General features: G+C 43.3%; 56 protein-coding genes and 1 riboswitch (1 of these 57 running past the window's edge). Of the genes, 31 read left to right on the forward strand and 25 right to left on the reverse strand.

Features of this window, described 5'->3' with window-relative positions; all coding sequences use genetic code 11:
• The first annotated feature begins 311 nt into the window (after window positions 1-311).
• Both ACVBIU_RS14965 and lepB read left to right on the forward strand, forming a co-directional pair.
• Complete coding sequence (locus ACVBIU_RS14965; protein WP_447164157.1) at window positions 312-1,067, forward strand: hypothetical protein; 756 nt, start codon at window positions 312-314, stop codon at window positions 1,065-1,067.
• A 158-nt stretch (window positions 1,068-1,225) separates the two neighbouring features.
• Window positions 1,226-1,885 carry a signal peptidase I gene (gene lepB / locus ACVBIU_RS14970; RefSeq protein WP_447164158.1) on the forward strand — a complete coding sequence of 220 codons (660 nt, stop codon included), beginning with the start codon at window positions 1,226-1,228 and terminating at the stop codon, window positions 1,883-1,885.
• 84 nt (window positions 1,886-1,969) lie between these two features.
• Here the strand turns inward: lepB and ACVBIU_RS14975 are convergent, their stop codons facing one another.
• Both ACVBIU_RS14975 and ACVBIU_RS14980 read right to left on the reverse strand, forming a co-directional pair.
• Entirely contained in the window at window positions 1,970-2,287 is a 318-nt protein-coding gene (locus ACVBIU_RS14975) for a GIY-YIG nuclease family protein (RefSeq protein ID WP_447164159.1), read from the reverse strand.
• A complete protein-coding gene (locus ACVBIU_RS14980; RefSeq protein ID WP_447164160.1) occupies window positions 2,287-4,473 on the reverse strand; it encodes a S9 family peptidase in 2,187 nt (728 codons plus the stop codon). The genes ACVBIU_RS14975 and ACVBIU_RS14980 overlap by 1 nt, the downstream gene beginning before the upstream one ends.
• Before the next feature lie 174 nt (window positions 4,474-4,647).
• A riboswitch (FMN riboswitch) is annotated at window positions 4,648-4,914 on the forward strand.
• 163 nt (window positions 4,915-5,077) lie between these two features.
• Here ACVBIU_RS14980 and ribB point away from each other — a divergent pair.
• Together ribB and ACVBIU_RS14990 are read left to right on the forward strand one after the other, a co-directional pair.
• Window positions 5,078-5,716 (forward strand): 3,4-dihydroxy-2-butanone-4-phosphate synthase, encoded by a 639-nt coding sequence (gene ribB / locus ACVBIU_RS14985; RefSeq protein ID WP_447164161.1) that lies wholly within the window; start codon window positions 5,078-5,080, stop codon window positions 5,714-5,716.
• 293 nt (window positions 5,717-6,009) lie between these two features.
• On the forward strand, window positions 6,010-9,240 hold the full coding sequence (locus ACVBIU_RS14990) for an EAL domain-containing protein (protein WP_447164162.1): 3,231 nt from the start codon (window positions 6,010-6,012) through the stop codon (window positions 9,238-9,240).
• A gap of 162 nt (window positions 9,241-9,402) precedes the next feature.
• Here ACVBIU_RS14990 and ftnA read toward each other — a convergent pair whose 3' ends face one another.
• Complete coding sequence (ftnA, locus tag ACVBIU_RS14995; RefSeq protein ID WP_447161065.1) at window positions 9,403-9,930, reverse strand: non-heme ferritin; 528 nt, start codon at window positions 9,928-9,930, stop codon at window positions 9,403-9,405.
• Between the two features lie 350 nt (window positions 9,931-10,280).
• Between ftnA and moeA the strand changes: the two genes are divergently transcribed.
• From moeA to ACVBIU_RS15010, 3 genes are all read left to right on the forward strand, one after another.
• Entirely contained in the window at window positions 10,281-11,525 is a 1,245-nt protein-coding gene (gene moeA, locus ACVBIU_RS15000) for a molybdopterin molybdotransferase MoeA (RefSeq protein WP_447161064.1), read from the forward strand.
• A 37-nt stretch (window positions 11,526-11,562) separates the two neighbouring features.
• Window positions 11,563-12,333 carry a molybdopterin-synthase adenylyltransferase MoeB gene (gene moeB / locus ACVBIU_RS15005; protein ID WP_447161063.1) on the forward strand — a complete coding sequence of 257 codons (771 nt, stop codon included), beginning with the start codon at window positions 11,563-11,565 and terminating at the stop codon, window positions 12,331-12,333.
• A gap of 382 nt (window positions 12,334-12,715) precedes the next feature.
• Window positions 12,716-13,549, forward strand: a complete 834-nt coding sequence (locus ACVBIU_RS15010) for a DUF333 domain-containing protein (protein WP_447164163.1) — start codon at window positions 12,716-12,718, stop codon at window positions 13,547-13,549.
• A 65-nt stretch (window positions 13,550-13,614) separates the two neighbouring features.
• On the opposite strand, the gene ACVBIU_RS15015 is transcribed toward ACVBIU_RS15010, so the two are convergent.
• From ACVBIU_RS15015 to ACVBIU_RS15045, 7 genes are all read right to left on the reverse strand, one after another.
• A complete protein-coding gene (locus ACVBIU_RS15015) occupies window positions 13,615-14,394 on the reverse strand; it encodes a hypothetical protein (RefSeq protein WP_447164164.1) in 780 nt (259 codons plus the stop codon).
• 2 nt (window positions 14,395-14,396) lie between these two features.
• Window positions 14,397-14,876: an RNA polymerase sigma factor gene (locus ACVBIU_RS15020; RefSeq protein WP_447164165.1), complete on the reverse strand. Its 480-nt coding sequence runs from the start codon at window positions 14,874-14,876 to the stop codon at window positions 14,397-14,399.
• 13 nt (window positions 14,877-14,889) lie between these two features.
• Entirely contained in the window at window positions 14,890-15,711 is an 822-nt protein-coding gene (locus ACVBIU_RS15025) for an HvfC/BufC family peptide modification chaperone (protein ID WP_447164166.1), read from the reverse strand.
• On the reverse strand, window positions 15,702-16,586 hold the full coding sequence (locus tag ACVBIU_RS15030) for a DUF692 domain-containing protein (protein ID WP_447164167.1): 885 nt from the start codon (window positions 16,584-16,586) through the stop codon (window positions 15,702-15,704). Before ACVBIU_RS15030 ends, ACVBIU_RS15025 begins: the two co-directional genes overlap by 10 nt.
• The gene (locus ACVBIU_RS15035; RefSeq protein WP_447164168.1) at window positions 16,586-16,870 is read right to left on the reverse strand and encodes a BufA1 family periplasmic bufferin-type metallophore; all 285 of its coding nucleotides are present in this window, start codon (window positions 16,868-16,870) and stop codon (window positions 16,586-16,588) included. The genes ACVBIU_RS15030 and ACVBIU_RS15035 overlap by 1 nt, the downstream gene beginning before the upstream one ends.
• A 102-nt stretch (window positions 16,871-16,972) precedes the next feature.
• A complete protein-coding gene (locus ACVBIU_RS15040; protein WP_447164169.1) occupies window positions 16,973-17,359 on the reverse strand; it encodes a thiol-disulfide oxidoreductase DCC family protein in 387 nt (128 codons plus the stop codon).
• A 1-nt stretch (window position 17,360) separates the two neighbouring features.
• On the reverse strand, window positions 17,361-17,807 hold the full coding sequence (locus ACVBIU_RS15045) for a DUF3429 domain-containing protein (protein WP_447164170.1): 447 nt from the start codon (window positions 17,805-17,807) through the stop codon (window positions 17,361-17,363).
• A 144-nt stretch (window positions 17,808-17,951) separates the two neighbouring features.
• Here ACVBIU_RS15045 and folX point away from each other — a divergent pair, with 144 nt between their 5' ends.
• Genes folX through folM form a run of 3 tightly spaced genes read left to right on the forward strand, consistent with a single transcriptional unit; the run spans window position 17,952 to window position 19,714 of the window.
• Window positions 17,952-18,317 (forward strand): dihydroneopterin triphosphate 2'-epimerase, encoded by a 366-nt coding sequence (folX, locus tag ACVBIU_RS15050; RefSeq protein WP_447161054.1) that lies wholly within the window; start codon window positions 17,952-17,954, stop codon window positions 18,315-18,317.
• 34 nt (window positions 18,318-18,351) lie between these two features.
• Complete coding sequence (folE, locus tag ACVBIU_RS15055; RefSeq protein ID WP_447164171.1) at window positions 18,352-18,990, forward strand: GTP cyclohydrolase I FolE; 639 nt, start codon at window positions 18,352-18,354, stop codon at window positions 18,988-18,990.
• 13 nt (window positions 18,991-19,003) lie between these two features.
• Window positions 19,004-19,714 carry a dihydromonapterin reductase gene (folM, locus tag ACVBIU_RS15060; RefSeq protein WP_447164172.1) on the forward strand — a complete coding sequence of 237 codons (711 nt, stop codon included), beginning with the start codon at window positions 19,004-19,006 and terminating at the stop codon, window positions 19,712-19,714.
• Window positions 19,715-19,790: 76 nt separating this feature from the next.
• Here folM and gltS read toward each other — a convergent pair whose 3' ends face one another.
• The 3 genes from gltS to ACVBIU_RS15075 form a co-directional block, all read right to left on the reverse strand.
• Entirely contained in the window at window positions 19,791-21,014 is a 1,224-nt protein-coding gene (gltS, locus tag ACVBIU_RS15065; protein ID WP_447161051.1) for a sodium/glutamate symporter, read from the reverse strand.
• Window positions 21,015-21,166: 152 nt separating this feature from the next.
• The gene (locus tag ACVBIU_RS15070) at window positions 21,167-21,328 is read right to left on the reverse strand and encodes a DUF2986 domain-containing protein (protein WP_447161050.1); all 162 of its coding nucleotides are present in this window, start codon (window positions 21,326-21,328) and stop codon (window positions 21,167-21,169) included.
• Window positions 21,329-21,400: 72 nt separating this feature from the next.
• Entirely contained in the window at window positions 21,401-22,153 is a 753-nt protein-coding gene (locus tag ACVBIU_RS15075; protein WP_447164173.1) for a glycosyltransferase family 25 protein, read from the reverse strand.
• 220 nt (window positions 22,154-22,373) lie between these two features.
• Here ACVBIU_RS15075 and ACVBIU_RS15080 point away from each other — a divergent pair, with 220 nt between their 5' ends.
• From ACVBIU_RS15080 to ACVBIU_RS15110, 7 genes are all read left to right on the forward strand, one after another.
• The gene (locus ACVBIU_RS15080; RefSeq protein ID WP_447164174.1) at window positions 22,374-23,450 is read left to right on the forward strand and encodes a glycosyltransferase; all 1,077 of its coding nucleotides are present in this window, start codon (window positions 22,374-22,376) and stop codon (window positions 23,448-23,450) included.
• Window positions 23,451-23,750: 300 nt separating this feature from the next.
• Window positions 23,751-24,518, forward strand: a complete 768-nt coding sequence (locus tag ACVBIU_RS15085; RefSeq protein WP_447164175.1) for a glycosyltransferase family 2 protein — start codon at window positions 23,751-23,753, stop codon at window positions 24,516-24,518.
• A gap of 126 nt (window positions 24,519-24,644) precedes the next feature.
• Window positions 24,645-25,712, forward strand: a complete 1,068-nt coding sequence (gene rfbB, locus ACVBIU_RS15090; RefSeq protein WP_447164176.1) for a dTDP-glucose 4,6-dehydratase — start codon at window positions 24,645-24,647, stop codon at window positions 25,710-25,712.
• Entirely contained in the window at window positions 25,712-26,596 is an 885-nt protein-coding gene (gene rfbA, locus ACVBIU_RS15095; RefSeq protein ID WP_447164177.1) for a glucose-1-phosphate thymidylyltransferase RfbA, read from the forward strand. Before rfbB ends, rfbA begins: the two co-directional genes overlap by 1 nt.
• Window positions 26,597-27,478 carry a dTDP-4-dehydrorhamnose reductase gene (gene rfbD / locus ACVBIU_RS15100; protein ID WP_447164178.1) on the forward strand — a complete coding sequence of 294 codons (882 nt, stop codon included), beginning with the start codon at window positions 26,597-26,599 and terminating at the stop codon, window positions 27,476-27,478.
• Window positions 27,479-27,483: 5 nt separating this feature from the next.
• Entirely contained in the window at window positions 27,484-28,029 is a 546-nt protein-coding gene (gene rfbC, locus ACVBIU_RS15105) for a dTDP-4-dehydrorhamnose 3,5-epimerase (protein WP_447164179.1), read from the forward strand.
• 61 nt (window positions 28,030-28,090) lie between these two features.
• Window positions 28,091-28,786, forward strand: coding sequence for a DapH/DapD/GlmU-related protein (locus tag ACVBIU_RS15110; protein WP_439267511.1), 696 nt, complete (start codon window positions 28,091-28,093; stop codon window positions 28,784-28,786).
• 22 nt (window positions 28,787-28,808) lie between these two features.
• Here the strand turns inward: ACVBIU_RS15110 and ACVBIU_RS15115 are convergent, their stop codons facing one another.
• The 8 genes from ACVBIU_RS15115 to ACVBIU_RS15150 form a co-directional block, all read right to left on the reverse strand.
• Window positions 28,809-29,456: a hypothetical protein gene (locus ACVBIU_RS15115; RefSeq protein ID WP_447164180.1), complete on the reverse strand. Its 648-nt coding sequence runs from the start codon at window positions 29,454-29,456 to the stop codon at window positions 28,809-28,811.
• A gap of 90 nt (window positions 29,457-29,546) precedes the next feature.
• Window positions 29,547-30,197 (reverse strand): hypothetical protein, encoded by a 651-nt coding sequence (locus ACVBIU_RS15120; protein WP_447164181.1) that lies wholly within the window; start codon window positions 30,195-30,197, stop codon window positions 29,547-29,549.
• A gap of 463 nt (window positions 30,198-30,660) precedes the next feature.
• Window positions 30,661-30,816, reverse strand: a complete 156-nt coding sequence (locus ACVBIU_RS15125) for a glycosyltransferase family 25 protein (RefSeq protein ID WP_447164206.1) — start codon at window positions 30,814-30,816, stop codon at window positions 30,661-30,663.
• A gap of 165 nt (window positions 30,817-30,981) precedes the next feature.
• Window positions 30,982-31,698, reverse strand: a complete 717-nt coding sequence (locus tag ACVBIU_RS15130; protein ID WP_447164182.1) for a glycosyltransferase family 25 protein — start codon at window positions 31,696-31,698, stop codon at window positions 30,982-30,984.
• Between the two features lie 74 nt (window positions 31,699-31,772).
• Window positions 31,773-32,783, reverse strand: coding sequence for a CDP-glycerol glycerophosphotransferase family protein (locus tag ACVBIU_RS15135; RefSeq protein WP_447164207.1), 1,011 nt, complete (start codon window positions 32,781-32,783; stop codon window positions 31,773-31,775).
• Between the two features lie 86 nt (window positions 32,784-32,869).
• A complete protein-coding gene (locus ACVBIU_RS15140) occupies window positions 32,870-33,955 on the reverse strand; it encodes a glycosyltransferase (RefSeq protein ID WP_447164183.1) in 1,086 nt (361 codons plus the stop codon).
• Window positions 33,952-35,037 carry a glycosyltransferase family 9 protein gene (locus ACVBIU_RS15145; RefSeq protein ID WP_447164184.1) on the reverse strand — a complete coding sequence of 362 codons (1,086 nt, stop codon included), beginning with the start codon at window positions 35,035-35,037 and terminating at the stop codon, window positions 33,952-33,954. The genes ACVBIU_RS15140 and ACVBIU_RS15145 overlap by 4 nt, the downstream gene beginning before the upstream one ends.
• Window positions 35,038-35,094: 57 nt before the next feature.
• Window positions 35,095-36,180: a glycosyltransferase family 9 protein gene (locus ACVBIU_RS15150; protein WP_447164185.1), complete on the reverse strand. Its 1,086-nt coding sequence runs from the start codon at window positions 36,178-36,180 to the stop codon at window positions 35,095-35,097.
• A gap of 85 nt (window positions 36,181-36,265) precedes the next feature.
• On the opposite strand from ACVBIU_RS15150, the gene ACVBIU_RS15155 reads away from it, so the two are divergent.
• Window positions 36,266-37,006, forward strand: a complete 741-nt coding sequence (locus ACVBIU_RS15155) for a 3-deoxy-D-manno-octulosonic acid kinase (protein WP_447164186.1) — start codon at window positions 36,266-36,268, stop codon at window positions 37,004-37,006.
• Between the two features lie 138 nt (window positions 37,007-37,144).
• On the opposite strand, the gene waaA is transcribed toward ACVBIU_RS15155, so the two are convergent.
• Entirely contained in the window at window positions 37,145-38,416 is a 1,272-nt protein-coding gene (waaA, locus tag ACVBIU_RS15160) for a lipid IV(A) 3-deoxy-D-manno-octulosonic acid transferase (RefSeq protein WP_447164187.1), read from the reverse strand.
• 181 nt (window positions 38,417-38,597) lie between these two features.
• Here waaA and ACVBIU_RS15165 point away from each other — a divergent pair, with 181 nt between their 5' ends.
• The 5 genes from ACVBIU_RS15165 to glpG all read left to right on the forward strand — a co-directional run bounded on the left by ACVBIU_RS15165 (window position 38,598) and on the right by glpG (window position 43,101).
• Complete coding sequence (locus ACVBIU_RS15165) at window positions 38,598-39,239, forward strand: TetR/AcrR family transcriptional regulator (protein WP_447164188.1); 642 nt, start codon at window positions 38,598-38,600, stop codon at window positions 39,237-39,239.
• Between the two features lie 260 nt (window positions 39,240-39,499).
• Window positions 39,500-40,696, forward strand: a complete 1,197-nt coding sequence (locus tag ACVBIU_RS15170; RefSeq protein WP_447161038.1) for a glycine C-acetyltransferase — start codon at window positions 39,500-39,502, stop codon at window positions 40,694-40,696.
• A gap of 84 nt (window positions 40,697-40,780) precedes the next feature.
• Complete coding sequence (tdh, locus tag ACVBIU_RS15175) at window positions 40,781-41,806, forward strand: L-threonine 3-dehydrogenase (protein WP_447164189.1); 1,026 nt, start codon at window positions 40,781-40,783, stop codon at window positions 41,804-41,806.
• A 126-nt stretch (window positions 41,807-41,932) separates the two neighbouring features.
• Window positions 41,933-42,241: a thiosulfate sulfurtransferase GlpE gene (gene glpE, locus ACVBIU_RS15180; RefSeq protein WP_447161036.1), complete on the forward strand. Its 309-nt coding sequence runs from the start codon at window positions 41,933-41,935 to the stop codon at window positions 42,239-42,241.
• Window positions 42,242-42,261: 20 nt separating this feature from the next.
• On the forward strand, window positions 42,262-43,101 hold the full coding sequence (glpG, locus tag ACVBIU_RS15185) for a rhomboid family intramembrane serine protease GlpG (protein ID WP_447161035.1): 840 nt from the start codon (window positions 42,262-42,264) through the stop codon (window positions 43,099-43,101).
• A gap of 160 nt (window positions 43,102-43,261) precedes the next feature.
• Here the strand turns inward: glpG and elbB are convergent, their stop codons facing one another.
• On the reverse strand, window positions 43,262-43,915 hold the full coding sequence (gene elbB, locus ACVBIU_RS15190; RefSeq protein WP_447164190.1) for an isoprenoid biosynthesis glyoxalase ElbB: 654 nt from the start codon (window positions 43,913-43,915) through the stop codon (window positions 43,262-43,264).
• A 387-nt stretch (window positions 43,916-44,302) separates the two neighbouring features.
• On the opposite strand from elbB, the gene polA reads away from it, so the two are divergent.
• Window positions 44,303-47,059 carry a DNA polymerase I gene (gene polA / locus ACVBIU_RS15195; RefSeq protein WP_447164191.1) on the forward strand — a complete coding sequence of 919 codons (2,757 nt, stop codon included), beginning with the start codon at window positions 44,303-44,305 and terminating at the stop codon, window positions 47,057-47,059.
• A gap of 676 nt (window positions 47,060-47,735) precedes the next feature.
• On the opposite strand, the gene yihA is transcribed toward polA, so the two are convergent.
• Window positions 47,736-48,413: a ribosome biogenesis GTP-binding protein YihA/YsxC gene (gene yihA / locus ACVBIU_RS15200; RefSeq protein WP_447161032.1), complete on the reverse strand. Its 678-nt coding sequence runs from the start codon at window positions 48,411-48,413 to the stop codon at window positions 47,736-47,738.
• 170 nt (window positions 48,414-48,583) lie between these two features.
• On the opposite strand from yihA, the gene ACVBIU_RS15205 reads away from it, so the two are divergent.
• The 7 genes from ACVBIU_RS15205 to ACVBIU_RS15235 all read left to right on the forward strand — a co-directional run bounded on the left by ACVBIU_RS15205 (window position 48,584) and on the right by ACVBIU_RS15235 (window position 56,543).
• Window positions 48,584-49,204 carry a c-type cytochrome gene (locus ACVBIU_RS15205; protein ID WP_447161031.1) on the forward strand — a complete coding sequence of 207 codons (621 nt, stop codon included), beginning with the start codon at window positions 48,584-48,586 and terminating at the stop codon, window positions 49,202-49,204.
• Between the two features lie 811 nt (window positions 49,205-50,015).
• Window positions 50,016-50,684, forward strand: a complete 669-nt coding sequence (locus ACVBIU_RS15210; RefSeq protein WP_447161030.1) for a methyltransferase domain-containing protein — start codon at window positions 50,016-50,018, stop codon at window positions 50,682-50,684.
• A gap of 52 nt (window positions 50,685-50,736) precedes the next feature.
• Window positions 50,737-51,273: a Der GTPase-activating protein YihI gene (gene yihI / locus ACVBIU_RS15215; protein WP_447161029.1), complete on the forward strand. Its 537-nt coding sequence runs from the start codon at window positions 50,737-50,739 to the stop codon at window positions 51,271-51,273.
• A gap of 94 nt (window positions 51,274-51,367) precedes the next feature.
• The gene (locus ACVBIU_RS15220; protein ID WP_447164192.1) at window positions 51,368-51,835 is read left to right on the forward strand and encodes a DUF2489 domain-containing protein; all 468 of its coding nucleotides are present in this window, start codon (window positions 51,368-51,370) and stop codon (window positions 51,833-51,835) included.
• A 249-nt stretch (window positions 51,836-52,084) separates the two neighbouring features.
• Window positions 52,085-53,461: an oxygen-independent coproporphyrinogen III oxidase gene (gene hemN, locus ACVBIU_RS15225; RefSeq protein ID WP_447161027.1), complete on the forward strand. Its 1,377-nt coding sequence runs from the start codon at window positions 52,085-52,087 to the stop codon at window positions 53,459-53,461.
• Between the two features lie 193 nt (window positions 53,462-53,654).
• Window positions 53,655-55,442, forward strand: coding sequence for a DUF885 domain-containing protein (locus ACVBIU_RS15230; RefSeq protein ID WP_447164193.1), 1,788 nt, complete (start codon window positions 53,655-53,657; stop codon window positions 55,440-55,442).
• Window positions 55,443-55,568: 126 nt separating this feature from the next.
• Complete coding sequence (locus tag ACVBIU_RS15235; RefSeq protein ID WP_447161025.1) at window positions 55,569-56,543, forward strand: alpha/beta fold hydrolase; 975 nt, start codon at window positions 55,569-55,571, stop codon at window positions 56,541-56,543.
• Between the two features lie 57 nt (window positions 56,544-56,600).
• Here ACVBIU_RS15235 and flhA read toward each other — a convergent pair whose 3' ends face one another.
• A protein-coding gene (gene flhA, locus ACVBIU_RS15240; RefSeq protein WP_447161024.1) for a flagellar biosynthesis protein FlhA crosses the window boundary here: on the reverse strand, window positions 56,601-57,671 show its 3' portion. The gene runs 1,011 nt beyond the window's last position; the window shows 1,071 of its 2,082 coding nt (coding positions 1,012-2,082); the start codon falls outside the window, past its right edge — the gene reads right to left on this strand; the stop codon is at window positions 56,601-56,603.

Raw genomic sequence — 57,671 nt, forward strand, 5'->3', positions numbered from 1 at the left:
AGGTTCTAGGTTCTAGGTTCTAGGTTCTAGGTTCTAGGTTCTAGGTTCTAGGTTCTAGGTTCTAGGTTCTAGGTTCTTCACTATTGTTAACCAAGCGTTTGAGTAAATTCACTAATAATTAGCTTTTTACTCTAAGTGTATAAGTAAATTCACCACCAAAAACCAAACAACATAAAGATAACATAACCAAAACAATTAGATACTGTACTGGCACGTTTTCTGCTTATTCACTGCTAGACAACATTACCAAGCAGCTTAGTAAAAGCTGAACTTAGATCTTAAGATCTGAATAATAAAAGGAAGTTAATCCCATGAAATCAACCTCGACTCTGCTTGCCACCGTTATTGCTATTTCTCTTTCTGGTTGCATCATCAATGTTAACGGCGCTAGCGCGGGGCCACTAAACCACCAAAAGAAACAACTTCAAATTGATGCCACGCAGATTGATACCTTGATCGCTGAAACTGGCGCTGGCGATCTCAACATCCAAGGGGTCGAAGGCCTAACACAAATTATGGTTAGCGCAGATATCTACAGCTATGGCGATATCGAAAGTAACCTCAGTCTCGAACAAAATGGCACTAAGGTCACTCTGATTGCAAACTTCGACAGCAGCATTAACTTTCAGCGCTCCCCCTATATCGACCTTACGATTCAAGTTCCTAGCAGCATGATGTTAGACATTGATGATGGCTCGGGTGATATCGAAATCAAGAATGTCTCTGCAAATATCAAAGTAGATGATGGCTCTGGCGATATGTGGATAAAGGGCGGTAAAGACCTTGATATTCAAGATGGTTCCGGCTCTGTTGAAATCAGTAACACTACTGGCAAGCTCACCTTAGAAGACGGCTCGGGTTCTATAACGTTATCTGATATTGGCGGCGATACCCATATCGATGATGGTTCAGGTGACTTAAGCGTGCACAACGTTAACGGCCGCGTAGTGATTGATGACGGTTCGGGTGATATCGATGTCGACAATACCCTAGGTTTAAGCATTATCGAATCAGGCTCTGGCGATCTTAGCGTTGATAACATCAACGGCGCGGTCAGCATGCACTAATACCTATCCATATAAAGATACCTCTACGTATTAAGCACTTCAATAGAGGCAATACCTTCCCGGCGCAGGCACTGCGATCTGCTAGACAGATTTAGCCTTACTGTTTAGCAGATCCCAGTGCCCTGCCCACCTAATGACATAATCAAAGGAATTGATTGATGAACAAACTAAAACAGCTTTGGAAAAATAACCGTCAGTTAGTGATTTTCATTGTGTTAATGTCTGTTTTTAGAAGTGCTGTCGCAGACTGGTACTCAGTGCCCACAGGATCGATGCAGCCCACCATCAAAGAAGGCGACCGTATTGTGGTGGATAAAATGGCCTATGATTTACGCTTGCCCTTTACTCAAATCTCATTAGCCACAATAGGCGAGCCAGAGCGTGGTGACATCGTTGTGTTTGAATCAACCGCTGCCAATAAACGCTTAATCAAACGTGTTATCGGCCTACCCGGTGACGCGGTTAGTTTGCGCAACGAAGTGCTGTTGATTAATGACGAAGCATTAGCTTATTCAGTGGTATCTGAAAACCATCAAGAGTTAATTGCCAAAGAAGACCTCAACGGCTTATCCCATAGCATCCGGATTGAAAAGGATGCCAGCGATAGCCTAAGCCACTTCAATACCCTGACCGTACCTGACAAGCACTACTTAGTTATGGGTGATAACCGCCGTAATAGCGCCGACTCTCGGGTTTATGGATTTGTACCTAGAAATGAACTTAAAGGTAAGGCGACTCGCGTCGCATTTTCACTGGATTATGAAGACCGCTATATGCCACGTGAAGAACGATTTTTTACGAGCCTTTATACCGATTAAACTCGCTTCACTTAACTCAACTTAACCCTGCTAAGTAAATCATCTGAATGGCGTAACCTCAGTGAATGGTTACGCCATAAATGCTCACTCTTGCGTGGCTATCAAAGCGAGCTTCTTGGCTCTCGGCCACTTCTTTAACGCTATCTCACGCTTAAGCGCATCGGAGTGACTGCCCACAGTTTCAAAGTAAGCTAGAGTCAGCGGCCCTTTTCCTCGAAGAAACTTAGCCGATTTAGCACTGCCGCTCTGATGCTCGCTAAAGCGGCGTGCCACATCTGTGGTCACGCCCGTATAGAGCTGGCCCTTGGCGCAACGCACCATATACAAATACCACAGCTGCGGTTGACTATTTTTAGGCTCAGAGCCATTTTCAGGCTCTGTGATCTGCTCTGTTGCTGCCATTAACGGCTAACACTAGTGGTAACGGTTTGTTTGTGCTGGTCGTCTTGCTCAGCCTTATCATCCAGCCCTAGCAAACCGATAAAGAAGGCATACTCTTTAGCCGTATCCTCATATTGGCGATAGCGGCCACTCTTGCCACCGTGCCCTGCTTCCATATCGGTATCAAACAACAACATATTAGCGTCTGTCTTCACCTCACGCAGCTTGGCTACCCACTTTGCTGGCTCAAAGTACTGTACTTGTGAATCGTGTAATCCCGTCGTCACTAGCAGATGTGGGTAGGCTTGGGCGCTAATATTGTCGTAAGGGGCATAGCTGAGCATATAGTCAAAATAGACTTTCTCATTCGGGTTACCCCACTCATCATATTCATTGGTGGTGAGCGGAATCGACTCATCAAGCATGGTGGTAACCACATCGACAAACGGCACATGAGCAGCCACGGCAAAGTAACGTTCCGGTGCCTGATTGATAACGCCACCCATAAGTAGGCCACCCGCACTGCCACCAGCAGCAACCACTTTAGCTTTTGCGCCGTAACCTTGCTCGGTCAGTGCCTTAGTCACATCGACAAAATCATTAAAGCTGTTTTGCTTATTGAGCATTCTGCCGTCGTCATACCAAGCTCTGCCAAGCATTTCTGAACCTCGTACATGGGCGATAGCATAAACCACACCACGATCGAGCAAGCTTAGCGCTGATGAGCTAAAATCTGGCTCTACCGTATAACCGTAGGATCCGTAGCCATACTGATACAGTGGGTTAGTACCATCTTTATTAAACTTATCTTTGCGATACACTAAGGTTACTGGCACCTCTTTACCGTCACGAGCCTCGATAAATAAACGCTCTGCCTGATAGTCATCAGCATTAAACTCCCCTAATACTTGTTCCTGCTTTAGCAGTTCGCGCTCATTTGGCTGAGTTAACGCATACTCATACACAGATTCAGGCGTGGTCGGGCTTGAATAGTATATTCGCAGCTTGTCGCTCTGCTGGCTGGCATTAACATCGAAGCCGACAACATAAGCGGGATCGTTAAAGGCTAATTCAAATTCGGCTTGGCCATTAAACGGATACACGCGAATATGGCTAATGCCTCGCTCGCGTGTTTGCACCACCATGTAATCTTCAAGCAGAAGCACATCTTCAATACGGGAGTTGAGATCATGAGCGATTACATCTTGCCAAGCGCTCTTGTCGGCAGCCTGGCTAATAGCCACCTTCATCAAGCGGAAGTTGCTTGCCTGCCAGTTCGTCAGAATGTAATAGCTGTCGCCTAACTTAGATACCGAATACTCATGACCCTCTTCTCGCGGCAATACTGGCGCAAATTGTGTGAGTGGCTGACTGGCATCTAACATGCTCACTTCACTGGTAACGGTACTTTCGGCATGTAACACAATCACTGACTCATCGAGAGACTTACCTAAGCTGATGTAGAAGGTATCATCTTGCTCTTCATACACTAAGACATCGGCAGATTGCTCAGTACCGAGTTTATGACGGAACACCTGATAGCCAAGTAGCGTTTGTGGGTCTTTGGCAATATAGAACAGATGCTGATTGTCGTTTGCCCACACCACTGCGCCATCGGTGCCCTCAAGCTTGTCGGCCATCAATTCGCCAGTGATGAGATCTTTAAAGTACAAGCTGTAGATACGACGGCTTAATAGGTCTTCAGCAAATACCAGCTTGGTTTCATCTGGGCTCACCGATACACCGCCCAAGCCATAAAAGTCTTTGCTCTCGGCGCGAAGATTCACATCTAATAAGATTTGCTCTTGCTGGCTGTCTAACGCTGTTTTACGCGCAATAACCGGGTATTCAAACCCTTGCTTGTAATAGCGGTAATACCAATGGTTATGCCAGAAGTACGGCACACTCGACTCATCCTTATCGAGTCGCCCCACCAGCTCATCAAACAAACGCAGCTTAAGTCCGTCAAAGGGTTTGAACTGCTCTTTGGTATAGCTGTTTTCAGCATTGAGATGCGCGATAACCTTGGCATCTTTACGCTCATCGTCTCGCATCCAGTAATAATCATCGACACGAGTGACACCATGTAGCGTCATTGTGTGGGGTACTTTGTCAGCTTTAGGAGCTTCTACAGGTTTTTTTGAGGTCATATTATTACATCCAAATAGCAATATAGCGCTAAGTGTGAGAGCTGAAATCAATTTCATCTAACGCATCCTTGTGCATTCTCAATCGGTATTATTTGTGTCTTTTACTGGAAGTCCGCTAGTTTTTTGCGCTATTTCGCCATTTTTGCGGCCCAGCTTGTCATTTTACATAAATAGGGGCAACATAACGCCACTTGGCTAATTTGTTAATCAATTCATTAATCATTAGCCAAGAATAATTCTCAGGGCGGGGTGAAACTCCCCACCGGCGGTAAGTTATATCGTGATAGTAATCACCATATAAAAGCCCGCGAGCGCCTAGTTTAGGCTATTTAATATCAATAAAAATAGCGTAAAGATTAACTAGGGTCAGCAGATCTGGTAAACAGACTTTACCTATGACGCCAGTCATCGATGAGGTTGCACCTACTCCAGAGCCGACGGTAATGAGTACTGATTAACGATATTCAGTACACTGAGTCCGGATGAAAGAGAATATAAGAATAAGCGCGTGATCCGTTAAGCCTTACAGGCTTTGTGGCGCACTTCGCGCAGCTCTTATTATGCACATCAACTAATGTCGATATTTTGGCTTAGGCTATGTGCCATTTTCTGTACGCCCTGATTCTGGCCAACCCAATGTCGTATTTTAAGGATGTTATCCATGAATCAGTCTTTACTTGCCCCTTATGGCAATGCAATCGAACGTGTAAATGCAGCACTTAACGCACTACGCCAAGGCAAAGGTGTGTTAGTTGTTGATGATGAAGATCGTGAAAACGAAGGCGATCTTATTTACTCGGCGGAAACTCTTACCAATGAACAGATGGCACTGCTTATTCGCGAATGTAGCGGTATCGTTTGCCTCTGCCTGACCGATGAACGTATCGAGCAGTTACAACTCCCTCCAATGGTGAGTGACAACAATAGCCAATATGGCACCGCGTTTACCGTGAGTATCGAGGCTAAAGAAGGTGTAACCACAGGTGTGTCAGCCGCTGACCGTGTTACCACTATCAAAGCTGCGATTGCCGATAACGCTAAGCCTGATGACTTAGCACGCCCAGGTCATGTTTACCCTCTACGTGCTCGCCCAGGTGGAGTATTAGAGCGCCGCGGTCATACCGAAGGCACGGTTGATCTGATGAAGCTTGCAGGCCTTAAGCCTTATGGCGTGCTTTGTGAAGTCACCCTTGTCGATGGCACTATGGCTCGTCTGCCTGAAATCATTGAGTTTGGTCAGCAACACGATATGCCGGTACTGACTATCGAAGATATTGTGGCCTACCGTAATACTCAATAATACCCTAGCGCATTAATACCGCACATTAATCCAGACAGTCACCTAATAAGTGGCTGTCTTTGTAAGAGTTAATCGTCATCCAGCAACATTATGTATATTAAATACATAATCAAACTCATTGATTAGTGACATATTTCAGCTAACCAACTAAATTCGTGACCTAGATTAGACTTTGTTGAATTAACTGAGACACCCTTTTATTTCTATGGTTATTATCTAACGCTCTTTTTTATTCTCACTTTCCGTCACGGCCACCAGAGCCGACATGTTGTCCTGCGGAGGATCTGCGCCGAATGCTACCCGTATTAAGTCGATTGAGCTTAAAACAGAAGCTATTTCTATCAGCCTCTTTACCAATGTTTATCTTGGTATTGCTCGCGATTGTGAGTGCAACAACACTCATCAAGCAGTATCAGCACGCTTCAGCCAATGTTCTCACCACCAAAGTGACCTTAGGCATAGAGAATGTCATCTATGAGCTACAAAAAGAACGGGGACTCTCAGCCGGGTATCTTAGTAGCAATGGGCACTTGTTTGAGTATGAATTACAGCAACAATGGCTCATTACTGACAGGGCGTTTCAAACATTCATTTTCAACTCGGCTCTTACAGAAACCATCAATACCGTCAAAAACGATAGTGTGCTGTTTGATGCACTTAAAGGGCAGATCAGTAAAGCCAGTATAGAGCTGCAACAATTAAGCACGGCTCGACAAAACATTAGTGAATTGAAAACTCCCGAATCCTTCGATTTCTATTCAAAACTCACTCAAAAGCTCATCAACATCATCTCTCAGTTACGCTTTAAGAGTGACAACTCTTATCAAGTACTGGTGCAGTCTGATTTGATTAGTATGCTCAAGATCCAAGAGCTCTCAGGCCAAGAGCGCGGCCTAATCAATAAACTCCTTTCTGCGCCATATATCGACCCTGCAGCATTTAAAGCAATAGCCCAGGTAAGAAATCAACTCGATAACGCCATTACCAATGCTTTCTCGACCATGACGCCAGATAATCGCATTAAGTTTAATGAGCTAATCAACAGTCAAGAACAGCAGCTCATCTCCAATTATCGCAAGCAGCTACAACAACAGATAGACTTGGTAGAACAAGCAGGCTTTATTAGTGATCTTGTCGGGTATGATGGCCTTAACTATAACTTTAATGGCTACCTCACAACGTTAGATCCTGCTTATCTTTCCAGCTTCAAACAAAATCACCTTGCCCTAAAAGCCACGTTTGAGCAGATCATAAATAATAATAACCTGACACCAAAGCAACAAGAGCTGATCCAATCATTGGAGCTAACGGCACAGCGATATCAAGAATATGTTAGCCAGACCGAGTCAACTCAACACCCAACCACTACAACACTTGAGCTGCTTACTCAAGATATTGCCTTACACGACAGCTTGTACTTGCTACAACACCAAGCTCCACTGATTAGCAGTGAAGACTGGTGGACTGCTACCACTGCTGGCATTGATAGCCTGCACCAAATTAATACCCAGCTCACCGAAAAAATTGCGCGCCAAAACGAAATAGAGAAACAGCAGATCCTCTCTTTGCTCTATATTAGCTTTTTTGCAGGTCTACTCTTCTTCTATCTCGTTTATTTACTGAGTAGAAGTATCGCCAATAACCTTATCGACTCAGTCAGCGGCATAGTAAATGATGTCGAGCAGCTCGCAAAAGACCCTAGCCTAGAGCTTGATTTAACCGTAAAGGGAAGTGATGAGCTAGCCCAAATTTCAGTCGCGGTAAACCAGATGGTCTCCGAGCGAATGAAATCAAAACGTGCACTGCACCAAGCCTCTGCCGTATTCAGGCATTCAGCAGAAGCCATCATGGTAACCGATGCCAAAAACCGCATTGAACTGGTTAACCCTGCATTTACTAAGATCACCGGTTATACCCTTGACGATGTAAAAGGCAAAAACCCAAGCGTATTAAGCTCAGCGCACCACAATAACCATTTTTACTCAGGCTTGTGGCACTCCTTAGCGGATAAAAATAGCTGGGAAGGTGAGATCTGGAACAAACGTAAAGATGGTCAAATCTATCCTGAATACCTTAAGATCACAGCGGTAAAGAATAGCCAGAATGAAACCATTCAACACATTGGCCTATTTTTAGATATCAGTAACAACAAACAGTATGAGCAGGACCTTTGGTATAAAACAAATTACGATTCTTTGACTAAGTTGCCGAATCGGCATCTATTCTCGTTACGCCTACAACAAGCGATTGATAGTGCTCAGCAGGAAAACAATCAGGTCGCCCTCTTCTTTATCGATCTTGACCGCTTTAAGTTTATCAATGAGCTCCATGGGCACGCCGCAGGCAATAAGATCCTTAAGCAATCAGCAACACGCCTTGAGTCAGTATTAGGGCCTAACGACTCCATTGCCCGTATCGGTGGCGATGAATTTGTCATTATCTCGCCGCAATCAAACATATCCAACAGTACTGAAATACAAGCACAAAAACTCAGTGATGTGTTATCTAAGCCCTTTATATTAGATGGCAAAGAAACCAATATCTCATCCAGTTTTGGCATCGCCTTTTTCCCAGAAGATGGCCAAGATATAGAGATGCTACTACGTAATTCAGAAACGGCTATGTATCAAGCCAAGCGCGATGGCCGTGCGCATTTTCAATATTTTTCTCCTGAGATGAATGTCGAAATGTTAGCACGTATGCATTTAGAGCAAAGGTTACGTAAAGCGGTAAAACTTAACGAGTTCTACATGGAGTACCAACCCGTTATTGACATGTATAGCGGCAAAACAACCAGCGTAGAAGCCTTGATCCGCTGGCGAGATCCAGATTACGGCATCATATCTCCCAGCACGTTTATTCCGATTGCCGAAGAGACAGGATTGATCGAACCTCTGGGAGAATGGATCATACATCAGGCGCTCTCGGATCTTGCCCAGCTGCACGCCCAAGGTTTACCAATCAACATGGCAATTAACGTGTCTGCTCGTCAATGCATCAACTCAAAAGAGTTGAGTTTGTATGACCTGCTCAAGCAGGGGCTAGCAGAACATGCGATCTCAGCTAAGAACGTCCATATTGAGATCACTGAGAGCATGCTAATTGAGGATAAACCCCGTTGCTTGCAGATCTTAGAATCAATAAGGCAGCTTGGTGTCGATATCTACCTCGATGATTTTGGCACAGGCTATTCCGCTCTTAGTTATCTGACACAATGCCCTATTTCTGTCATTAAAATAGATAAAAGCTTCATTGATAACGTGTTGAGCAATCAATCTGATGCAAAGTTGATTACCGCGATAGTGATGATGGCACAAAGTTTGGAAATGCCACTCGTGGCAGAAGGAATTGAAACTGTCGAGCAGTGGAATTTTTTACGCGATTTAGGCTGTGACTACGCTCAAGGATACTTGATGTCGAAACCGCTGACGAAAGCCGACTTGGTTGTTTTTTTGCAGCAGGCTAGGCCTTTCCAGTATCTGAATCTCAATACCGAACAGGCTCCAATCAGTATCAGCAAGTGATCCACTCAGGGCGCTTTTTAGCTGGCTAACTCGGTCAAGAAGGATGGATGCTGGAATGCTTGCTACTTTATGTAAGCGATTCAACACTGAAGTCTTAAATATTCTTACGCATACAAAAAAGAGCAGCTAAGCTGCTCTTTTATATTCTTTTAAACTGGCGATTTATACTGCAGCGCTCGTCATTACACTTGCAGACTCTTCAACAGCCATCTGTGCCAAATCTTTATCGACAAAGAATAGCGCCTTGCCATCTTCACCCACTAGACGAATTTTATCGACGATAGACTTGAATAGTTTCTCTTCTTCGTGCTGCTCTGACACATACCACTGCAAGAAGTTAAAAGTAGAATAGTCTTGGTTAGTAAAAGCTGCATGAGCCAATTGGTTGATCTGCTTAGTGATCAATTGCTCATGTTCATAGGTGTATTCAAACAAAGCCAGTAGAGATGGAAAATCAGCCTGTGGTGCTTCGATAGTGCCTAATAATGGCATACCGCCAGTTTCACTGACGTAAGTGAACAAGCGATGCATATGACCCATCTCTTCGTCTGCATGAGCACGCATAAACTTAGCCGCCCCTTCAAAGCCTTTGTCTTCACACCATGCACTCATTTGCAGGTAAAGGTTAGAGGAGAAGAACTCCATATTGATCTGGTCATTTAACTGGTCAATCATCTTCTGGGCTAACATTGCAATTCCTTAGGGCTTTCGATTTATAAACGTCATTGTTATCAAGCTAGCAACTAATTGCAATAAAATTTACTTAAGTGACTGTTAATTAAATAATAATAGTTTTCATTTACAGGCTTCTCGGCTACCTTGTTAACCATTGTATTTAACAAAAAACCGAGTTAAATCAGGCTTAAGGCCTGTATTTCAACTCAAAGCAATAGAATCATAATTATCACGATTAATTATGCTTCTATTTTGATTGTGTTTAAAAACTGCCGCGCAGATCATAGCCATCTACATTCACCGTGGCATAATGCACTATATTCGTTTTTACTTAACGTTCCGATTCACGTCTCAAGGATAGATAGATGCAGACTCATGCAGATCCATGCTCGCAACCTAGCCTAATGCATCCCGATCAGGCTATCGTTAAATTACTAGAACAAGTAAAACCCATCACAGACTCTGAAGTCGTGACATTGCCACAATCATTAGGCCGAGTACTGGCTGAAGATCTTGCCTCGCATATCGATCTACCCCCTTTCGATAATTCAGCAATGGATGGTTATGCCTTTAACTTTGCCGATCTAAGTGCCGATAAGCCACTTAAATTAATTGGCCAATCTTTCGCGGGTCACCCCTTTACAGGCGAGTGCATTCAAGGCGGTTGTATTCGTATCATGACGGGCGCACCAGTGCCAAGTGGTTACGATACGGTGCAGATGCAAGAAAAGGTCAAAGCTGACGGCGAACAAATTACCATCGCAGCCCCTAAAGAAAAGGGAGCCAACGTACGTTACCGTGGAGAAGAGCTCACAAGCGGTACTAAAGTACTGACTGCAGGCACCTTAATTGGCGCAGCAGAGATGGGTGTATTAGCCACCATAGGGGCAAGCCAGCTGCGTGTTAAGCGCATTGTTAAAGTCGCCTTTTTCTCAACCGGTGATGAACTTCGCCCTGTAGGTAGCGAATTGGGCCCTGGCCAAATCTATGACTCTAACCGTTATAGTATTCAAGGCTTACTGAGCCGCGGTAATATCGAGTGGATCGATCTGGGTGTTATCGAAGATGACAAAGAAGCGATTCGCCAAGCCTTTAAAACGGCTTCTGAATCTGCAGATATGGTGCTGACTTCTGGCGGCGTGTCAGTGGGTGATGCCGACTACACCAAGCAAATATTAGACGAAGAAGGCCAAATCACCTTCTGGAAGCTCGCTATCAAGCCCGGTAAACCCTTTGCATTTGGTCATTTGGGTGATGCCGTTTTCTGTGGTTTACCTGGCAACCCCGTCTCTTCAATGGTGACCTTTTACAAACTCGTTTGGCCATTGCTCAATAAGATGCAAGGATTACCTCAGACTAAGCCCGTCACTTTAACTGCCACACTAAAGGGTGAGATCCGTAAAGCCCCCGGCCGAGTGGAGTATCAGCGCGCAATTTTAAGCTATAACGCACAAGGCGATGCTGAAGTCGCTGTCACGGGTGGCCAAGGCTCAGGTATGCTGACATCAATGACACTGGCAAACTGCTTTATTATTTTAGCGCAAGATTGTGATGGCCTAAGTGACGGTTCTCACGTCACGGTAGAACCGTTTAATAGCGTGCTTTGCTAACCCAAGCACAACAAAACTAGCTTAAGAGATCAGATAGATGTCCACAGAACATGCAGCAACAGACGAAATACTGTCTGACGCTGAAATATTGCGTTATAGCCGCCAAATATCGATTAAGTCGATGGACTTTGAAGGTCAAGAAAAGCTCAAGCAGGCTAACATATTGATTATTGGTGCCGGCGGCTTAGGCTGCGCAGCGAGCCAATATCTAGCAGTGGCAGGTATAGGCTCAATGACCTTAGTGGACTTTGATACCGTCGAGATATCGAATCTACAAAGACAGGTATTGCATCAAGACGCCAATGTCGGCCAAGCTAAAGTGGACTCAGCCAAGCAAAGTTTAACGGCGCTTAATCCACATATTCAGATAGACACTATCAATGCTGTGCTAGATGATCATGAGATTGATGCATTAGTTGAGCAGCACTCAATAGTGATGGATTGTACCGACAATGTCGCCGTGCGTGAGCAGCTTAACCAAAGCTGCTTTAAGCATAAAAAACCACTCATATCTGCAGCCGCAATTCGCATGGAAGGCATGGTTACTGTATTTGACTATCAAGCCAATACCCCTTGCTACCACTGCTTTAGCCAACTTTTTGGTGAGCAGCAGCTTAGTTGCGTTGAATCAGGGATTTTGGCGCCAGTGGTCGGTATGATCGGTTGCTTGCAGGCGGTCGAAGCGATCAAGGTCATTGCCAATATGGGCCAGACCTTAGCAGGCCGCATTTTGATGATCGATGCGATGACGATGGAGTTTCGAGAAATGAAACTACCAAAACAAAGCAACTGTAAAGTCTGCGGCTAGTTCTTTCTACAGGTCACTAGAAGCAGCTTAAAAAGCTGCTTCATTATTCTTTTATCTGCTTATATTCACAGTCTTTTCAGTAAACCTTTACTACTCTTATCAGTGAAATCTTCCTTTACGCTTAGCAAATGAAGAGTATAGTAATTCTACATGTAAGCTCACTAACGCTATATCAGAAGTGATAAAGGAGTATTTTTGCTGCCAACTTCTGCGCTCAATGAGTTCATAAGGGATCAATACACCTTTACTCATTCGGCTTGAATTAAGCATCAAGAAATAGCTCTGAGTTAACCCTCTTCTTTATATCGATTAGTATCAACCCCAGCTAAATCAACTCTGTGGAGAATGATTAGATATGAAAAAGCCCCTAATAATGAGTTTAATGATTACAACAGCTATGCTATTAAGTGCTTGTAATCCAAAAGAACCGGAGCCAGAACTTAGCCAAAAAGATGCAACTACACTCGCCAATCCAGCATCTATGTTTTGTATTTCACTCGGTGGCTATATCGTCATAGAAAATAACGACAACGGACAAGTTGGCTACTGTAATCTACCCGATGGCAAGCGCGTGGAAGAATGGACCCTTTATCGTGATTCAACCAAGCAAAGCCTAACTAAACCGCAGCTAGCCAACCCGGCTAGCGAAAACTGTATAGCACAAGGTGGCAAAGTAGATTTAGCAACTAGCATCTGCACGTTAGCTAACGGTGAAGAAGTCGAGCAGTGGACCTTATTTCGTCGCGACAACGAACAAGCGGCAGACTCTAGCAGTGCACCCAACCCTGCATCAGAGTTTTGTATATCGCAACAAGGTAAGCTCAACATAGCCACCGGCATGTGCACCTTACCCAGCGGTAAACAAATTGAACAGTGGCAACTGTATCGTCAAAATCATGAACAAGCTGTTGAAACGACATACATCCCCAACCCTGCAACAGAATACTGTTTATCACTAAATGGGGAGGTTGACCCAATGTCAGGGGTCTGTTCTCTACCTAACGGTGAAAAAATTGAACAATGGTCATTGTTCAGCAAGCACCAAAAACAATCTAAAAGTGAAGCAGGGATCTTAGACGCCCCTAATCCTGCGGCAGAATACTGTTTATCACTCGAGGGGAAAGTGGATTTAGCGACAGGGTTCTGCACTTTGCCAAGTGGCGAAAAAGTCGAACAATGGGCTCTTTATCATCGAGACCATAAAACCATCGACTAGTACTGGCTAAATCTATAAACCCAATAACTTAGGGCTCACTTTATTCGTCATCTCTTATGACAGATTTAGTGAGCCAAGCGAGCACTCGCCATCAATAGTCCTTTTTCTACCCAAATAGAGACTGCCACCCCCCTCGCTACTAGCTCAATAGGCAGGTCACCCGCTTCTATATTGGGCAATTCACCGTATAGCGCCCTATCGTACTGCACTTCATATAGAGTGATAGCTTGTCCTTGATCGCTGAACCGTATTTGAGCCGCGGTAAGGCCTTGAACTGAACAATAGCGACCGCCTAACATCTGCGCATTAGCTCCAATTCGACTCGAATTTACGATAGCAAAATCAAGTTCGGTGAAATATTGCCTTAAGGTAGAAAGCTGCTTAGTTTGCACCTCCAACGGCTTCATTTTGATATGGTTTTTAGCCACTTCATCGGCAATCTTCCAACTCATGCTATTCGTTACAGCAAACGAATTCGGCCGAGCGGTGTTATCTTGCCAGCTCATATGCGGATACAACTGCACACCCAGCACTAGCAGTAATAAACTCGCAACCATACCAAGCATGAGTTTAAATCGATTACGGCTGCGGCCATCACGCGAGTTATCACTCTCTGAGTTACTATTACAGCTATAACGATGCGTGCCATCACAGCCAGATCCCTGTGCAGTATTCAAATCCGCTTGTTGATCCCGTGTTGCACATTCCTCTTCGACAGTTTGGTCAACGCTATCGAGCAGCGCTTCAATTTTATTAAGCCCAAGCTCACTGAGCATTTGCTTGTTAATATGGCGCTTTACCTGAGCTTTAAAGTTCATCTCGGCGACATCGGTTTTATTATTCATCTTTATTGCCCCCCTGTAGTCTGAACGGGTTCACCGAGCACTATGTCGGCAGATTTCAATTTAATACGATGTAAACGCGACAAAATCGTGCCTCGGGGTTGGCCTAAGTCCTCTGCAATTTCTGCCGCGCTATAGCCTTCGAGCGCCCACAGATAGAGCACTTCTCTTTCTGCTGAATTAAGTTGTTCAAACAGATATTCGATAAGATCATGTTGGATTTCAATCTCTTCCAAACAGGTTTCGTCGAGCAGGGCTGGAGCATTATCATCTAGGGGTTCAAAGTCCACCAACTTAAGCCTACGACAATCATCAATAAATTGGTTACGAATAATTGCTCTTAGATAGGCTCGCAAAGAAACAGGCTTGGCACTGCATTTTAGCCAGCGCTCGATTGCGGTTTGCAGTAGATCTTCAGCTTGAGAGGAGTTGGCAGTCAAACAAAAACAATATCGATATAAGCTTTGCAGTAGCTCTCTGTCCATTCTAGTCAGCCAGTCATTGCTTGGTAGGCAAGTGTTTGGTAGCCAAACCTATTGCGAGTAAGTCAGTTACGGGCAAGCTAAAACCGCAGACCCATTGACGTTCAATCAACCCAGACAAGAGACTGAGATCGAGCTCAGAATTGGTAATTTGCGCCAAGGTTTGCCCAGATGCTATCCCTTGCAGTAAAAACATTTCAGCTTTACTGACTACACTCAATTGCACCTTAAATCTGTCTCGATATATCACCAGGTAATGAGGGCCTGAACCTGTGTATTCTTGTATGCCTTGCTGGGTATTATGCCTAGCCCACACCTGCTGCACCTGATACTGACACGTCAATAGCGCCACATCCGGCCTCAGTAACAATGTAACCTGCTGCTGCGCTGATTCACTAAGCTCCGCTAACGCCTCTAAACGACAATTTGTCGACTGCATAAATTCGTGCAAGTCCATGCTGTAATAGCTTTGATTTAACAACCACTCTAACTGAGCTAATTCTGGTAAATATTCTAAATCTTTAAAGGCTGCATGCTGACAGGTTTCTATCGCTAACCAATATGAAAAGTGTTGCCCGTATCGATTCAAATTGCAGTCCGCGAGAGGATATTGCTGGCAATAACCTTTTACCAACTGCGTAAAACAAGCTTCACCAACGACCAATTTGCAAACCGGAAAAACCAGTTGTAGGGCACTATTTAATGCCTGAAATGCGTTATTACGATAGATATCAACCCTATTTAGCTCTCGCTCATTAACAAGCTGAGTAAGCTTATTTGCATTCCCCTGTGGCTCAAGGGCATGAATAAAAGCCGACTGCCAATCTGCTAAGCGCATCGTTCACCTACCACATGTTTACCCATAGCCATCTCATCGTTAACGCGCTCTGTTGGCGCTAATCGTAAAATTTCAGCGGCTATTTGCTGCTCTTGCAGTAATCGCGCTAACGTCGGCAATTCGCTATCCCATTCAATCATGCTGGGGATAGGCCCGTGTTGCTGAATGTATGCGGTAAATGCCGCCCACACACTCGGAGCGACAGGGTGATTATGGGCATCAAGCAAGTAATCCCCCTTATCATGAAAACCTGCAAGATGGATCTGCTTGACCCTTTCGACCGGAATAACGTCCATAAATGAGCGCAACGACTGATTGAGATTCACGCTAGTCACAAAAGCGTTATTAATATCGAGTAACAGGTAACAATCTGCCTCTTCCGCTATGGCCGCAATAAACTCCCCCTCACTCAGCTCATTATGACGACAGCTCATATAGGTAGACACGTTTTCGAGTAAAATCCTTTCACCCAAAAAATCTTGAGTCTGCTTAATACGCTGACTGATATGCATCACCGCCTCTTGGGTATAAGGCAATGGCAGTAGATCAGCCACTTTGAAGTCATCATTACCAGAGAAACTGGCATGTTCAGAATACCAATGGGCGCCACATTGCTGCTTTAAGGTTTTTATCTGTTGAAGGTAATCGAAATCAAGTGGACTGGGGCCACCTAAAGATAGGCCTACGCTGTGGAAAACCAACTCAAAGCGATCACTCACGGCATTGAGAAGATGTTGATTTAATCCCCCCTCTACTAGCCAGTTATCAACTAGCACCTCCAACCAGGGGATCTCTATGGTTTCGTCTGCGAGTAATGGTTGTACATGAGGGATGCGCAGGCCTATGCCTGCGCCCGCTATGCTTGAGGTAAGCACTAGCTTTTAGCCGGTTTAACGGCTTTGACTTCACCGCCAGTTATCTTGTCGCAAGTCCCTGCGGGGACATAAATCCATTCGGTAGACATATTGTCTTCTTTAGCTTGTCCCGCACAACCGTGGCTACCATCTAGGGCACCACAATCATTTGCCCCGGCTTTGGCCACCCCGGCACACTTTTCCCACTCTTTGGGCTGATCCGGTACAGCTTGAGCCCCCATTGAGATGCTCGCAGCGAGAATACCTGCAACTGTTGCCCCTACGGCCGTTTTTGTCGATTTCATATCAGAATGTCCTTTTGATTGATAAGATGTTCATTAGCTATAACGAATCTAAATCGTTATTGATTGCATCAATGTCAAAATTAATTCTAGTCGATAAGAAAACTAGCGGGAGCAAGTACCGCTTTCGCAGCGCTGCTTGCCTGTTAACAAATATGAAATTCGATATCTGTGTTTTGCAAAAAAAAGATAGCCCAAATCAGCGACTGGCTTTATTAGAGGAGTTCTGAGCAAAGCAACCCAACGCCCCTTTCCAACGGCAGCCCAAGCCTGATAAGTCACATCTAAGCCTTTGATTAAAGTGCCGTCTGCAAGCTCAGCATGTAAGATTCGATTAGCCAATGCAGCATCAATATTGGGGAAGTTAATTTCAAAGTTGTGCTGATTGAGATCTTGCAGCTCAATATTATTGTGTTTATCTAACGCTTTTATCTGCTTCATTTCGGCATCACACAATGGACACAATGAGTCGTAAAATATCCTAAGTTTCATTTTAACCTCCAATCAATAGCTTTATTAGCATCAATAAATGAGTTAACAATGCCACGTAGGTCAGCCTAGTGCGCATTCTTTGATAACTGTTATTCACAGGTAGGTTGTCGCAGTTTTTTTCAATACTTAACAAGCTGAAATAACCGAAAGCCAATGCAATCAAGCTAACAATGGGCATAGAAAGTAATAGAGAAAACCAGGCTAAAAGAGCATAAAGATTACTGAGGATAAGCAGGTTACCTAGATTATCAACGGAATACAGAGATAAGACCCGCCCCCACAGTGTACCCGCTAGAAAACTAAGGATAGTTGCACTGTAGCTGATAAAAGCAAACTGAGGTTCAAACCAAGGCAATGGCCAGTCAGCCCAAGTCATCACCGTCGCGATAATAAAAGGCAGTAGTCCCGCATAACCTAATCCTAGCCAAACCTGTTGATTACTTTTCATTGCAACTCTCTCTATTACATCACTACAAACCTGTACGAAAGAAACGCCATTTTAGATCTTCTGGTTTGACTCCTATGTAAACAGATGATCTAAATTACTGAATCTTACGTAATCAGCTCTATAGTTAAATGAAAAGGACGACTAATGACTGTCAGTATTGCCACCATAAAAATCACTAATTTACGTCTGCGAACCTTCATCGGCTTCAACCAAGAAGAGCGAGAGAAAATGCAAGATGTGGTGATCAACATTGAAATCCAATACCCGGCTCAGCATGCTATTTTGGAAGATGATGTAGAAGCTGCGCTCAACTACAAAAAAATCACTAAGGCCATCATCCAACATGTAGAGCAAGGACGATTTTTGTTGCTAGAAAAGCTGGTGTCCGATGTGCTTGAGATCAGTTGTGATCACTCCTGGGTGCAATTTGCGCGTGTCACAGTCGATAAGCCCCATGCTTTGCGATTTGCAGACTCAGTATCTCTAACACTTGAATATCACCGAGAGTAACATTTTGGCTGTTAATGCCATAAAGGAGTCAACGATGGACTTATCACAAGCAGAACAGGTGAAAAATGCCCTTATTGCTAAAGGCCTAGAAACACCACTTTTACCATCAGATATGAATACCCAGCAAAAGTATGATCGAATTAAAGGCTTGATGACTGAAGTGATATCGACCCTAGGGCTAGACCTTAGCGATGACAGCCTTTGCGAGACCCCACACCGCATTGCCAAGATGTACGTCAACGAGGTTTTTGCCGGTTTAGATTATGCGAATTTTCCTAAGATAGCCCAAATAGAGAACAAAATGGGCGTCGATGAAATGGTCAAGATCAGTAACATTAGTGTTGTCAGCACTTGCGAACACCACTTTATTACCATTGATGGTCTCGCCAAGGTGGCCTACATTCCAAAAGAGACCATCATTGGTTTATCTAAAATCAATCGATTAGTACGCTTCTTTGCTCAACGACCCCAAGTACAAGAGCGCCTAACCAAACAAGTGTTAGTTGCCCTACAGACTCTACTTGGAACAGCAGACGTTGCTGTTAGCATTAATGCCACCCACTACTGTGTAAAGTCGCGAGGTGTAATGGATACTCAATCACAGACACAAACAACGGCACTCGGCGGCTGCTTTAAATCGAACCCAGCCACCAGAATTGAATTTCTTAGATAAAATAGGCAGTCAAATGAGCGCAACCATTTTGATCACCGGCGTCGGCAAGCGCGTTGGTTTCTATCTAGCAAAGCATTTAGCCGAAGACGGTTACCAGGTTATCGGTACATATCGCACGCCACGAGCAACGCTACAGCAACTTGAAACGCTAGGCGTGCAGCTTCATCAATGTGATTTTTACGATACTGAACAAACAGAGAGGCTACTTAAGGACATTACGCACTCTTACTCAAGCCTACGGGCTATTATCCATAATGCGTCGGACTGGCTACCGGACACTGATGCGGCTAGCGCAATGGTAAGGATAGAAAAGATGATGCGGATCCACGCCACCACGCCATACGCAATCAATATCGCCCTCGCGCCTTTGCTGCAAAAAAATGAACACCCCGTTGGCGACATTATTCATATCACCGATTATGTTGTCGACAAGGGCAGTAGCAAACATGCTGCATACGCTGCAAGCAAAGCCGCGTTGCATAATCTTACCCTCTCTTTTGCCGCTAAGTTTGCCCCCCAAATTAAAGTCAACAGTATTGCACCCGCCATGCTGATGTTTAACCCTGATGACGATGATAACTACAAGCAGAAGGCTTTGAACAAGGCGCTCATTAAACAAGAAGGCGGAGAAGCTGAGGCGCTCAAAGCAGTAAAGTATCTGCTAGATAGTCAATACATCACAGGACAAGCAATCAAAATCGATGGAGGCCGTCATTTGGTCTAATCGGATCACACTAAATGAGCGTTTAAAAATAACAAAGGCACACGCGAGCGTGCCTTTTTGTCGTTGATTTTTAGTGCTATAAAATAAAGCTGATATAGCCTTGCAGTACAATCAAGTTAACGATATCAATAAAGAAAGCACCCACAATTGGCACCACCATAAAGGCTTGTGGTGAAGGGCCATTGCGAGAAACAAGCGCTCCCATATTCATCACTGCGGTAGGCGTCGCCCCCATGCCAAATCCACAGTGACCTCCAGCAATTACAGCGGCATCGTAATCAGAACCCATTATTTTGAACGTAACAAAATAGGCAAATATCGCTAAAACAACCGTTTGTACCATCAAAATAATCAATAGCGGGATCGCTAAATCAAAAATTTCCCACAGCTTTAGGCTCATTAGCGCCATAGCAAGAAACAGCGACAAAGCAACGGTACCTAAAATATCTACGCACTCGTTATTCATCTTATAGCCGCGAGTCATTTCAGTCAGGTTGGTAATCATCACCCCTAGAAATAGCGCATAAACAAAGTCCGGCATCTTCAACCAGCTTATCTCAAAGCTTACGACTAAATGCCCAACCCATTTGGCTCCCGCCACACACAGCATAATAATAAACAGCGTTTCTAATACGCTCTTAGCTGTGACGTTATCTTCTTCGAGTTGGTCATACGTTACCAAATCAGGATGGTCTTTATGGTGGTTGCCACCAATGCCGTATGAAGATTCAAGCTTATGCTTATCGATTAACCTTTGTGCTACTGGGCCACCAATAATGCCACCCATGACTAAACCGAACGTCGCCGCAGCCATAGCAAACTCTAGCGTGTTCATATTGTAATGGTCGGAAAAAGTTTGTGACCAAGCAGCACCGGTGCCATGACCGCCAGAAAGCGTAATCGAACCAGCGACCAGCCCCATCAGAGGCTCTAAGCCTAGTGCCGTTGCTAAACTCACGCCGACAGCATTTTGCAAGATGATGTAAATAGAGGCTATGCCAAGAAAAATAAAGACTTTTTTACCACCACGAGCGAGCAGTTTATAACTGGCAGCCAGACCCACAGTGCTAAAGAACATCAGCATTAACGTATTTTGCATTGGCAAAGAAAACGCTAGGGTAATATTCTGAAAATGAAGAACCGTGATAACGGCTGCGACAACCAGACCACCGATAATAGGCTCTGGAATATTGTATTTTTTGAAAAAAGGAACGTGACGATTAACTGTGTGGCCGATAAACAAAACCAAGATGGCGACCAAAAACGATTCTAGTTCTCCGATTGAATATACTGTATTCATGTAACTCCTATCCGTTAGGTTTTGTAGTCAAAAAACCTACAAAACCAAAATTAGCCGGCTATTCTGGCACATTCATTAGGGTAAATAATATTAGCCGTGTCGGAATTATGGCATTTGGATCATGAAAAGCGACACATTGCGCAATAAAGAATCTACTCGCTGTCTATTTGTTCGGTTTTTTCGGCCTCTAACGCTTCAAGTTTTGCTCTTTCTGCCTTAGAAATATACTTAGGCTTGCTGCTATTTTGCAATTTCGCATTAGCTTTCTTCAACTTGCTCATGTGTTTTAAAGTGATTTTTTTTGTGCGGTTCATGGGTCTATATCATCAGTAATAAAGCTTAATTATAACAAGCAAGGCGCGTAACGCCGAATAGTTCGGCGTTACCTATTGAAGCTTTTTAAATTGAATTCGACGGCTAAAAATACGATCGACCTCACGCCTCAGTTTCTGCCCTATGGTCAACTTTTTCTTCGCTGGCAGTACTCTTTCACTATTTAAACTGCTGTGGAGCAGACTGCTTTTCTTATCAAGAATGTCATCTTGTGCACAAATCGCAGGCTGCAGTTGGTAAACATCCAGTTTGTTTGAGGTGATTATCTCCTCAAAAATAATTTTATCTATCGCTTCTATTGGTCTGAATTGGTGAATTTCATTCAACAGTTTACTCGCCATATTGCAACTTACGACATAACCTGCAGCGCCTAAATGCCTACCTTGCAACTTAAAGAGCTCTGTTCCAGAGCCGAGTTTATACCCTCCCCAAAACGCCCCCTTAGCAATATGATTAAACATCTCGAGCTTAATCAGTTCTACTTGTTCAGGGATCCAGCAGTCTGAACATAAATAATGATTTGCATTTTTACCTAGATGAATGTCATCTTCGAAAATAGCAGCAAACGGGATCGATTCATCTACGATTTTCTGAAGTATCGCAACATGGCTGAGTAAACAAGATAGCTCCCCTTTACTGAGCGTTGTCCCTTGAGTTGCTATCTGCAGGCGAATTGCTTCAGCTTCATTTAGATCCGGAGTTATTGCATCAAAAAATTCAAACGGGATAGCTTGAGAAGAAAACGCTTGATTGATATGAGCTCGCCTCTTTTCTTCAGTTAGTAAGCTTATAACGAAACATCTCATAATCTAACAACCATAATTCAATAGCATAATCTGCCAATGAGTATAATCGAATTAGTGAGCAGTCTACATCAGAGAATTTAACCACCATAGCTCGAGGAGCAGCGAAATCAAGTTCCATAGCTACACGATATATTTAACAAGCTAATACATTTACTTATGTTCAAAAACTGCTCATCTGGTATCATTGCTAGCCTTAAAAAACCTTAAAGGCATACCTAGAATGAAAAAGATTGCTATCTTTTGCCACAATTTTTATGCCAACGGAACGGTCAAAGTTGCGCTAACTCAAGCAGAGATCTTGCATGAAGCAGGGCAAGATGTGCATCTGTTTGTTTTCCAGCAAGAGGGGGATTTCCCTCCGCCAAAACACGTCACTATTCATTATGTTTACCCAAATCAGAAAGCATTAACTCTGAAACAACAGCAGCAGCGCTTAAAGCAATGTGTTGAGGATGTCGAAAACACCAAGGGTAAATTCGACCTATTTCTGTCCAACTCTACGGACTGCGATACCGTTGTGAGTGGTTGCAACTTTGAGCCCTGTTATTACTTTTGTCATTGCGCGTTAAAACAAGAATTAATCATGGAACTCAAACGAGGGCCGGTTCACTTCTATCGACGTTGGTCAAAAGCAAAAGCTTTGATTGGGAAAAATATCATTACAGTGTCTGAAGGTATTGCCGATGAGCTACGCAATACCCGCTGGCTCAAAGCTAAAAGTATTCAAGCTATTTATAATCCTTTTAGAATCGAAGAGATAAAACGTAAAGCATTAGAAGCAAACGATGAGATACCCAATGAGCCGTTTATGATCCATATTGGCCGGGTGACGCGACAAAAGCGCCTAGATATTCTGTTTAAAGCGCTGCAAGCTATGCCATCAGCCCCTAAGTTAGTATTGCTAACCAACAGGCCTGAACGCGCACGGAAAATTGCGAAAAAGTACAATGTTGAAAACCGCATTATCACGCCAGGTTTTCAATCAAACCCATACGCTTGGATAGCACGAGCAGAATTAATGCTGCTCAGCTCAGATTTTGAAGGTTTTGGCCTGGTGATTGCCGAGTCACTGATTTGTGGAACCCCTGTAGTCAGCACTGACTGCCCTTACGGTCCAAATGAAATTCTAACTGGAGAACTGGCTCAATATTTAGTCCCTCGCCGTCAGCCACAATTGCTAGCAGAAAAAGCATTAGCCTGTTTAGCTTCCCCTCCAATAATTAATAATCCAGAAATATTTAAAGTGATTAATAGTCAATATGTTGCGCAGCAATATATTAATCTAGCTAACCATTAATAAATCGAAAAATTATTACATCGAAAACAATTGAATTGCTTTTTAGCCATTCAATTGTTGCCTTTGTTACTTTCACTTATTAACACGTTAGAGTACAGCCTTATCAAAAAGAACCTCGTCGTTTAATTTTAGTTAAAAACGTTTAACTTACGCTACCAATTGGTTGCTTTAAATGTTTGAATTACGAAATAAAGCACTGAGCATAATTTAGACTATATTTTAGTGAGTATTTAATTATAATAGCGCCCCCAGAGTTTCTTATAACGCTAAACTCCTTTAATCGATGTCTATATACCTCATATGAAAAAACACAGCTTATCCGTTATTCTAATCACTAAAAATGAAGCCGATCGTGTTGAGGCTTGCCTTAAGTCGATCATAGATATAGCTGATGAAATCATTGTTCTAGACAGCGGTTCGACCGATGACACAGTCAATATCTGTCAACAGTACACCAACAACATCACCATAACTGACTGGCCAGGATTTGGTAAGCAGAAGCAACGCGCACTCGATAAAGCCACTTGCGACTGGGTATTATCTATTGACGCCGATGAGGCATTAGATGATGAGATGAAACAGGCTCTCATAGATCTATTGTCACAAGACAGCATCGAAGAAACGTCGTACCGCCTACCTTGGGGGGTCACGCTTTACGGCACGACCCTGAAACACGGCCGCAGCGCTCGTTCCGTTTTACGTTTGTTTCTTCGCCAAGGCTCTAGCTACACCCTTGATGAAGTGCACGAAACCGTGATACCGGCGAAAGGCTCAGTGGGTAAGCTTAAAGGCTTATTGTTACATTACACCCACAGAGATTATGGACACGGATTAAACAAAGCCGCTCAATACGCATGGCTTGGTTCGCAAAAGTATGCTCGTAAAGGCAAAAAATCAAAAGGATTAGCACTAGCTCTTCTTCGTGGTATGTGGACCTTTTTTCATATCTACTTTATTCGAAGAGGCTTCTTAGACGGCAGCGTAGGATTTATTGTTGCCATGACCTATGCACAGGTGAACTTTAATAAATATGTTGGACTGTGGTTATTGGAAAACAATCGGCACTAACTAATTAAGTTTTTACACTTACACTTGCGAAAAATGCATTAATGCACCATATAACAACTTGCTAAATTTAAACATTAACCTAACTCAGAAAAATAAATATCGTTTTCTTACATACTGGATACTTTAGTGAAAATATTAATTACTGGCGGTGCAGGATTTATTGGTTCTGCTGTTGTGAGATATATGATTAACAACACAAATGACTCCGTCATAAATCTTGACAAGTTAACTTATGCAGGCAATTTAGAGTCACTAGACGATGTTTCCCAAAATGAGCGTTATTTTTTTGAAAAAGTCGATATTTGTGATCAAGTTGAGCTAGAAAGAGTATTTAATCAATATCAACCTGACTGTGTCATGCATTTAGCTGCGGAGTCCCATGTAGACCGCTCTATTGATGGGCCAGCGGCCTTTATTCACACTAATCTACTGGGCACGTTCAACTTATTGGAAGTCTCTCGCCAATATTGGAATAGTTTACTACCAGAAAAGCAGGCTTCATTTCGCTTCCATCACATTTCAACTGATGAAGTCTATGGCGATTTGATAGGTACCGATGAGCTATTTACAGAGCAAACGTCTTATTCACCTAGTAGCCCATATTCAGCAAGTAAAGCGGGCTCCGATCACTTAGTGAGAGCGTGGGGGAGAACATATGGTCTTCCCGTTTTAGTCACAAATTGCTCAAACAATTATGGCCCATATCACTTCCCTGAAAAACTCATACCGCATGTTATTTTGAATGCACTACATGGAAAACCGTTACCAATATATGGTGATGGTAACCAGATCCGTGATTGGCTGTTTGTAGAAGATCATGCCAGAGCCCTATACACAGTCGTCACCAAGGGAGAAGTTGGTGAAACCTATAATATTGGTGGTCATAATGAGAAGCGTAACATTGAAGTAGTTCACACCATTTGTGCCCTACTGGAAGAGTTAGCACCAAACAAGCCTGATGGTGTCTCTCATTATCGTGATTTGATTACCTACGTAAAAGATCGTCCCGGTCATGACGTACGCTACGCCATAGACGCCACAAAAATTGCACACGATCTTGGCTGGACCCCTGTAGAGAGTTTTGAAACAGGTATTCGTAAAACAGTAGAGTGGTACTTAAGCAATTCATCATGGTGGCAACGGGTTATGTCTGGTGAATATCAGCTATCGCGCCTAGGTGAAGGAGAACAATAATGAAAGGTATCGTATTAGCTGGCGGTTCGGGCACCCGCCTTTATCCATTGACCCGAGGCACTTCAAAACAGCTACTACCCATTTACGACAAGCCAATGGTGTATTATCCAATTTCCACCCTAATGCTGGCTGGTATCCGTGAAATATTGATTATCACGACTCCAGAAGAGCAGTACAGCTTTCAGAGGCTGCTAGGAGATGGTTCTGATTATGGAATCAAACTGGAATATAAAGTACAACCTAGCCCTGATGGTCTAGCCCAAGCATTTATCATAGGCGAAAAGTTTATTGGTGATGACAATGTCTGCCTAGTCCTTGGTGATAACATTTTTTACGGTCAAGGCTTTAGTGAAATATTACTAAACGCCGCATCACGCCCACACGGTGCAACTGTATTCGGCTACCAAGTTAAAGATCCAGAGCGCTTTGGGGTTGTCGAGTTTGATGAACAAATGAAGGCCATTTCGATTGAAGAAAAGCCAATCAAGCCAAAATCAAATTATGCAGTCACTGGGCTATATTTCTACGATAACCGCGTCGTTGAGTGGGCAAAGCAAGTTGAACCTTCTGACCGTGGTGAGCTTGAGATTACCAGTCTAAATCAAAGGTACTTAGATGATGGCTCGCTTAGCGTCGAATTGCTGGGGCGTGGTTTTGCTTGGTTAGATACTGGTACTCATGAAAGCCTGCATCAAGCTTCTTCTTTTGTGCAAACCATTGAAAATGTCCAAGGGCTAAAAGTAGCTTGCCTTGAAGAGATCGCTTGGCGAAATGGCTGGCTTAGTGATGACGCCATGCTCAATATTGCTAAACCCATGTTGAAAAATGACTACGGCCAATATTTGGTCCATTTAGTTAACGAAAACAAGAGTAAAACTAAGTAAATGAAAGTATTAATCACCGGAAGTAACGGACAGGTTGGTCATAGCCTTCTTCGGCAACTTAGTCTGCGTGACGATATTGAGCTCTTTGCTTTAAATCGTAATGAGTTGGATATTTCATCACAAACGCAAGTTAACGAAGTGATATCAAGATTACTACCAGATGTGGTTATTAATGCAGCCGCCTACACCGCTGTTGATAGAGCTGAGAGTGATAGCGAACAATGCTTTGCTATTAACCGCGATGGAGCTAAATATCTCGCTCAAGCTTCAGAATCAATTGGTGCTTTATTGCTACATATTTCCACTGACTATGTATTTGATGGTGCAAAAGCGACGCCTTATATCGAGTCAGATAACACAAACCCAAAAACAGTATATGGTCAGAGTAAACTTGCTGGCGAGGAAGCCATTGCCAAACATTGTCAACACTATGCTGTTTTACGTACAGCTTGGGTATTTGCAGAACATGGTAACAACTTTGTCAAAACCATGCTAAAACTCGCTGAAAATCACCCAGAGCTGAATATTGTTGCAGACCAACATGGCGGCCCAACGTTTGCGGGAGATATTGCAGCAGCACTCGTTATCATGATGGATACTATGCTTCTTCAAAATAAAAATCTCAGTGGTATCTACCATTTTTCAGGTATGCCATATACAACTTGGCATGACTTTGCCGATGCCATTTTTAATATTGCCGAAGTGCAAAGGATAATTAAGCGTCCAGTACTTAATTCCATCACCTCTGCACAATACCCAACTCCCGCTCCAAGGCCTGCGAACTCTCGCCTTAATTGCCAACATATAGAGCAGGTTTTTAGTATTAAACCAAGCAATTGGAAAGATGCCTTAAAATTATTACTTGAACCTAGCCAGGCGTAGACACAATGAAAATAATCGACACGAAAATTCCTGATGTAAAGATCATCGAACCCCAAGTATTTGGTGATGATCGCGGGTTTTTTATGGAAACCTGGAATCAGAAACAATTTGAGAAACTGGTAACGGGCAAGCCAACCCCGTTTGTACAGGATAATCACTCTAAATCCAAACAAGGCATCTTACGAGGATTGCATTACCAAACCGAACAAACCCAAGGCAAACTAGTGCGCGTGGTTTCTGGTGAGGTGTTTGATGTTGCTGTCGACATCCGAAAAGACTCTGCGACATTCGGCCAATGGGTCGGTATGTATTTATCGGCTGAAAATAAGCGTCAACTCTGGATACCAGAAGGGTTTGCCCATGGATTTTATGTCACGAGTAAAGAAGCTGAGTTTGTTTATAAGTGTACCGATTATTATCACCCACAGAGTGAAGTTTCAATCCACTGGAATGATCCACAAATTGGGATCGAATGGCCACTAAATAGTGAACCAATATTATCAGATAAAGATAAGTTTGGACGTAATCTCCAAGATTATCTAGCAAAATAAAATATAGTTCGATAGTGAACGATGCTGGCTCAACATTTAAACAATAAAATGGTATCTATTTGTGAAATTATTAGTAAAAATAAAAGAACACATAAGTAAATATAAAAAACTGAAAGAGATAAAAAATAATAAATGTTTTATTGATAAAAACTCAAAAGCATATAAAAATGATTTTGGTGGTTCAAACTATATTGGCCGTTCAAGTACCGTAGTAGATTGCAATGTAGGCTTTGCTACATACATCGGTGCAGGTAACTTTTTATTAAACGTTAAATTCGGAAAATTTTGCAGCATTGGAAACAACATTAAAGTTGTTTTTAGCAATCACCCCATAAACTATGTATCAACACATCCGGCTTTCCATAGAGGAAAACATCCTGTAATGGTTAAGACTGAGCTGTGTTTTATTGATAAAGGCATACCTTTGTTTAATAGAGCGGGAAATAGTGAATATTCTTGCATTATAGGAAATGATGTATGGATAGGTGATAATGTGACAATTATGGACGGCTTATCAATCGGCGATGGTGCCATAATTGCTGCAAATGCTGTCATCACAAAAAATATAGAACCCTATAGCATAGTGGGAGGAATTCCTGCAAAACATATCAGATATAGATTTAAGCCTGAAGAAATAGAGCAACTACTTAAAATAAAGTGGTGGGATAAAGATCTAGATAAAATCAAGAGCATATCAGATCAATTTGATGATATCGAAAACTTTTTGAACAACAATAGATCTGCCAACTCTCATTAAAAACGGAAGATCAAATCATCATTCACTTATTAAAAATAGCAAACCTCAACTCCCTACAGTTACTATTTTCCAAGTGTAAATCCTTTATTAAATATGGGGTTTTAATGAATCTAATATATGAAGGGGACAACGATAAATCAAGTAGTAAATCAAGTTTAGATGCTGACCCATTAGTTATGTTAGCGATATTAAGTAGCGGGGTAACTTTAGCTTCTAAATTGGCCCACTTATATCGACATTTAAATTTCTTATATTTTGATGTTGGAGCTCCAACAACATTCATCCCATGCTGCCGATACAAGAGTAACGGCTTATCTATGTAACGAATTGCATCAAAAAGAGATGCGATGACAGCTACGCACTCATCATGATATTTAAACAATGTCTTGTAGTTTTTGGCGATTCTAGCTAAAGGCTTGTTAATTACTGCCGCACACCCAGTAACCGTATTGCGGATTAACAAATCTGCCACATTTGAGGTGGAACCATCGACACCTATATAATCTATAAAAGAATCACATACCTCTTCCAGTTCCTTAGCGACAACTTTTAAATCTGAATAAATAAGTACAGGACTGTGATGGCCTACAAGCCCCATATCACTGATAAACTTAGAAATGATAGAGAGTTTTTCAGGTAACCAAACATCGTCCTGATCGCAAAAAGCCATGAAATCGGATGTTGCCAACGTAGTTAAGTAAAAGAAGCTATCTCTAACACCAAGATTACCTTTTCCATAATTTATAAATAATCGGCTTCATTATCTATCAACATATCCAAGTAAAGAATTTAGCTCGTAACGTTCTAATATCTCATCGCTCAACGGCTGGAGCTCTTCATCTTGACATATAAAACCTTCTAATTCCTCATAGAAATTATCACCAGAAATAACGAATACTCGTTTTTCATTATAAAAATCATATTTTTTTACATCCGCATTATTGGTAATAATCCTTTTATTTAGATATAATGCCTCAATAACACGAACTGTGAGTCCGACTTGTTCACCTTGATTAATATCGATTATAAAATCAGAATCATTTAGCATAACAATATATTCATTATATGGAATACCCTCCCTAATTAATAGTTCGAGAGCAACGCTAGTGGGCTCCTTATTATCTACCACTAATATCTTATTTCCTTTCCCCTTAAACTGAAGTCTGTTAATCTTAAAAAGAACTTCAGACCGACCCTTATCATAACCAACAAAAAAAAGACCATATTCACAATCTACCTTCGCTTCAGGAAGTATATCCGAATTTATAACTTGCGGATGATATTCAAGTTTATAATCAGAAGCATCCTTTCGATCAAATGTAACAACTTTTATTTTTGCAAATTTCAAAAAGTTAACATACTTAATCAACTTTCTATTATTCAATATAGGATTCCAAAGCCAAACCGTCATATTTCGATTCCTTTGCTTAACGATTATTTTAAACAAATCATTAAATGAATCGATACCAAAAAGGAATACTTTTTCATCTTTAGTCTTTGAGAGGGTTAATACAATCAAACAAAATAATGATACAATTCGCTTTCCAAATATCCTATAAATTATATCAAGTTTAGACTTAGTGTATACGTCGACACAAAAACAAACACCTGTTAGATTACTGTTAAAAAAATATTCCTTCGAAAGGAAATAGTTGTTATAGATGACTTTCATTCATTTACCATCACATTTTTTAGACAAAGGGGGAGCTACACTCTATTTATTCCATTATCGAGATAACTTTTTACCAATACTTTCAATGACGACTCATAAAAACAGTATAGCTCAATCGAAATTTTGTTTTATGAGCTATATTTTCTTTTTCGAGTTGCTCCAATGGTTGATACAACTGCCGCTCGCATACAAATAGAGGGAGCTAGGCTGAAAGATTGGATACGGTGTATCCAAGGATTCTCATAAAATCATCAACAAGTTCATTCAACTCAACACATTTTTCCCAAAGCAAATAATGACTAATATAACAGGCTATCTCACTGAGCAGTAAAGTGTAACCTTTTCTCTTTTTAGTAATTTCAGGTGCTGCCTATCTGACATAATAAAGCTTTCTTCCTATGCATCTACAGCACTGAAAAACTCAAATTCAACACCTGCTTTAGGCATTTTTCGCACTAAACGACGGGCGAGCTGCCATCACAAGAACTGTAAAGGTAGCTCCCCTACAAGCAAGACAGAGAATCTATTTATGCTTCTTGTTATAGTTCGATTGTTTAACCTGTTTAAACAATCGATAAACCTCTGCAGAAAGCTTACTAAATAGACCTAACTTTGTTTTATTTTTACGCTTGCCAATCACCGATGCAGCGGTACTTCTAGATACGAGTTTCGGATGGTAACTGTACAATGTTTGCTTTGTACGCCATTCATTATCCATAAAGTCATCTACAGGCTCAAAAAAACCATCGACCTGATTTAGATAATTCAGGGCCGCTTCCGGAGTTATAGCGTAAGCCGAGGTGCCACATGCCCCTTTCAGGTTTGAAATCAATTTGTACTGTTCATCAATAGGCTCTATATCAGCAAATTTCCTTTCAAAAACATTACCCAATTTCACAACACCATATTTGTGCGTTAATGACTCAATATTTTCTAACTGATTTTTTAGATCGCCAAATAACTCTAAGTTATCTTCCAGAATTAAAAACACCTCGTTATCAGCAAGACACTGCTTCCATAAAGAGATGTGGCTAGCAAAGCACCCTAATTCAGGAATGGTTAACTCATAGCCCTTATATCTCTTAGTCTTTCCACTATCGTAGAGTGAAAAAATACTATGCTGTGGTTCTTCTCTGATATTTTCAGCATCAAAAAAGGAAAAAGGAACCTCTTTTAGGGCTTGTGTCACCTTTTTATGTCGCTCTACAGAGGTTTTTAAACTAATAACAAAAACTTTCATTCTCTAACTCACCTGATCTCAACTGATGCGACTTAGTACTGAGCACCAACCTAAGAACATCAAATTGCTTTATTCTAATTAAACTTCCAATAACCTAACTTTTTGCGCATCTTAAGATGACGCAACAAATTCATCGGTTTAGGCTTAAGATTTTCAATACCATTTTCAATCAGCTTGTCAGTTGCTGCGAGAACGCGCTCACTCGACTGACCATCTCGAAACGGGTGGATATCATTACAATACAGCTCAATTTCAGCCATGAGTTCTGGCGGACGACTCAACACCTTTTCTAACGCAGGCTCAATATCTTCAAGCGCTTCAACATTAACTAGATGGGAGCTATTGGTCTGATTGTTAAACGTCACTACAGGTTTACCCTGCAGCAGGAACATAATCAAAATCGATGAGGTGTCGCATAACATCACATCTGCTGCTTTCAATAGCGGTAACACATTATCCGTTTCAACAAACGTCAAATTATCACTTTCAAGCGCTTTATATTTATCAACAATATCTTGATTCATCTTGGGGTGGAACTGCACCAACCAACGCCACTTTCCTTGCTGTGACAATGTTTTTATTTGCTCATAAACTACTGGTGCACAAGATAAACTACGAGAAAATGTTGAACAAAAAAGTATAACAGGTCGGGAATCGCCCTCTACATCATAGGGACGCTCTAAGCCTTGTTGAAACATAGGATCCAGCGTCGGCCAGCCTGTTTCAGCAACCTTAAAGGTGCCAAACTTTTCGGCAAGCTCTTCAAAAGGCAACGTCGTTGCAGGCCCTTGAGTGCAGTAGAGATCGAAACAATCACGAATTTCAAAGTGGTCTTCACGACCTCTATGGTTCATTTTTCCCGCGTTAAAACCATGAAATACACCGACTTTAATCCCAGGAATAAAGCGGGGAACCACATTACCAGGAACGAATACCGCATCAGGCTTCCAAGATTTAACTTCTTCAATGGTTAACAATTGCTTCTCTGTTGCAGTCAAGAAGACAGGATCGACCTCATTGCCCTCTAGAAACCAACAGGCTTCATCGCCTCTCGCCTGTATTACAGCTTGCAACGGCCTTAACATCGCATATGAATAATTTTGCGCTATGTATAATAGATAACGTTTGTTGTTTGCACTCACAACAATTCCCCTCACAAACTCTTCAATGTTTATTTAACCAATGCCAAATATTCTTGAGCAATCCGTGCCGCTTGTACTTTTGCTAAAATATCGACTTCTGCCAACTGTGGCGGTGAAACTAAAACTTCATCTAATTTATCAGCTAGCGCTTGTGGATCACGCCGTGGAACCAAAAATCTAGCTAACTCTCCAGTCATGATCTCCTTCGGCCCATGAGGACAATCGGTACTGACGACTGGCGTTCCACAGGCTAATGATTCAATCAAAACCGTTGGCAAACCTTCAAAATCTGAACTTAACACTAATGCCTTGGCGCTTTTTATCCATGGGAATGGATTAGACTGAAACCCAGGAATAATCACTCTATGTTCAACACCGAATTTCTTCGCGGCCTTTAGTGCCTTTTTTGGGTTGTGACATAAGAGCACCACCGGGATTTGGCTTTCCATTGCTGCAATGGACTGAAACAGAATGTCATGACGCTTCTGCTTCACATAGCGGCCAATATGGATCAAGTAATCGTTATTAGGGATCCCTTGCGCCTCTTGTTCTGATAGCGCATTAATATCACCGAACTCAAAGGGATTATAGATACATTGGATAGACGCGGGTTTAATCCGCTTAGTCTGCAAAATCTCATCAGCAATACCTTGAGATACCGTCACTAAATGCTGGCCATTGAGTGACTTTTTAGCCTTAAGCTTCTTCAGGTATGCAAAGGGGCCCTGTTTTGCATATCGAGCCAACTCCTCTTCAACCGAGGCATGTACCACCACAAACAGCGGTGAAACCTTAGTTTTGATCATTAATCGATTGGTTTTATCTAAATTTGAAAGAAATAGCTCAAACTTTCCAACGTCCGCCTCTATCTCCTCAATCTTATGTTTTAATCGAGCAGCTGCATGCTTCGTTCTAAATGCTCGATCAAAATCTCGATCATTTTTAGCAAAACAAACATGCACGGGCAAACTACTTGGAATATCAAAAGCTACATTGTCAGTCATGACTAAGAAATGAGGCTCATGCCCTAATTCTGTAAACTCTTTAGCCAGTGTCAGCATGACTTTTTCGGCGCCACCACCCGCTAGACTATCAATAGCGATTGCAATTCTCATGACTGCACTCCAAATTTTTTTCGGTATAAATCAGTGATAATATCCATGCCTATATCTAGGCCATTAATGCATTTGCACTGGGCTAAAGCACTCTCTAGTTTGGCTAGATTTTCCACCCTAATTAATTCAGTAAGCCCAGCTAACATCAGCACCGCATTACTATCACTGCACACGGTTAAGCCACGCTCTTTACAGACTTTAAGCCGATAGTTCTGATCTTTCGATACTGCTACGGATAATGTGGGTTTCTTTAATGCTATAGCCTGCAACAAAGTGTCGCCGCCACTTAATACGGCAACTTTAGCAGCATCAAGCAGATCGATAAAATCACCATGATTTAACTCATCTATCGCTGTAACACCTTCAGCATCAAACATCGTATTAGGGTAGTTTGGCCCATATACCATAACGCACGGGATCCTTGTCGCTTGATAGATATCAGCGGCGGCACGTGCAAACTCTTCCACAATATAGCCCTGCTTATTTGTGTGACCACCAGACCCTGTATTGAGCAGAATGAATCCACCAGCACTTAGATTGTATTCCTTTAACAGCGCCGCTTGACGCTCTGAATTGGGGTTTACAAATATGGGACCAATAACCGTCGGCTCAGGCTTATCGATTAACTTCAGCTTTAAACGATCAAGCCAACTAATGGGGCCAATAACAAATTCAGGTTGCACGACCCAATGACTATCCGTCACTCGTGCGCGCAATACTTTCATGCCACGACTTCGCTTACGCTTATGTTGACTCAGAAAAATAACTTTCGCGCCCAACTTATTGGCATGAGTCAGTTGAGAGCGGCGACCCGATGCGTCAAAGATGACAAAGTCGGGTTGAAAGAATGACATAAAATCATTGACCGCTTTGATATTCTTTGTCGGCGTATCGTCTAAAAGTGCCGCTGGATAGGGGCAAGTCGATGCATAAGGCGCGTGACGACTCAAAATGAATTGAATTGTCGCATTAGGCCAACGGCGCTTAACTTCATTTGCAACGATCAAGGAGCGCATATACTCCCCCATACCTTCGGCTGAAGATACAGGTACAAATAAAAATTTTGGAGAGGCTAGGGTCATTGACTCAACTCATCAGACTGCAAAGAAGCATTGGGTTGGTAGGCATACTAACAAAAATTACCCGGCAGAGGGTTGCAACAAAGGATCTAACTGCTCAATAACTTGTTCAACACTGATCAATGCCATCAAATGCTCACCTTTAGCTCTTGTGCCCCAAGGGATCTCACCTTGCTTCTGCTCGGTGATGACCTGATCATAAACACTCACCACCGAGTCCAAACAAGTATAAGGCCCTGTGCGACCAGGATTTGAATGGGCATATAGCCCAATCACTGGTGTACCTTGGGTCACCGCCATGTGCGCTGGGCCGGTATCCGGCGCCAATACTACACTTGCTTGCTTGAGTATCGCCAATAATTGCAATAAAGAGGTGTTACCCACTTGGTTTTCTAGTGTCGATTTTGCCGCTGCTTGTATATTTTCAGCAAGCTCACGCTCCAGTGGCGTAGGTCCACCGCATAGCATGACTCGGTAACCTTTTTCGGCGGCATAGTCAGCGACAGCAGCATAGCGTTCAGGTAACCAATTACGCTCAGCCTTACTCGCCGCCGCGCAAATAACCATAACTTTACTTCCGTCAGGAATAAGCGCTTGAGCAAATTCGGTATCTGCTGCTGGTACTGGAATATTCCAACGCGGAGCGATGTCGGTAACGCCTACGGCTTTGGCAAAGCCCATGAAACCATCTAAAACGTGCGGTGTTGCCTGAGGTTCAATATGGTGGTTTGTCACTAGCCACTGGCCTTCTTTGGCTCTAAAGCGATCGAAGCCAATACGAGTTTTAGCAGAGATAGCTAATGAGGCAATCGTCGCGCGCAGGGCGATCTGCATATGCAGTAACACATCAAACTTGCGACCTTTTAACGCATGCTTAAGATTAAAATAGCTGCGCCAGCCCTGTGATTTATCAAAAATCACAAACTCCACCCCTTCAAGGTGCTTAAGCAGTTGATATTCAATCTTACCCAAGATCCAAGTAATTTTTAGTTGTGGATAGCGACGCTGAATCGCCTGCACCATTGCCACCGCATGGCAAACATCACCAATTGCTGACAACCTTAATAGGCATAAAGACTCTGCATTGCTTAAATCTATGCTGTTTGATTTAGCGTTCTGATTGTCACTTGAAGTAGATAAGCTCATTAGTGCTCGAAGGTTATTTGGCGCAATCTACCGATCTTAATGTAGAATGCCTGCAGGTTCCACGCTTTAGCTTACAATTCTATCTATGAAGTTTAAAAAAACCGCCAAAGGCAGCATCGCTTATTGCCACAATACGCCACAAGATATCGAACCAACTTGGTTTGGTGCCGATTTTTGGCGCGAAAAATCTGCAGTAACAGGCTCATCAAAAGGCCGTTATACCACTTGGTTCGTCGACGCGAGTTGCATTGCTAGCGAACAAAATCAGTGGGTGCTTCGCCACTACTATCGTGGTGGTTTGATAGAAAAAATCAGCCGTGACCAATATCTATTTACCGGTTTAGAAAAAACTCGCGCGGTAGCAGAACTCGCCTTATTAGAAACCCTGTACCAGCAAGGCTTTGCAGTGCCTAAGCCAATAGCGGCAAACGTCGAGCGCTCAGGTCTATTCTATCGTGCAGATTTAATCATAGAGCGAGTGGAAGGTGCTGAAGACTTAGTCGCGAGACTGAGTACAACCACTATGACCACTGAGCAGTGGCAAACTCTCGGTGAAGCGATTGCAGAGTTTCATCATCACGGTGTTTACCATGCCGATCTTAATGCAAAGAATATTCTTATTTGCGATGACAAGTTTTACTTAATCGATTTTGACCGCGGCGAACTTAGAAAGCCAAATACTCAATGGCAGCAAGCAAACATGAGCCGTTTACTACGCTCCTTTAGAAAAGAACTTAGTAAACTAGCAACGCTGGCATTTACCGAAGAAAATTGGCTGCAACTGCATCAGGCCTATCAAGCCAAGCTCAACCTATTATCTAGCTGAATCAATTGTCTAGTTGGATCAAAAAAGGTCTGCATTAATTGCAGACCTTTTTACACTCTATTCGTTCTGGTTATCGCTCTTAGCTCAAGCAGCCCTAGTCAGCTCAAAATATTTACTGAAGCCATGCTCTAACAGAGATTATGCCCTGCTGCGAATAAACGCCTCCACCATGGCCATCTGCTTTTGTAGTGAGCCTCTGTTTTGTGCCACAACATCTTTTGCCGCTTCACTCGCCTGACTATAGGCTGTTTTATCTTCGAATAAATGGATCAAGTTTTGTGCTAACGCTTCAGATGAAGCAACTACTTTTAATCCACCAGCCGCTTCGAGTAACTCAGTGATCTCATTAAAGTCACGGTAATGTGGCCCCATCATCACAGGTAATCCCATTGCTGCAGGTTCCAGCGGATTATGACCGCCATGCACAATAATCGAGCCACCCACAAAGGCTTGATCGGCGGCGCCATAAAAGGTCAGTAACTCGCCCATAGTGTCACCCAACAACACCTGTGTACTTCCTAAAACCGGGTCACTAATACTGCGCCGTGCAAGAGTTAACCCTGCCGACTTAATCGCTTGTGCCGCCGCATCAAACTGCTCAGGATGGCGAGGAACCATCACCATGAGCGCATCTGGGTCGCAAGCTAGCAGTTGTTTATGGGCTTGAATTAACGCCTCAAACTCGCCAGGATGCACAGAGCCTGCCACCCATACCGGTTTATTGGTCGCCAGCCATTGCTCACGTAATGATTTAGCGCTGTCGATACGCTGTTTATCAATACTGATATCAAACTTCAAACTGCCACACACTGTTACTTTGTCACTGGCTACACCTAAGGCGATAAAACGCTCGGCCGCTTGCTGCGACTGCGCCGCAATGGCATCGAGCTGCTTTAACATAGGCGCTGTGAGTTTATGGTACTTTTGGTAAGAATCGGCCGATTTTTGCGACAAACGCGCATTAGCTAATAGGACGTTAGCGCCCGATAGCTTGAGATAGTGGATCAAGTTTGGCCAAAGCTCTGTTTCCATGATGATGCAGTATTTAGGTGCAACTTGTTTTACAAAACGCTTGGCACACCATGCCAAATCAAAAGGCAAGTAACAGTGCTGCACACTATCACCAAAGGCGCGAGTGACCTCGGCAGAACCTGTTGGGCTAGTTGTGGTAATGGTAATAGTTAGCTTAGGGTGCTGCTGCTGGATCTGTTTAATTAGCGGAATCGCCGCTAAGGTCTCCCCCATTGATACTGAATGGACTAAGAGGTCGGTCCGATTTAATTTTTTAAAGCCGAAGCGCTCTGCCCAGCGACCACGGTAGTCCTTACTTTTAAAGGCGCGTACAGCAAGGTAAACCAACAATAGAGGACTAATTAAGTATAGGGCTATCGAATAAAGGCTGCGATTCATGAAATTGGGTACTTTCGTGAGTTTTACTTGAAGAATTAAGCTAATGCTAACATGATAGTCGCAGCTTAACGTAATTACACTCGTGTGATTTAAACAAGATGGCGCACAAGGAAAGGCCCTTAAATAGCCTATTACGTGCCGACTTAACCATTATACTGGATATTAATCATTTAGGATGAATATGAAGACCCGTGACAAAATCGTACAAGCCAGTTTAGAGTTGTTTAATGAACACGGCGAAAGAACTATCACAACCAATCATATCGCCGCCCACCTAAATATCAGTCCCGGTAACCTTTATTATCACTTTCGCAATAAAGAAGACATCATTCGCTCAATCTTCAGCCTTTATGAGCAACACCTAGAATCAGGCTTTCAGCCTTATATCGATAAAGAGGTTGATGTTGACCTGTTAATTGGCTACTTCGATGCGATGTTTTACACCCTATGGCAGTTTCGCTTTATGTATGCCAACCTTGCAGACATCCTTAGTCGCGATGAAACCTTAAAAAATCGTTATCTTAAGGCGCAGCAAGACGTATTGGCACGCTCGACGGGTGTACTAGAAAAACTAAACCATGATGGCTTTCTCGCAGTCCATCAAGAAGATATAAAACCACTGGCCGATACAATTAAGATGCTAGTCAGCTTCTGGATCAGCTACAAACTCACTCAGACCCAATCAAATATTGGCTCAATCACTAAAGAGTCGCTATACGAAGGTTTATTACGTGTGATTATGCTGTTTAAATCCTATGCAACGCCAAGCTCGCAAGCCACGTTTGTGAGGCTAGAAGAGCATTACCGCTCGCAAATGCTTTAATCCTCAAGTGAGCAAATCAAGCGTATAGGCCATAATCTATACGCTAAAAATCACCACCGCATAGCCTCATAATTGTCGCCACCCACCGGCAAAAGTTACCCACAGGTAACACATTAGTTTATCTAATGTTACTTCAAGCTATCCCCTAATCTAAATAATCCCTTGCTATACCTTAAAAAAAAGGCTGTAGAGCCGCGTAAATTAAGGTTAAAATGCCGCCACTCCAATACTCAAAATAATGCTAATTAAGGAGAATAAAGGTGCCTAAGACCTCATTCTACAACCAGATAAATCAACAGCTTGCTGACGTAAAAGCCGAAGGCTTATATAAAAGCGAACGCGTCATTGTTTCTCCTCAACAAACGGCAATTGAAGTCAATGGCGATAAAGTCATCAATTTTTGCGCCAATAACTACCTTGGCTTGGCCAATCACCCAGAACTCATCAAAGCTGCTCAAGGCGGTCTCGATGCCCACGGTTTTGGCATGGCATCTGTGCGCTTTATTTGTGGAACTCAAGATATCCATAAGACACTTGAGGCAAGCCTTAGCGAATTCTTAGGCATGGAAGACACCATTCTTTATTCTTCGTGCTTCGATGCTAACGCGGGTCTGTTTGAAACCTTATTGAGTGCCGAAGATGCCATTATTTCTGACGCGCTAAACCACGCCTCTATCATCGATGGTGTGCGTCTTTGTAAAGCTAAGCGTTTCCGTTATGCCAACAACGACATGGCCGATCTTGAAGCGCAGCTAAAAGCAGCTAAAGAAGCGGGCGCACGCAACATCATGATCGCCACTGACGGCGTATTCTCAATGGACGGCGTTATCGCCAACCTAAAAGGTGTGTGTGATCTGGCCGACCAGTACGGCGCACTGGTCATGGTTGATGACTCACACGCTGTGGGCTTTGTTGGTCAAGAAGGTCGTGGTACTCACGAGTATTGTGAAGTGATGGACCGCGTCGACATTATCACTGGCACATTAGGTAAGGCTCTTGGTGGGGCTTCAGGTGGATTCACCTCAGGTAAGAAAGAGGTGATCGACTGGTTGCGTCAACGTTCTCGCCCTTATCTATTCTCAAACTCATTGGCCCCTTCAATCGTCACCGCCTCTATCCACGTACTTGAAATGCTCAAGTCTGGCCAAGCGCTACGTGAAGCGGTTTGGGAAAACAGTCGTTACTTCCGTGAAAAAATGTCTGCTGCAGGCTTCACCCTTGGTGGGGCTGACCATGCAATTATCCCTGTGATGATTGGCGATGCAAAGCTGGCTGGTGATTTTGCTAACCGTCTATTAACTGAAAACATCTACGTCATCGGTTTCTCTTTCCCTGTGGTACCAAAAGGCCAGGCACGTATTCGTACGCAAATGTCTGCAGCCCACACTAAAGAGCAGATTGACAAAGCGATTGAGGCCTTTACCCGTATCGCCAAAGAGATGGGCATTATCAGCTAAAATTAAACCTGTAGGGCTACGTATGTAGCCCTTCTTGAATGACATTTAGCAAGCTGCAAACGCTAGCTTGTAATAGGTTATAAAATGAAAGCACTGAGCAAATTAAAGCCTGAAGAAGGCATCTGGATGGTTGATGCGCCTAAGCCAGAAGTGGGCCATAACGATCTACTGATTAAAATCCGTAAAACGGCTATTTGTGGTACCGATGTTCATATCTATAACTGGGACGAATGGTCGCAAAACACGATTCCAGTGCCTATGGTTGTTGGTCACGAATATGTCGGCGAAGTCGTTGGTATGGGCCAAGAGGTTCGTGGCTTTACTATTGGCGATCGCGTATCTGGCGAAGGCCATATCACTTGCGGCCATTGCCGTAACTGCCGCGGTGGACGTACTCACCTATGCCGTAACACCTCTGGTGTGGGTGTAAACCGTGAAGGTGCCTTTGCAGAGTACTTAGTTATTCCGGCCTTTAACGCCTTTAAAATCCCAGATGATATCTCGGATGACTTAGCATCTATCTTCGATCCATTTGGTAACGCTGTTCACACTGCACTGTCATTTGATCTAGTCGGTGAAGACGTGCTAATCACGGGCGCAGGTCCAATAGGTATCATGGCTGCGGCCGTTTGTCGTCACGTAGGTGCGCGCCATGTGGTGATTACTGACGTCAACGAATACCGTCTAGAATTGGCAGAGAAAATGGGCGCTACCCGCGCCGTTAACGTTGCCAAAGAAAGCTTAGAAGATGTAATGCAAGAACTTGGCATGACTGAAGGCTTTGATGTTGGTCTTGAGATGTCAGGTGTGCCAAGTGCATTCCACTCTATGCTCGATACCATGAACCATGGCGGCAAGATTGCTATGCTAGGTATTCCAGGTGGCGAAATGGCTATCGATTGGAGCAAGGTGATCTTTAAAGGCTTAATCATTAAAGGCATTTATGGCCGTGAAATGTTTGAGACTTGGTACAAGATGGCCAGTCTTATCCAATCAGGCCTAGATATCTCGCCAATCATCACTCACCATTACAGTATTGATGAGTTCCAACAAGGTTTCGATGCAATGCGTTCAGGCCAATCTGGTAAAGTTATCTTAAACTGGGATTAAATTATTAGCCTGTTTAACTTTTAATCTGTTAAACATAACGCTAATTATTGACTCTACAAAGGGGCTGTAATACGTCATTGCGAGTATTCCATCCCCGTTATATCTATCAAACAATACAGGTTTACTATGTCAGCGTTTCAACACCTTAGCGTTAATCAACTTATCCAGATGCAAGCAGAATCAAGTGAGCTGCAAATCGTCGATATCCGAGATGCGGCAAGCTATGAAGCAGGCCATATTACTGGCGCGGTTAATCTAACCAATGACAACTTGGCCCACTATATTAGCGATGCCGATATGGATCTGCCGCTCATAGTAGTTTGCTATCATGGAATTAGTAGCCAAAGTGCAGCGACCTACCTCAATGAGCAAGGCTTTGATGACGTCTTTAGCTTAGATGGCGGATACAGTGCCTGGCACCAAGCCAACCTATAAACCAGCGTGAGGGTAAATTAATGATCGAGATTGGCAGGCTCCCCAATAGCCGAGCAGCGCAGGCTCTCATTGACTACCTAAAAGGGCTTCACATTGACTGCGAACTGATGCCAACCGAGCAAGGTGTGGCACTGATGATCCATGACCAAAATCACTTCGACAGAGCCCACCGTGAATACCAAGCCTTTATTCATAACCCCTATGACGAAAAGTATCTCGCAGCATCTTGGGAAAATGGCGATACTCACACCAAGCTTGATTACGGTAATCCGAGTCTGCAACTCGTTAGCCAGTTTATAACAGGGGCCGGCCCGCTGACTCTGCTCGTCTTTTTTACCTGTGTCGTCATCTATGCTGCAATGAGTCTTGGGTTTGCCAACCCTATTTTTGAACAATTATCATTTTTCGGTGCGACACCTTCAGCAACGCTAAGTGAGTTTTGGCGGATCTTTACTCCCAGCCTAATGCACTTCTCCGCCATGCATATTATCTTTAACTTGCTGTGGTGGTGGTACCTGGGTGGCAAGATAGAAAATAAAATCGGCTTTACCCCGCTGTTTATTCTGCTCATCGTTGGCGGTACTCTGCCTAACATCTTGCAATACTATATGGCAGGGCCAAACTTCGGCGGATTGTCGGGGGTAGTCTATGCTGTTGTCGGTTACACGTGGATAATGGGAGTTAAGCGGCCAGAATCAGGTATTGGGCTTCCACCAGCTTATATCGGTTTTATGCTTTTATGGCTGGTACTGGGCTTCACCGACATGTTTGGCTTGTCTATCGCTAACGGGGCACATCTTGGTGGTCTGCTTGTTGGCGTTATTCAAGGGTTTATTGACAGTAAATCCCGCAAGTTTTAGCCGTAACTATAGCTTAAGAGGCTTGACGTGATGTTAAAGCACGCACTCAGCGTGAATATCACCTTTATACAGACAGCTAACATATAGCCCGCTCCTTGCGGGCTAACAATCATCACCACTTAACAAAGAATACAGCAGCAAGCTTTATTCATATTAAGCCCTAAGCCATCTCAAGTACTTTTGTAACTAATTTACTGATCCCAGAGTGCGCCTCAACAATATTACTGGCCAACATATAGGCTGGGGTACTCACAACTTTGTGTTGCTCATCAACCACAATATCATCAACAGAAACGGCATGATGCTGTCCGCCTTGCTGTTCAAAGGCTGCTGCAGTGCCCTCATCTGAACCAATCGTGCCACATACTCCTTGGCCGTACAGTTTCGGGATCATAATTGGCGAGATACAGATAAAGCCCACCGGCTTATGCGCGCTGGCAAATTGTGAAATAAAGCGTTCAACACTCGGCTCAACCGAATGTTCAGCCCCTGTTACCGCAAAATCACATAAGTTCTTGGCTGCACCGAAACCACCGGGGATCACCAAAGCGTCAAATTCGTTAATATTCAGTTCGTCTACAGCTTTAATTTCACCACGAGCAATTCTTGCTGACTCCACTAAAACATTGCGGCTTTCGCCCTCTTGCACTTCGCCAGTTAAATGATTCACTACATGGTATTGAGGGATATTAGGCGCGAAACATTGATAACTTGCACCGGCTTTAGTGATCTCCAATAACGCTAAAACTGATTCATGTAACTCAGTGCCATCATAAACGCCGCTACCACTCAAAAGAACTGCTACTTTTTTCATTAAAAAGCCTCTTTATATATCATATTGTTTTAACAAATTTGTAATAAACCGCTTGATCAGATTATTTATCATGCTAAGTTAGGTCAACACTTTATCAAGTGAATAATATTTAACCAAGGAATGGGTTCAAAATACGCATAAAAATAAAAAGTCCACATAATTAGTTCAAATAGCCAAAATAAAACTCACTTCACACATTTAATTTTATCGGCTATTTTTCAACAACTTAAGAGCTACCGCTCTCACTCCTCTTTTTTATCAAGATCGAGTTACCCTGTTCCATTCACAGAGTTATCCACAGGCTGTGTAACATTTTTACGTGGCCGAAATTGCCCTTATATGGCATGCTAGCGCCATCATCGAATACCGATAAACGAATACTAAACTATGCCTAAAATTGCCGATAACCCTTTAATTCTTGTGGATGGTTCTTCTTACCTTTACCGCGCTTACTATGCACCACCTCACCTAACGAATTCTAAAGGGGAAGCAACCGGTGCCGTCTACGGCGTAATCAATATGCTTCGCAGCCTGATTAACCAATATAAGCCATCACAAATGGCTGTGGTGTTTGACGCAAAAGGCAAAACATTCCGCAACGACATGTATTCAGAATACAAGGCTCAGCGCCCGCCAATGCCTGATGATCTGCGCAATCAGATTGAACCACTACACAGAATCATTAAGGCGCTCGGTTTACCTCTAGTGTGTATTTCAGGGGTTGAAGCCGATGACGTGATTGGTACTATCGCAACTCAAGCAAGTAAAGAGGGTCGCGCGGTTCTTATCAGTACTGGTGATAAAGATATGGCGCAGTTAGTTGATGATAATGTCACACTAATCAATACCATGACCAACACCATCATGGGGCCTACAGAGGTTACCAAAAAGTTTGGCGTCGGTCCGGAATTAATCATCGACCTATTAGCCTTGCAAGGTGATAAAGCCGATAACATTCCAGGTTTACCTGGTGTGGGAGAGAAAACTGCGCTGGCAATGCTAACCGGAGCGGGGAGTGTTGAACAGATTTTAGCGGCTCCAGAGAAAATGCCTGAACTCGGATTCCGTGGTTCTAAAACAATGCCCGCTAAAATCATTGAGCATGCAGATATGCTCAAACTAAGTTATGAACTAGCGACCATCAAATTAGACGTAGAGCTTGAGCAAGATTGGCATCAACTATCAATTGAGCCAGCAAATAAAGACGAGCTCATTAAGTGTTACGGTGAGATGGAGTTTAAACGCTGGTTAGCAGAAGTACTCGATAACAAAGGCGACAAAGCCACGGCTGCGGACTCTGAAGATGATGCGCCAGCAGCAAAGCTTGATATCGCAGTTGAGTACGAGACCATTCTTACCCTAGAACAACTCGACAGCTGGATTGAAAAATTAAAGTCTGCCGAGCTGGTTGCCATTGATACGGAAACCACAAGCCTTAACTACATGGAAGCCAAGCTAGTCGGGATCTCTTTTGCGGTTGAAGCAGGTAAAGCCGCTTATTTGCCGATTGCTCATGACTACGTTGATGCACCAGAGCAACTAGATAAAGCCGTTGTGTTTGAAAAGCTGCAGCCACTACTTGAAGATGAAAATCTTAAAAAAGTTGGCCAAAACCTTAAGTATGACATCAGCATTTTGGCTAATGCAGGAATTACCCTACGCGGTGTACAATTTGACACCATGCTTGAGTCTTACGTGTTTAACTCTGTCGCTTCAAAGCACAATATGGATGATTTAGCGCTTAAGTACCTTGGCCACAAGAACATCAGTTTCGAAGAAATTGCAGGTAAAGGGGTTAAACAGATCACCTTTAACCAAATTCCACTTGAAACAGCCGCGCCATATGCCGCAGAAGATGCCGATATCACCCTGCGCCTGCATCAGCACCTTTGGTCGAGACTAGAAAAACTGCCAGAACTTGCCAGCGTATTCACTGATATTGAGTTGCCACTGATCAATACTTTATCGAATATCGAGCGCCAGGGTGTATTGATCGATAGCATGTTGCTAGGTCAACAAAGTGAAGAGCTAGCGCGCAAAATTGATGATCTCGAACACAAGGCTCACGAGATCGCAGGCCAAGCATTTAACCTCAGCTCTCCCAAGCAGCTACAAGAATTGTTTTTTGAAAAACTCGGCTACCCGATTATCAAGAAAACCCCTAAGGGTGCGCCGTCAACAGCAGAAGAAGTGCTGGTTGAGCTTGCGCTAGATTACCCGCTACCTAAGATCATCTTAGAGCACCGTAGCCTTGCAAAGCTAAAGAGCACCTACACAGATAAACTACCATTGATGGTTAATGCTCAAACAGGTCGAGTACATACTAGCTATCATCAAGCGAATGCAGCCACGGGTCGTTTGTCATCAAGTGAACCTAACTTGCAGAACATCCCAATTCGTACCGAAGAGGGGCGCCGCATTCGCCACGCATTTATCGCACCTGAGGGTAAAAAGATCCTCGCGGCCGACTACTCGCAAATCGAACTTAGAATTATGGCTCACCTATCACAAGACAAGGGGCTACTCACCGCCTTTGCCGAAGGAAAAGATATCCATAAAGCAACTGCGGCAGAGGTCTTCGATGTCGATTTTAGCGAGGTAAGCTCAGATCAGCGTCGCCGCGCGAAAGCGGTTAACTTCGGTTTAATTTATGGTATGTCGGCATTTGGCTTAGCCAAGCAGCTTGATATTCCTCGCGCTGAAGCACAAAGCTATATCGACACTTACTTTAAGCGCTACCCAGGCGTGCTCAAGTATATGGAAGAAACCCGTGCTATAGCAGCCGATCTCGGTTATGTATCGACACTATTTGGTCGTCGTCTTTACCTACCTGCTATTAAAGATAGAAATGCTATGCGCAGACAAGCGGCCGAACGTGCTGCGATCAACGCACCTATGCAAGGCACAGCTGCTGACATTATCAAAAAGGCAATGATCAATATTGCTAACTGGATTGAAACTGAAACAAACGGCGAAATCATCATGATCATGCAGGTGCACGATGAATTGGTGTTTGAAGTCGATGAAGCCAAAGCAGACAGCTTACAAGCTAAGGTGTGTGAGCTAATGGCCGCTGCGGCAAAACTCGATGTAGAACTACTCGCAGAAGCTGGACTTGGTGACAACTGGGAACAAGCTCACTAATTTGCTGCCAATCAAATTAAGCGCAATGACATTAGCTGACAGTCCCACACTGTCAGCTTTTTTATCTCTTCTTCCCATCCTATTTTTTGCAGCACTATACACTCTCAGAGCCGCGCCAGAACCGCTGTGATATTTTTAAGCTAGAACAGCAAGTATCAACTTTAAAATTAGATGTTTATATGAAATATTTCGATCAATAACTGTGCTTTTATTGAGCACAAGTTGAGATATCCATCACATTATTGTGTGTTTTTTACAAAAACAGTTTTTCATATAGCGGTTAATGGAGTAATATTCTCTGCGTAGGGTACAGAGGTTAAGATGTTCTATCTTTCAGACCTTTTTTTTACGTTTACTATTCTGTAGTAAATGGCCAAATTATGGCGCCTCAGCAAATCTAATTTGCTGGGGCTTTTTTTCGTCTGAAATAAATTTTAGAGTAATTACTTTAAATTGAATAAAATTCGAGTTATGCTGTGTTCATTGAGCGATATCAACACTGTTTGATTGAACTTGAGTCTTGTTGAATTTAGCTTCTCCCCAAAAGAGCTATTTTACGCCGATGGTTTTTCCGTCGGTTTTTTTTTGCCTCATTTTCACTATTTTTCCTAAAAAAATACCAAAAAAAACGCCCCTTAAAAGGAGCGTTATGTATCAGTTTGGCCTGACGTAAAAGTTACTCTTTGCCAGCTTCTGATTGAGCAGCTATCGCATCGGCTTGAATTTGTTGCATCAACCATTCAGGCTTACACCAACCATCAAGAATACCGAGCACCTTGCTCTTACCAATTCCTTTTAATGAAGAAAAAGGCTCAACCTTTACAGCATCTTCGAAGTTGCTCAGTTTCTTACGAACTTCGTTAACCATCTTCATTCTGGCGCTTTGACCAAGCTTATCAGCTTTAGTTAATAGCGCTAAAACAGGGATATGGCTTTCAACGGCCCACTCAATCATCTGCATATCAAGATCTTTTAGCGGATGACGAATATCCATCAGTACGACAACGCCGCTCAAACAATCACGCTTAAGCAAGTATTCACCCAACGCCTGCTGCCACTTAAGTTTAAGTGCTAAAGGTACTTGAGCAAAACCATAACCTGGTAAGTCGACCAGACGGCGGTGCTTATCCAACTTAAAAACGTTAATTAACTGCGTACGTCCAGGTGTTTTACTGGTTCGAGCAATTTTTTGCTCCGACAGTAAATTCAGAGCACTCGACTTACCCGCGTTAGAACGACCCGCAAACGCAATTTCTACCCCAACGTCGCCAGGGAGGTATTCATTCAAGTGCGCAATATCTGGCGCACTAATTAAAAACTCTGCTTTACGGAAATCGATACGAGATTCACTCACAATTAACTCCAAAACTTTTTTCAACTAACTTGGTTAAATATCGAAGAGTTGCTTACATTTTCACAATTTCGTGTAAAATATTACCCCGATCACATAAAATACATTTTATCACGCTTGCGGGTCTTCCTAGTAAGCTCAAGACAAATATTTTAATAAGAAGTTGGAACGCCATGAAAAAGTTAGCTCTTGCGCTGTCTGTTTTAGCCACAATCTCTTCACCTGCAATGGCAGAAGGAAATGCCGAAGCCGGAAAAACTAAAGCCATCGTTTGTTCTGCTTGCCACGGTGTTGACGGCAACAGCATGATAGACATGTACCCAAACCTTGCTGGTCAACACAGTACATACCTAGAAAAACAATTACATGATTTCCGCAGTGCAGCACAGACTGGCGGAAAAGAAGGTCGTATGGACCCTATCATGGGTGGCATGTCTGTCGCGCTTAGCGATCAAGACATTGCAGATATCTCTGCATTTTATGCTAGCCAAGCTAAGAAAGATATCGAAGTTAAAGATGTCCCAGAGCTCGGTGCGCAACTCTATAAGAATGGCGATGCAGCACGTGGCATCACAGCGTGTATTGCGTGTCATGGACCTGGTGGTAAAGGTGCTGAACTTGCAGGCTTCCCTGCAATCGATGCCCAACATGCCAATTATATCAAGATCCAGCTAAATAAGTTCCACGATACAAATCGTAACAACGACTTAAATGGCATGATGCAAGACATCGCGAAAAAGCTAAATAGCGATGACATTGACGCATTATCTAAATATATATCAAGCCTTAAGTAAATATTAGCTACATCTTAAGAGGACGGCAAACCCGTCCTTTTTTATATCATTATGTTTACGTTTACGTAAACTACGCGCAAAACCCTCTTGACAGAGATCACAGATTTAGGTTTAAATAGCCCCCGTACCGAGATGAACCCAACTGTTAGTACAATAAATTATGTAATAATAACTATCAGATTTCGGTATTTGTACATTTAAGATATAAGAATAAATTAACTAAATAATAATAATATTATTAAGACCACTCTCTAAAAATAATAAGAGTCGAGATTTCAATTTGAAGTCCAGGTCGTAAGAATTTTAGTAAGGATTGGTTAGGAAGGCCAATATCGCTATTTAGCATTAAACCTTACATTCAGAGAAACAGCACCAACAGGAACGTATTTGTAGGATACAGATACAGCATAGGAAGCTATTGCTTAGGATGCACTTGCGGGAAGCTTGTTATCACTGGAAGATACTTAAAAAAATATACAGGGATGGTTACTTAGGCGTCATTGGATGGACGAATAAAAATTAGGATGTGTCTTTAAAGACCATCTACGGAAACTGTTGTCAGGAAGGCGACAGGTCTAAAAATAAAGTGTCGGGAAGACCACCAACTAAAAGACATGCATGGAAAGCAGACAAAAAATAAGATGGATATTGACCGGGATAGTCACATAGCAAGTATGGATACTTGAAATCAGAATTGGTGCCGATTGGCACTTTTATAGAGGCGACAGATTAATCTGTCGCCTTTTTTTATTTCTCGCTCTACTATCTTCATTTATACTCAAATTAATTAAGTCATTGGTTTAGCTAATATATGCGCAGATGCCCTCTTTGTCATAGTGATAATACCGTACGGTTTTTCGCCGACAAAAAGCGCTGCCTGTATCATTGCCACCAATGCCAGCTGGTATTTGCCGACGCTAACTCACACCTCCCCCCTAGCGCTGAGCAGCAAAAGTACCGACTAGCCAGTAATAAACAAAAATCACTCGCGCGTTTTATCCTGGAGCTTATCGAGCAGTGTGAAGATGGGCACACGCCTTTATTAGGCCTTAACTTTGGCCGCACTCTAGATAGCAAAACCTTACTGAAAATCAGTAAAAAAGGTCATCAACTCAACCAGTATGACCCCAGTCTTGCACCGTGGAACCGTTCCCTTAAGCAAGAATATGACTTCATCTGCTGCTATCGAGTGTTTGAGCATTTCCGCTTTCCCTATAAAGAATGGGAGCTGCTTAGCCACTTACTTAAACCCGGTGGCTGGATGGCAATTTGCACACCATTACTCAGTCAATTGAGTGCATTTGATAAGTGGCACCATAAGAATAATCTGACTCATGTCAGCTTTTATCAGCAAGCAACCTTTGAGTTCCTAGCAAACAAGGTCGGTTTTAAGCTATTATTTGCAGCAAATGATCTCATTCTGGTGCAAAAACCATCAGGATCTGATATAACACGCGACCAAACTTCCGTTGTTGCATGAGCGAAGCCGCTTTGCAGCAATAGAGTCTTTAAAGTTATCGAGATAAGCAATCATGTCCCGTAGTAAGAAAACGCGTAAGAGCAACGAAAATGCTCCTAAATTAGCCCCAAGAACCAAGAAGAAAGATCGAGTTCTTGCAGGCAAAAAACAAGTTGCTGGCAATAAAGCGGGAAGTCGTCATAACGCTTCGATGATTGAAAGCCAAGCTAACGGTGGTAAAGCTAAGAATGCAGACCCACGTCACGGCAGCAAAAAGCCAGTTCAACTGAATATCGCTGCTGAAGTGAAAGTTGAGAAGAAGCCAAAAGGGCCGAAACTGACTGATGAGCAGAAATTATTGAAGCTTGAGGAAGATCCAAGACTCAATAGCCTACTCGATATGCTTGAAGAAGGTAAAAATCTCAGTCAAGACGATCAAACTTGGTTAAACAAGCAGTTAAACCAAATTGAAGCCCTAATGGACAGACTCGGCATTAATGACGAAGAAGACCATGCGCCGAAAAACAAAAAGGCCGTTAGTGATGACGACCTATTTGATAAGTTCGAGTCTGGTGCAGATCTGTTAAAAGACTACTTCGACAAAGACTAAATTCGTATATATAAAATCTATGGCATCTTTATTGATGCCATTTTTTTATCCATAATCACCACCTGTATCTCACTCCTACCAACTAGGGTTTAGTATGACAACTGCCTTTATTGTGCTCGGCGTACTTATCATCGTCGCGCTGACTGCTTATGCGACCTACCTGCTTATTCAAGTTCGCAAACAAAAACAGCGCCAATTAAAACGCGAACAAGAGCAAGCACAAGCCGCTAAAGCCAAATCAGACGAACTGCTCGACAATATCCGATATATCGCAACCGCTATGCTACAAGAGCGCTGTGAGTTATCTGAAGGCGTAATGCGTATCGCAAAGCTTTTTCAACTCATCGGTATGGCTGAGCTTGTTGAGAGCCAATACCCAGCTACGTTTGCCCATTTCGACGTCATCAAAGCGCATCCAATCAAAGAACAGCGTAAAAGCTTAGATAAACAGCAGCGCATGAAGCTAGATTACGCTCGCATGCGTTCAGAAGGTGAATTAGAGGCAAAAATCCTCGAAGAAGCCAAACTACTGAGTGAATTTAAGTCAGAATCACTCCACTAGAGCTGAAGACGACATAGAGCTTGCAGTCATTAAAGGCCGAATCTAAGTCGCAGATATGGCCTATTTTGCTTATATAGGGTGAGTCTGTGCACAAAATCTTCTAAAGAGCACAGACAGATACCTTATTTTCAGCGATATTCAGTCATACTTTGCTACCCACATTAAATTTTTACAACATGGATCAAGGTTATTCAACAAATAACCATGCATACTTCACATGTTGCTAAACTATACGCCGGAGGACACGCCTTGAAGCAGCCCACCCCAATTAGTTGGGATCAGTCAATGATCGAAAAGTACAATTATAGCGGTCCACGTTATACTTCTTATCCGACGGCCTTGGAATTCGATGATTCGTTTACCGAGGAAAAATTGCTGACTTCGATTAAGAACAGCAAGAGTGACAAACTTTCACTGTATATTCACATTCCTTTCTGCGCCAAGCTTTGTTACTACTGTGGCTGCAATAAAGTCATCACTCGCCACCAGCATAAAGCCGATCAGTATATTGAATACCTAGCGGCAGAAATCGTTAAACGTGCACCTCTGTTTAAAGATTATTTAGTGACCCAAATTCATTGGGGTGGCGGTACACCGACATTCCTAACGCCTGAGCAAATCCTTAAGCTATCAGCACTCATCAAAGCCAACTTTAATGTTGCCGATGTGGGCGAATACTCAATTGAAGTCGATCCACGTGAAATCGAACTTTCAATGCTAGACACCCTTAAAGAAGCCGGTTTCAACCGTATTTCTATCGGTGTTCAGGATTTCAATAAGAAGGTACAGATCGCAGTAAACCGCGAGCAAGACGAGCAGTTTATCTTCGACCTGATGGCGCGCGCCAAAGAGCTAGGCTTTGTTTCAACTAACATCGACCTGATCTATGGTTTGCCACACCAGACGCCTGAAACATTTGCTGAAACCATGCAACGCGTTCTAGATTTGAATCCAGATCGCCTATCTGTATTTAACTACGCTCACCTGCCATCACGTTTTGCGGCGCAGCGTAAGATTAAAGATGAAGACTTAGCGTCGCCACAGCAAAAGCTTGATATGTTGCATCAAACTATCGAGACCTTAACGGGGGCGGGTTACCAATACATTGGTATGGACCACTTTGCTAAGCCAGATGATGAGCTTTCAATCTTACAGAACGAAGGACGTCTGCACCGTAACTTCCAAGGTTACACGACTCAAGAAGAGTGTGATCTGTTAGGTCTTGGTGTGTCATCAATCAGCCAAATTGGCGATTGTTATGCACAGAACCAAAAAGACATTCGCCCATACTTCGAATCAATCGATGCTAATGGTCATGCGCTCTGGAAAGGCTGTAGCTTAAACCGTGACGATGAAATTCGTCGTGTAGTTATCAAGCAGCTAATCTGTCACTTCGACCTCGATATGGCGTTAATTGAAGAGAAGCTGAACATCAACTTCGAAGAGTACTTCGCAGAAGATTTAAAGCTGCTGCAAACCTTTATCGATGATAAATTAGTCGACATCACAGACCGCAAGATCACTATCAGCCCAACAGGCCGCCTATTGATCCGTAATATCTGCATCTGTTTCGATGTTTACTACCGTGAGAAAGCAAGACAACAGCAGTTCTCTCGCGTTATCTAATCTTGCGTTAGATACAAAAAAAACCGGCATTAGCCGGTTTTTTTGTATCTATAAGTCCAAAAATGCTCTTAGTGACTCCTTTCCCCCAAACCTGCAAACACTTCTAGTCACATTTAGTTTAATTTTCATTGGTGATCTTTGTAAGCTGTGACGGCATAATCAAGCTGAAAATTAAAACAATAATGGACAGTCTATGTATAAGTACCTACTTCCCTCTGTGTTGGTATTAGGCCTAAGTGCCTGCCAAACTACGACAACAACCGCCCCACAACAAGGTGTCAGCACCCAACAAGTTGCCAGTAATACCCAGCTACAATCACTTATCGATGCCGCTTGGCAAATCTCCTTAGACTCAAGCCCAAGCTTCGCCTATTCACTGGGTAACAAGAGTGCAGCCGGAAAGCTACAAGACTTGTTACCCGCCACACTTGAAGCACTCGATCAGCGCAAGCAAGTGTTGTTGCAGCAATTAGTAAAGATAGACAAAAATAGCTTAAGTAAAGAAGATGCAATTAACGCGCAGATCCTGCAAGACCAACTGCAAAACGATGTTGACCAATATCGCTACAAAGATCATTACATGCCCATATCGGCCGAAGGAGGATTTCATGCCTATATCGCCTCGATAGCTAAGGGACGCTTTGCTAAAGTCGAAGACTATCAAAACTATATTAAGCAACTGCAAGCACTGCCTAACTATTTTGAGCAGCAAATCTATTGGTTAAAGCAGGGACTCGCAAGCGGTATCACGCCAGCTAAAGCGACGCTAAAAGGCTTTGAAACCAGCATTACAGCCTTTATCGTGCCAGTTGAAGACAGTGGTTACTTCAAACCATTTACTCAGTATCCATCGCACTTTACCGAGGCAGAAAAAGCCCAATTAACGCAGCAAGGTCGCACCTTAATCCAAAGCACAGTGTTGCCCCAATACCAGGCCTTCTTCGATTTCATCACCATCGAATATATTCCTAACACCCGGATAAGCATCGCCACCTATGATCTTCCCGACGGTGAAGCCCTCTATGAAAACCGCGTACGCTATTACACCACTTTAGCGATGACATCAGATGAAGTACATCAACTAGGCTTACAAGAAGTGAAGCGCATTCGCGGTGAGATGCAGCAAATCATCGAACAAGTTGGCTTTGAGGGCAGTTTTGCCGAGTTCCTGCACTTTTTAAGAACCGATCCACAGTTTTACCCTAAAACAGCAGAAGAACTGCTAAAAGAAGCGGCCTTTATCGCCAAGAAAGCCGATGCCATGCTGCCAAAGTATTTTGGCAAACTACCGCGTCAGCCTTACGGTATTGAACCTGTTCCTGCACAAATCGCCCCTAAATACACCACTGGACGCTATTCAGGTTCAAGCCGCGATGATGAGCCGGGTTATTACTGGGTCAATACCTATGCCCTAGATAAACGTCCACTATACGAAATGGAAGCGCTAACCCTACACGAAGCAGTGCCTGGGCATCACCTGCAGATAGCTCTAAACCAAGAGCTAACCAACCTGCCAGATTTTCGCCGCTACAGTTATATCTCGGCTTTTGGTGAAGGTTGGGGGCTGTATTCTGAATATCTCGGCCTAGAAGCTGGTTTCTACCAAGACCCTTATAGCAACTTTGGCCGCTTAACCTACGAAATGTGGCGCGCTGCGCGTCTAGTCGTCGATACCGGCATGCACGCTAAGGGCTGGACTCGCCAGCAAGCAATAGACTTTATGGCCAGCAATACAGCATTGTCGATGCATAACGTCACCACAGAGATTGACCGCTACATTAACTGGCCTGGACAAGCCCTGTCATACAAGATTGGCGAACTGACAATTAAACGTCTGCGCGCTCAGGCTGAAGCTGAGCTCGGTGAGCACTTCGATATTCGCGCCTTCCATGACGCCATATTAGCAAATGGGTCTGTACCTATGTCGATACTGGAGCAGCAGATAAACGATTTTATCGAGCAACAGAAAGCACAAATCTAAACTTACCCACAATAGAATAAGGTCGCGCTTGCGGCCTTATTTATTGATTAATCTTAATTCGTCTCTGCCAATCTATCGAACAAGTTTGTTACACTGCATGCAAGATCACCTAATAGAACTTATGCCATGTCGATAGCTACAGAGGCTTATATGACGAATACGCAAATTGCCAATTTTTCATCTGAGCACCATTTAAATAGTCCTGAGCAAAAAGTCTTTTGGCAACAGGTCACCCAAGCCACATTTAAGACTCGTGACGACATCACTTTGGCTTACGCCAAAATAACTCACCCGAATAGCATTGGCACCATTGTACTTAGCAATGGTCGGGTGGAGTCTTACCTAAAGTATAAAGAATTGATGTTTGATCTTTACCAGCAAGGCTATAGTTTATTTGCAATCGATCATCGAGGTCAGGGCCTGTCGGCACGCACGACCGCTAATCCGCATCTGGGATATATCGACAAGTTCCAGCGATATATCGACGATTTCGCAGAATTTGTCACTCATATTGTGAAACCAATACCAAGCGAAAACTATTATCTTGTTGGCCACTCTATGGGGGGAGCCATTGGCACTCTGTATCTACAGCAGCATCCAGCAACCTTTAAAGCGGCAGTATTTTCGGCCCCTATGTACGGCATAAAACTGCCTCTGCCTAGAGGTTTTATCCGCGGGTTAGCCTCATTGCTCGATAACCATCAGCAACCCAACTATATCTTGGGCGGCAAGGGATACCATGCCGAGCCATTTGATAAGAACGACCTGACAAATAGTAAACTGCGTTATGACGATTATCGTGAACTGTATCAGAAAACTCCACAACTGCAGTTAGGCTCACCGACTAATCATTGGTTGGTCGAATCAATCGACGCAGCCGCACGAGCGGAAGATGCCGCACGAAATAGTCAAATCCCTTTACTGATCCTGCAAGCGGAAGAAGACACAATCGTCGATAATCGCGCGCAAAAACGAGCGATTAACGGCTTATGTAAGCTGACTAAAATCCCTTATGCCCGCCATGAGATCTTTATGGAACGTGATAAGCCACGTAATCAAGCGCTCAACGTATTGCTCAGCTTTCTACAGCAAACACGCTAACGTTTAATCCAAAATTAAAAAAGGGATAGCGCGGCGCTATCCCTTTTTTGTGTTCAATTAACCTAACTGTCCTGCAACCATTAGCTCCCGAGTCTCTGGGATCTCATTATAAGACAGCACATGTAGCCCGCGAGCAAAGGCTAGCGCATAGCGAGCCAAGATAGGCCGTAATTGCGGTGACACCAACAATAGCGGACTGTGGCCATGCTCTTTTGCTTGCGCCAATAACTGCGGCATACGTTGCTGCAACTGGGCCAGCAATTGAGGATCGACCGGAAAACTATCGAGCGAGCCTTTACCTTGCTGCTGAGATTGATTAAGCGCTGACATCAGAGTTTGTTCTAGTTCAGGTGCCAGAGTCATGACATTGAGCTTAGGCTCAGTACCCACAATAGAATGCAAAATAGAGTGACGCAGCGCGCAGCGTACATCGGCTGCAAGTAACACAGGATCTTTACTATTTTCACTGCAATCAAGCAAAGTGGTGGCAATGGTGCGAATATCTTTCAGCGACACCTGCTCTTTAAGCAGTAAACGATACACCTTCAACTGTAAAATTGGCGTTAGGGCGCTATTGAGTGACTCAGCCAATTTTGGACTTTGCTTGGCTAAGCGGTCACTCAAGGCAAGCACATCATCATGCTGCAACATATCAGGCAACGACTCACGAATAAGCTTACTCACATGAGTTGCAATAACCGTAGCGTTATCCACCACGGAGTACCCAAGGTTTAGCGCTTTAGCTTTATTGTCTTGCTCAATCCAGATGGCATCCATCTGATAGGCTGGCTCCTTGGTGATGACTCCATCTATATCACCAAACACAGGGCCACTCTTAATCGCCATTAGACGTTCAGGTTCCAGCTCTGCGGTAACGACCGGGTTCCCCATCAAATTAATCTGGTATGCATTGGGAGCCAGCGACAAGTTATCGCGAACCCGCACTTCAGACAGCAAAAAACCCGCCTGCTCAGACAAGGTGCGACGGATCCCGGTTAAACGCTTTTGCAGTTCAGCGCCTTTGCTGCGCTCAACTAAATGCACCAAGCGATAACCTAAACGTACCTCGATTAAATCGGTATAAGGTAATGCGTCCCAACTCGGCGCCGAAGGTTCACTTAGGCTAGT

It is taken from the genome of Shewanella sp. 30m-14 (assembly GCF_052977125.1).

Bases quoted from the DNA above. Each gene is read 5' to 3' on its own strand.
- ACVBIU_RS15235 (WP_447161025.1), top strand. From the start codon at position 55,569: ATGTCGATAGCTACAGAGGCTTATATGACGAATACGCAAATTGCCAAT.
- ACVBIU_RS15075 (WP_447164173.1), bottom strand. From the start codon at position 22,153: ATGAGATGTTTCGTTATAAGCTTACTAACTGAAGAAAAGAGGCGAGCT.
- yihI (WP_447161029.1), top strand. From the start codon at position 50,737: ATGTCCCGTAGTAAGAAAACGCGTAAGAGCAACGAAAATGCTCCTAAA.
- ACVBIU_RS15020 (WP_447164165.1), bottom strand. From the start codon at position 14,876: ATGGACAGAGAGCTACTGCAAAGCTTATATCGATATTGTTTTTGTTTG.
- moeA (WP_447161064.1), top strand. From the start codon at position 10,281: ATGCAGACTCATGCAGATCCATGCTCGCAACCTAGCCTAATGCATCCC.
- ACVBIU_RS15165 (WP_447164188.1), top strand. From the start codon at position 38,598: ATGAAGACCCGTGACAAAATCGTACAAGCCAGTTTAGAGTTGTTTAAT.
- gltS (WP_447161051.1), bottom strand. From the start codon at position 21,014: ATGAATACAGTATATTCAATCGGAGAACTAGAATCGTTTTTGGTCGCC.
- ACVBIU_RS15145 (WP_447164184.1), bottom strand. From the start codon at position 35,037: ATGACCCTAGCCTCTCCAAAATTTTTATTTGTACCTGTATCTTCAGCC.
- ACVBIU_RS15025 (WP_447164166.1), bottom strand. From the start codon at position 15,711: ATGCGCTTAGCAGATTGGCAGTCGGCTTTTATTCATGCCCTTGAGCCA.
- ACVBIU_RS15135 (WP_447164207.1), bottom strand. From the start codon at position 32,783: ATGTTAAGGCCGTTGCAAGCTGTAATACAGGCGAGAGGCGATGAAGCC.
- glpG (WP_447161035.1), top strand. From the start codon at position 42,262: ATGATCGAGATTGGCAGGCTCCCCAATAGCCGAGCAGCGCAGGCTCTC.
- ACVBIU_RS15230 (WP_447164193.1), top strand. From the start codon at position 53,655: ATGTATAAGTACCTACTTCCCTCTGTGTTGGTATTAGGCCTAAGTGCC.
- ACVBIU_RS15205 (WP_447161031.1), top strand. From the start codon at position 48,584: ATGAAAAAGTTAGCTCTTGCGCTGTCTGTTTTAGCCACAATCTCTTCA.
- ACVBIU_RS15120 (WP_447164181.1), bottom strand. From the start codon at position 30,197: ATGACGGTTTGGCTTTGGAATCCTATATTGAATAATAGAAAGTTGATT.
- lepB (WP_447164158.1), top strand. From the start codon at position 1,226: ATGAACAAACTAAAACAGCTTTGGAAAAATAACCGTCAGTTAGTGATT.
- ACVBIU_RS15085 (WP_447164175.1), top strand. From the start codon at position 23,751: ATGAAAAAACACAGCTTATCCGTTATTCTAATCACTAAAAATGAAGCC.
- ACVBIU_RS15015 (WP_447164164.1), bottom strand. From the start codon at position 14,394: ATGAATAATAAAACCGATGTCGCCGAGATGAACTTTAAAGCTCAGGTA.
- ftnA (WP_447161065.1), bottom strand. From the start codon at position 9,930: ATGTTAGCCCAGAAGATGATTGACCAGTTAAATGACCAGATCAATATG.
- ACVBIU_RS15155 (WP_447164186.1), top strand. From the start codon at position 36,266: ATGAAGTTTAAAAAAACCGCCAAAGGCAGCATCGCTTATTGCCACAAT.
- tdh (WP_447164189.1), top strand. From the start codon at position 40,781: ATGAAAGCACTGAGCAAATTAAAGCCTGAAGAAGGCATCTGGATGGTT.
- folX (WP_447161054.1), top strand. From the start codon at position 17,952: ATGACTGTCAGTATTGCCACCATAAAAATCACTAATTTACGTCTGCGA.
- rfbA (WP_447164177.1), top strand. From the start codon at position 25,712: ATGAAAGGTATCGTATTAGCTGGCGGTTCGGGCACCCGCCTTTATCCA.
- ACVBIU_RS15140 (WP_447164183.1), bottom strand. From the start codon at position 33,955: ATGAGAATTGCAATCGCTATTGATAGTCTAGCGGGTGGTGGCGCCGAA.
- ACVBIU_RS15010 (WP_447164163.1), top strand. From the start codon at position 12,716: ATGATTACAACAGCTATGCTATTAAGTGCTTGTAATCCAAAAGAACCG.
- rfbD (WP_447164178.1), top strand. From the start codon at position 26,597: ATGAAAGTATTAATCACCGGAAGTAACGGACAGGTTGGTCATAGCCTT.
- ACVBIU_RS15220 (WP_447164192.1), top strand. From the start codon at position 51,368: ATGACAACTGCCTTTATTGTGCTCGGCGTACTTATCATCGTCGCGCTG.
- ACVBIU_RS15045 (WP_447164170.1), bottom strand. From the start codon at position 17,807: ATGAAAAGTAATCAACAGGTTTGGCTAGGATTAGGTTATGCGGGACTA.
- ACVBIU_RS15040 (WP_447164169.1), bottom strand. From the start codon at position 17,359: ATGAAACTTAGGATATTTTACGACTCATTGTGTCCATTGTGTGATGCC.
- folE (WP_447164171.1), top strand. From the start codon at position 18,352: ATGGACTTATCACAAGCAGAACAGGTGAAAAATGCCCTTATTGCTAAA.
- waaA (WP_447164187.1), bottom strand. From the start codon at position 38,416: ATGAATCGCAGCCTTTATTCGATAGCCCTATACTTAATTAGTCCTCTA.
- ACVBIU_RS14990 (WP_447164162.1), top strand. From the start codon at position 6,010: ATGCTACCCGTATTAAGTCGATTGAGCTTAAAACAGAAGCTATTTCTA.
- ACVBIU_RS15210 (WP_447161030.1), top strand. From the start codon at position 50,016: ATGCGCAGATGCCCTCTTTGTCATAGTGATAATACCGTACGGTTTTTC.
- elbB (WP_447164190.1), bottom strand. From the start codon at position 43,915: ATGAAAAAAGTAGCAGTTCTTTTGAGTGGTAGCGGCGTTTATGATGGC.
- ACVBIU_RS15035 (WP_447164168.1), bottom strand. From the start codon at position 16,870: ATGAAATCGACAAAAACGGCCGTAGGGGCAACAGTTGCAGGTATTCTC.
- glpE (WP_447161036.1), top strand. From the start codon at position 41,933: ATGTCAGCGTTTCAACACCTTAGCGTTAATCAACTTATCCAGATGCAA.
- ACVBIU_RS15130 (WP_447164182.1), bottom strand. From the start codon at position 31,698: ATGAAAGTTTTTGTTATTAGTTTAAAAACCTCTGTAGAGCGACATAAA.
- rfbC (WP_447164179.1), top strand. From the start codon at position 27,484: ATGAAAATAATCGACACGAAAATTCCTGATGTAAAGATCATCGAACCC.
- ACVBIU_RS14980 (WP_447164160.1), bottom strand. From the start codon at position 4,473: ATGAAATTGATTTCAGCTCTCACACTTAGCGCTATATTGCTATTTGGA.
- folM (WP_447164172.1), top strand. From the start codon at position 19,004: ATGAGCGCAACCATTTTGATCACCGGCGTCGGCAAGCGCGTTGGTTTC.
- ACVBIU_RS15150 (WP_447164185.1), bottom strand. From the start codon at position 36,180: ATGAGCTTATCTACTTCAAGTGACAATCAGAACGCTAAATCAAACAGC.
- ACVBIU_RS14965 (WP_447164157.1), top strand. From the start codon at position 312: ATGAAATCAACCTCGACTCTGCTTGCCACCGTTATTGCTATTTCTCTT.
- moeB (WP_447161063.1), top strand. From the start codon at position 11,563: ATGTCCACAGAACATGCAGCAACAGACGAAATACTGTCTGACGCTGAA.
- ACVBIU_RS14975 (WP_447164159.1), bottom strand. From the start codon at position 2,287: ATGGCAGCAACAGAGCAGATCACAGAGCCTGAAAATGGCTCTGAGCCT.
- ACVBIU_RS15115 (WP_447164180.1), bottom strand. From the start codon at position 29,456: ATGGCTTTTTGCGATCAGGACGATGTTTGGTTACCTGAAAAACTCTCT.
- ACVBIU_RS15080 (WP_447164174.1), top strand. From the start codon at position 22,374: ATGAAAAAGATTGCTATCTTTTGCCACAATTTTTATGCCAACGGAACG.
- polA (WP_447164191.1), top strand. From the start codon at position 44,303: ATGCCTAAAATTGCCGATAACCCTTTAATTCTTGTGGATGGTTCTTCT.
- ACVBIU_RS15070 (WP_447161050.1), bottom strand. From the start codon at position 21,328: ATGAACCGCACAAAAAAAATCACTTTAAAACACATGAGCAAGTTGAAG.
- ribB (WP_447164161.1), top strand. From the start codon at position 5,078: ATGAATCAGTCTTTACTTGCCCCTTATGGCAATGCAATCGAACGTGTA.